36 protein-coding genes are annotated in these 46,053 nt (G+C 66.9%); 26 read left to right on the top strand and 10 right to left on the bottom strand.

Annotated elements, in window-relative coordinates:
- Positions 1–317: 317 nt before the first annotated feature.
- Positions 318–1,235, top strand: a complete 918-nt coding sequence (locus tag AC3FNH_RS11920) for a DUF3047 domain-containing protein (RefSeq protein WP_488720185.1) — start codon at positions 318–320, stop codon at positions 1,233–1,235.
- Between the two features lie 4 nt (positions 1,236–1,239).
- Here the strand turns inward: AC3FNH_RS11920 and AC3FNH_RS11915 are convergent, their stop codons facing one another.
- Together AC3FNH_RS11915 and AC3FNH_RS11910 are read right to left on the bottom strand one after the other, a co-directional pair.
- Positions 1,240–2,268 carry a DUF2891 domain-containing protein gene (locus AC3FNH_RS11915; protein WP_276098628.1) on the bottom strand — a complete coding sequence of 343 codons (1,029 nt, stop codon included), beginning with the start codon at positions 2,266–2,268 and terminating at the stop codon, positions 1,240–1,242.
- Positions 2,269–2,283: 15 nt separating this feature from the next.
- Positions 2,284–3,477, bottom strand: coding sequence for a M20 aminoacylase family protein (locus AC3FNH_RS11910; protein ID WP_488720184.1), 1,194 nt, complete (start codon positions 3,475–3,477; stop codon positions 2,284–2,286).
- A 319-nt stretch (positions 3,478–3,796) separates the two neighbouring features.
- Here AC3FNH_RS11910 and AC3FNH_RS11905 point away from each other — a divergent pair, with 319 nt between their 5' ends.
- The 5 genes from AC3FNH_RS11905 (at position 3,797) to AC3FNH_RS11885 (ending at position 9,471) form a co-directional block, all read left to right on the top strand.
- Positions 3,797–5,383, top strand: coding sequence for an ABC transporter substrate-binding protein (locus tag AC3FNH_RS11905; RefSeq protein ID WP_488720183.1), 1,587 nt, complete (start codon positions 3,797–3,799; stop codon positions 5,381–5,383).
- 126 nt (positions 5,384–5,509) lie between these two features.
- Positions 5,510–6,487, top strand: a complete 978-nt coding sequence (locus tag AC3FNH_RS11900) for an ABC transporter permease (RefSeq protein WP_488720182.1) — start codon at positions 5,510–5,512, stop codon at positions 6,485–6,487.
- A gap of 3 nt (positions 6,488–6,490) precedes the next feature.
- Entirely contained in the window at positions 6,491–7,405 is a 915-nt protein-coding gene (locus AC3FNH_RS11895; protein ID WP_276098624.1) for an ABC transporter permease, read from the top strand.
- A 12-nt stretch (positions 7,406–7,417) separates the two neighbouring features.
- Positions 7,418–8,416 carry an ABC transporter ATP-binding protein gene (locus tag AC3FNH_RS11890; protein WP_488720181.1) on the top strand — a complete coding sequence of 333 codons (999 nt, stop codon included), beginning with the start codon at positions 7,418–7,420 and terminating at the stop codon, positions 8,414–8,416.
- Complete coding sequence (locus AC3FNH_RS11885; RefSeq protein ID WP_488720180.1) at positions 8,413–9,471, top strand: ABC transporter ATP-binding protein; 1,059 nt, start codon at positions 8,413–8,415, stop codon at positions 9,469–9,471. Before AC3FNH_RS11890 ends, AC3FNH_RS11885 begins: the two co-directional genes overlap by 4 nt.
- A 40-nt stretch (positions 9,472–9,511) precedes the next feature.
- On the opposite strand, the gene AC3FNH_RS11880 is transcribed toward AC3FNH_RS11885, so the two are convergent.
- The gene (locus AC3FNH_RS11880) at positions 9,512–10,690 is read right to left on the bottom strand and encodes an ABC transporter substrate-binding protein (protein WP_488720179.1); all 1,179 of its coding nucleotides are present in this window, start codon (positions 10,688–10,690) and stop codon (positions 9,512–9,514) included.
- 312 nt (positions 10,691–11,002) lie between these two features.
- Here AC3FNH_RS11880 and AC3FNH_RS11875 point away from each other — a divergent pair, with 312 nt between their 5' ends.
- Entirely contained in the window at positions 11,003–13,111 is a 2,109-nt protein-coding gene (locus AC3FNH_RS11875; protein WP_276098620.1) for a molybdopterin-containing oxidoreductase family protein, read from the top strand.
- A 7-nt stretch (positions 13,112–13,118) separates the two neighbouring features.
- Positions 13,119–14,258: an aminopeptidase gene (locus AC3FNH_RS11870; RefSeq protein WP_488720178.1), complete on the top strand. Its 1,140-nt coding sequence runs from the start codon at positions 13,119–13,121 to the stop codon at positions 14,256–14,258.
- 16 nt (positions 14,259–14,274) lie between these two features.
- On the opposite strand, the gene AC3FNH_RS11865 is transcribed toward AC3FNH_RS11870, so the two are convergent.
- From AC3FNH_RS11865 to AC3FNH_RS11855, 3 genes are all read right to left on the bottom strand, one after another.
- The gene (locus AC3FNH_RS11865) at positions 14,275–15,573 is read right to left on the bottom strand and encodes a branched-chain amino acid ABC transporter substrate-binding protein (protein WP_488720177.1); all 1,299 of its coding nucleotides are present in this window, start codon (positions 15,571–15,573) and stop codon (positions 14,275–14,277) included.
- Positions 15,574–15,640: 67 nt separating this feature from the next.
- Positions 15,641–18,940: an acetyl-CoA carboxylase family protein gene (locus AC3FNH_RS11860; protein WP_488720176.1), complete on the bottom strand. Its 3,300-nt coding sequence runs from the start codon at positions 18,938–18,940 to the stop codon at positions 15,641–15,643.
- A 74-nt stretch (positions 18,941–19,014) separates the two neighbouring features.
- Positions 19,015–20,796: an AMP-binding protein gene (locus AC3FNH_RS11855; protein ID WP_488720175.1), complete on the bottom strand. Its 1,782-nt coding sequence runs from the start codon at positions 20,794–20,796 to the stop codon at positions 19,015–19,017.
- Between the two features lie 224 nt (positions 20,797–21,020).
- On the opposite strand from AC3FNH_RS11855, the gene AC3FNH_RS11850 reads away from it, so the two are divergent.
- Together AC3FNH_RS11850 and AC3FNH_RS11845 are read left to right on the top strand one after the other, a co-directional pair.
- Positions 21,021–21,656: a TetR/AcrR family transcriptional regulator gene (locus AC3FNH_RS11850; protein WP_276098615.1), complete on the top strand. Its 636-nt coding sequence runs from the start codon at positions 21,021–21,023 to the stop codon at positions 21,654–21,656.
- A gap of 171 nt (positions 21,657–21,827) precedes the next feature.
- Positions 21,828–23,510 (top strand): long-chain fatty acid--CoA ligase, encoded by a 1,683-nt coding sequence (locus tag AC3FNH_RS11845; RefSeq protein ID WP_488720174.1) that lies wholly within the window; start codon positions 21,828–21,830, stop codon positions 23,508–23,510.
- 81 nt (positions 23,511–23,591) lie between these two features.
- Here the strand turns inward: AC3FNH_RS11845 and AC3FNH_RS11840 are convergent, their stop codons facing one another.
- The 4 genes from AC3FNH_RS11840 to AC3FNH_RS11825 form a co-directional block, all read right to left on the bottom strand.
- Positions 23,592–24,041, bottom strand: coding sequence for a hypothetical protein (locus AC3FNH_RS11840; RefSeq protein ID WP_276098613.1), 450 nt, complete (start codon positions 24,039–24,041; stop codon positions 23,592–23,594).
- The gene (locus AC3FNH_RS11835) at positions 24,038–24,541 is read right to left on the bottom strand and encodes a MarR family winged helix-turn-helix transcriptional regulator (RefSeq protein WP_276098612.1); all 504 of its coding nucleotides are present in this window, start codon (positions 24,539–24,541) and stop codon (positions 24,038–24,040) included. Before AC3FNH_RS11835 ends, AC3FNH_RS11840 begins: the two co-directional genes overlap by 4 nt.
- Before the next feature lie 99 nt (positions 24,542–24,640).
- Positions 24,641–25,642, bottom strand: coding sequence for a Bug family tripartite tricarboxylate transporter substrate binding protein (locus AC3FNH_RS11830; RefSeq protein WP_488720173.1), 1,002 nt, complete (start codon positions 25,640–25,642; stop codon positions 24,641–24,643).
- 161 nt (positions 25,643–25,803) lie between these two features.
- Complete coding sequence (locus AC3FNH_RS11825) at positions 25,804–26,967, bottom strand: porin (protein WP_488720172.1); 1,164 nt, start codon at positions 26,965–26,967, stop codon at positions 25,804–25,806.
- Between the two features lie 372 nt (positions 26,968–27,339).
- Here AC3FNH_RS11825 and coq7 point away from each other — a divergent pair, with 372 nt between their 5' ends.
- The 16 genes from coq7 to ftsZ all read left to right on the top strand — a co-directional run bounded on the left by coq7 (position 27,340) and on the right by ftsZ (position 45,929).
- The gene (coq7, locus tag AC3FNH_RS11820) at positions 27,340–27,963 is read left to right on the top strand and encodes a 2-polyprenyl-3-methyl-6-methoxy-1,4-benzoquinone monooxygenase (RefSeq protein ID WP_488720171.1); all 624 of its coding nucleotides are present in this window, start codon (positions 27,340–27,342) and stop codon (positions 27,961–27,963) included.
- Positions 27,964–28,403: 440 nt separating this feature from the next.
- Entirely contained in the window at positions 28,404–28,832 is a 429-nt protein-coding gene (gene mraZ / locus AC3FNH_RS11815; protein WP_276098608.1) for a division/cell wall cluster transcriptional repressor MraZ, read from the top strand.
- 7 nt (positions 28,833–28,839) lie between these two features.
- Complete coding sequence (gene rsmH / locus AC3FNH_RS11810) at positions 28,840–29,838, top strand: 16S rRNA (cytosine(1402)-N(4))-methyltransferase RsmH (RefSeq protein ID WP_276098607.1); 999 nt, start codon at positions 28,840–28,842, stop codon at positions 29,836–29,838.
- Positions 29,835–30,164 (top strand): cell division protein FtsL, encoded by a 330-nt coding sequence (gene ftsL / locus AC3FNH_RS11805; RefSeq protein WP_276098606.1) that lies wholly within the window; start codon positions 29,835–29,837, stop codon positions 30,162–30,164. Before rsmH ends, ftsL begins: the two co-directional genes overlap by 4 nt.
- Positions 30,161–31,963, top strand: a complete 1,803-nt coding sequence (locus AC3FNH_RS11800) for a peptidoglycan D,D-transpeptidase FtsI family protein (RefSeq protein ID WP_276098605.1) — start codon at positions 30,161–30,163, stop codon at positions 31,961–31,963. Before ftsL ends, AC3FNH_RS11800 begins: the two co-directional genes overlap by 4 nt.
- The gene (locus AC3FNH_RS11795) at positions 31,960–33,522 is read left to right on the top strand and encodes a UDP-N-acetylmuramoyl-L-alanyl-D-glutamate--2,6-diaminopimelate ligase (RefSeq protein WP_488720193.1); all 1,563 of its coding nucleotides are present in this window, start codon (positions 31,960–31,962) and stop codon (positions 33,520–33,522) included. The genes AC3FNH_RS11800 and AC3FNH_RS11795 overlap by 4 nt, the downstream gene beginning before the upstream one ends.
- A complete protein-coding gene (locus tag AC3FNH_RS11790; RefSeq protein ID WP_488720170.1) occupies positions 33,519–34,919 on the top strand; it encodes a UDP-N-acetylmuramoyl-tripeptide--D-alanyl-D-alanine ligase in 1,401 nt (466 codons plus the stop codon). Before AC3FNH_RS11795 ends, AC3FNH_RS11790 begins: the two co-directional genes overlap by 4 nt.
- A gap of 13 nt (positions 34,920–34,932) precedes the next feature.
- Positions 34,933–36,102, top strand: a complete 1,170-nt coding sequence (mraY, locus tag AC3FNH_RS11785; protein WP_488720169.1) for a phospho-N-acetylmuramoyl-pentapeptide-transferase — start codon at positions 34,933–34,935, stop codon at positions 36,100–36,102.
- Positions 36,103–36,168: 66 nt separating this feature from the next.
- A complete protein-coding gene (gene murD, locus AC3FNH_RS11780; RefSeq protein ID WP_488720168.1) occupies positions 36,169–37,677 on the top strand; it encodes a UDP-N-acetylmuramoyl-L-alanine--D-glutamate ligase in 1,509 nt (502 codons plus the stop codon).
- Positions 37,674–38,915 (top strand): putative lipid II flippase FtsW, encoded by a 1,242-nt coding sequence (gene ftsW, locus AC3FNH_RS11775; RefSeq protein WP_276098601.1) that lies wholly within the window; start codon positions 37,674–37,676, stop codon positions 38,913–38,915. Before murD ends, ftsW begins: the two co-directional genes overlap by 4 nt.
- The gene (gene murG, locus AC3FNH_RS11770) at positions 38,912–39,982 is read left to right on the top strand and encodes an undecaprenyldiphospho-muramoylpentapeptide beta-N-acetylglucosaminyltransferase (RefSeq protein WP_488720167.1); all 1,071 of its coding nucleotides are present in this window, start codon (positions 38,912–38,914) and stop codon (positions 39,980–39,982) included. Before ftsW ends, murG begins: the two co-directional genes overlap by 4 nt.
- 23 nt (positions 39,983–40,005) lie before the next feature.
- On the top strand, positions 40,006–41,433 hold the full coding sequence (murC, locus tag AC3FNH_RS11765; RefSeq protein WP_276098599.1) for a UDP-N-acetylmuramate--L-alanine ligase: 1,428 nt from the start codon (positions 40,006–40,008) through the stop codon (positions 41,431–41,433).
- The gene (locus AC3FNH_RS11760) at positions 41,430–42,413 is read left to right on the top strand and encodes a D-alanine--D-alanine ligase (RefSeq protein WP_276098598.1); all 984 of its coding nucleotides are present in this window, start codon (positions 41,430–41,432) and stop codon (positions 42,411–42,413) included. The genes murC and AC3FNH_RS11760 overlap by 4 nt, the downstream gene beginning before the upstream one ends.
- Positions 42,414–42,446: 33 nt before the next feature.
- Entirely contained in the window at positions 42,447–43,334 is an 888-nt protein-coding gene (locus AC3FNH_RS11755; RefSeq protein ID WP_488720166.1) for a cell division protein FtsQ/DivIB, read from the top strand.
- Positions 43,331–44,563, top strand: coding sequence for a cell division protein FtsA (gene ftsA, locus AC3FNH_RS11750; RefSeq protein WP_211945849.1), 1,233 nt, complete (start codon positions 43,331–43,333; stop codon positions 44,561–44,563). Before AC3FNH_RS11755 ends, ftsA begins: the two co-directional genes overlap by 4 nt.
- 172 nt (positions 44,564–44,735) lie before the next feature.
- Positions 44,736–45,929: a cell division protein FtsZ gene (gene ftsZ, locus AC3FNH_RS11745; protein ID WP_276098596.1), complete on the top strand. Its 1,194-nt coding sequence runs from the start codon at positions 44,736–44,738 to the stop codon at positions 45,927–45,929.
- Positions 45,930–46,053: the final 124 nt, after the last annotated feature.

Genomic DNA, 46,053 nt, shown 5'->3' with positions numbered 1-46,053 from the left:
GCGGATTACCCGTGTGAAAGTAGGTCATCGCCAGGCTCTTACAATGCAAAACCCCTCGACAGCGTGTGCTGCGAGGGGTTTTGTCTTTCTGGAGACCACAGCGCGGACCCATGCATAGATCCCTGCGGGCTGTTGTTTGCCGGTGATTCGGGTACCGGAGTATTCCGCGCGTGCACCGCTTCTGATAATTTCCATCCAAGTCCCGGACTGACCGGGATGAAGCAGTCTGCCGCGCGCAATACGCGGCAAGCAGTACGCAATACCAAAGCCCGCTGCGAAGCAGCCGGACGGGCGGATTTACGGAAGCAGGGGGGCAGATGGCGGCCAGGACGTATCGGCTTGTATCGACTGGCGTGGCGGTCGCGCTGACGTTGGCGGGATGCGCATCGACGCAAGTCAGTCCGCCCGCGGATCCCGCATCGATGGCGGCCGTGTCGGCCATCGACTGCAAGGTCTTCGCGGCGCGCGTCGCGCCGGATGCGAACAGCGCCGCCGATGCACCGATGTCCGATCCGATGGCCGCTGCCAACCAGCAAGCCGTCGAGGCCGAAGCCGGCGACGATGGCGATGCCGTACCGCCGCCGCCCCTGGCAAACCTTCCACGTTTTTCCTCTGCGTCCCTGCGCAGTCCGCTGCCGGTAGGCTGGCAGCCATGGACAATCAACCGGAACAAGACCCCGACTCGTTATACGCTGGCCGAAGTGGAGCAGCGCGTCGTTGTCCACGCCCAGGCTGACAGTTCAGCCTCCGGTCTCTACGTGCCTTTGCGCGATCGCGATGCGGGCATGCTGCGCTGGACGTGGAAGACCAATGGCGTCATCCGCAATGCGGACAACGGCCAAGGCCAGCGCGAAGACTCACCGCTGCGCCTCTTTGTCGCATTCGATGGTGACAAGGGCAGCCTGTCGTTGAAGGACCAGCTCATGTACGAAATGGCGCGGCTGACGACGGGGCGCGAGATGCCCTACGCGACGCTGATGTACATCTGGGGTGGCAAGCGTCCGGAAGGCACGGTCCTATCGAATCCGCATACGGATCGTGTCCGCATGATCGTGGTGGATAGCGGCGCGAAGCACGCCAATGAATGGCGTTGCCACGAACGCGACCTGCGCGCCGATTATCGCAAGGCCTTCGGCACGGATCCCGGCCGGGTCATCGCCGTCGGCATCATGACCGATACTGACAACACCCGCAGCAAGGCGGAGTCCTGGTACGGCGACATCGCGCTGGACTAGTTCGTCACGGGCCGCCGACCGGCTCACTGAGCGCCAGCACCGCGAAGGACGCAAGCCAGTGCGTCGCGACATAGCTGCCATGCATGGCCTGCGGCAGCGAGGCTTCGATATGGTCTGACCAGGCCTGGATTGCCAGCGGGCGCAAGTCCTCGGGCAATGCCGGCTCCAGCAGGCGCCAGCACCACGCACGTGACAGATTGAGGCCATCGAGGTGGGTCATCTTGGGGTCGCTGCGGTCCGCGACAGCCACAGGCGTCAGCCAGTTCGCCAGTTCCGTGCGCGAGGGGGCGAATAGCTCCCACCATTCCGCAAAAGCACATCCGTCCATGACGGCATGCATCAGGACGGCCTCCGTCAGTCCTCCTGACAGGAATTCGTCGCCGCCCGGCTCATAGCGGGCCGGGTAGTGCTGGTCATGGCCAAACCAGCGATGCGCGCGCCGGACAATGGCTCGGCGCAGTGCGTGATGCTGGTCTGCGCGCGCGTAGGAAAGCGCCATGATCAGCGCGAACGCGCTGTTGAAGTGCGTGCCGGTGCGGACCGGGAAATCGGCCACATCGAGATAGTCGACGAGTTGCCGGGCCAGGTGCCGTGCCAGCGGCGCGCAGGCCTCGGCCCATTGCGCGGCCTGTGCATCGTTCGCGCCAGCGGACTGGAGTTCGGCCTGCAGGCGCAGCAGCCACGCCCAGCCGTACGGCCGCTCAAACGTGCGCGAGCCCGGCTGAAGGAAGTACGCCAGCTCCGCTTCGATGGCCTCGGGACGGAACTGCCCATCAAGCGTGGCCCTGATCCGCGATCCATCCTCAAGGTCGGGCCAGAGGGACAGCAGGCGGACCAGCAGCCAGTGCATGTGCACGCTGGAGTGCCAGTCATAGCTGCCGCAGAACACCGGGTGCAGGACCGCTGGATCGAGCCGGTCGTCCGGCCCGGTCAACATGTGCTCCAGCTTGTACGGATAGCGGCGCCCGATGTTGTCGAGCGCGACCCGGGCAAAGCCATTTGCGTGAGTTCGATCCAGTGCGATGCGCCCCATGGCCATTTTGCTCGCTCAGGCCGGGGCCAGCCACGCTTCCACGAGCCTGACAAGGAACGTCGACCCGACTGGCAGCAGTTCATCGTTGAAGTCATAGCTCGGGTTGTGCAGCATGCATGGCCCCATGCCGTGCCCGGACTCGCGGTGCGCGCCGTCGCCGTTGCCGATAAACAGGTAGCAGCCCGGCTTCTCCTGCAGCATGAACGAGAAATCTTCCGCGCCCATCGTCGGCTCGACATCGGCATCGACCATGTCCGCGCCCACCAGCGCCGTCGCAATGCCGGCGGCAAACTCCGCCTCCGCCACGCTGTTTATCGTCGGCGGGTAATTGCGATGGAATTCGAAATCGACCGTGCAGTCGAAGGCAGCAGCCACCGCGCGCGCCACTTCCTCCATGCGCCGTTCGATAAGGTCCAGCACCGGCAGCGTAAAAGTGCGCACGGTACCGCCGATCCAGGCCTGGTCCGGCACGATATTGGTCGCATCGCCGGCATGGAACTGGGTGACCGAGATCACGGCCGTATCGATGGGCCGCTTGTTGCGCGTGATGATCCCCTGCAGGGCCGATACGATCTGCGCAGCGGTGAACACCGGGTCGTTGCCGTTGTTCGGCATGGCCGCATGCGCGCCCTTGCCGCGCACGACAATGCGGAACTCGTTGCTCGACGCCATTAGCGGACCCGCGCGCGTGCCGAACGCGCCGACCGGCATGCCCGGCCAGTTGTGCATGCCGAAGACGGCATCACACGGAAAGCGCTCGAACAGGCCGTCCTTGATCATCTCGCGCGCGCCGCCGCCGCCTTCCTCGGCCGGCTGGAAGATCAGGTTGACGGTGCCATCGAAGTTGCGGTGCTCGGCCAGATAGCGCGCCGCGCCGAGCAGCATGGCCGTGTGGCCGTCGTGGCCGCAGGCATGCATGCGGCCGTCATGCTGCGACCGATGGCCGAAGGTGTTGGCTTCCTGCAGGGGCAGCGCATCCATGTCGGCGCGCAGGCCGATGCTGCGCTTGCCATTGCCCTGGCGGATCACGCCGACGAGGCCGGTCGTTCCCAGTCCCCGGTGGACCTCGATGCCCCAGGATTCCAGGGTGCGCGCCACCACGTCGGACGTGCGTTGTTCCTGGAAGCACAACTCGGGATGCGCATGGATGTCGCGTCGGATCGTACGGATTTCGGCTTGCGCCTGCAGGATTTCGGGAATGAGCTTCATGATGCAGCAGAGGGTGCGGCCGGCGGTTGGAACCCCGATCATACGATGCCCGCCCGGAAAGCGCCAAAACGGGCCGCTTTGCGCCCGATTGGGGCGACATGGAACATGGTGCGATGGCGCACTGCAATACATGTGGGTGGGTTTCCCCCAATGCCCGGTTTGATCGGTTGCTGGAACAGTTCGTGCTTGAAGTGCCCGGCCGGCAATACCGTCGCCACAGCGTGCAAGACCGCACCAGGATGCAGCGCCGCCTTCGGGTCCGTTGCGCGCGCATTGCCGATCCTAACGTTGCTCCACCTGTCCCTGGGAGAAATGCGCGATGTCCCTTCGCACATTCAAGAAGGCATTTGGTGCTGTCGCGGTAGCCGGGGCCATGAGCCTTGCGCTGGCCGGTGCAGCACAGGCCGCCGACCTCAAACTGGCCATGAGTTCGCCGCCGACCTCGATGGATCCGCACTTCTACAACCTGTTCTCCAACATCAACGTGTCGGAGCACATATTCGATTCGCTGATCAAGCTGGATCCCGACAGCCGCATCATTCCCGGCCTGGCGGAGTCGTGGAGGATGGTCAACAACCTGACCTGGGAGTTCAAGATCCGCAAGGGCGTGAAGTTCCATGACGGTTCCGAGCTGACCACAGACGACGTTGCGTGGTCGCTCGACCGTCCGGCCACGATCCAGAACAGCCCCGGCAAGTTCGACGTTTACACCAAGGCGATCATCAACAAGAAGATCATCGACAAGTACACGATCCAGCTAACCACCAACCAGCCCTATCCGCTGATGCTGAGCGACCTTGCGTCGATCTTCATCGTACAGAAGAAGGCAACTCAGGGGCTCAGCTCCGATGACTTTGCCCAGGGCAAGGGCATGGTCGGCACCGGCCCGTTCAAGTTCGTCAGCTACGCGCGCGATGACCGGGTCGAACTGGTGCGCAACAATGACTACTGGGGGCCGAAGCCCGCATGGGACAAGGTGACGCTGCGCTTCATCCCCAACCCGGCCACGCGCCTGGCCGCGCTGCTGTCGGGCGACGTACAGGCGATCGAGAATGTGCCGACACCTGACCTGCCGAAGGTGCGCAGCGATCCCAAGCTGTCGTTCTTCTCCAAGATTTCGCATCGCGTGATCTACCTGTACTTCGATACCAAGCGTGACAAGTCGCCATACGTCACGACGAAGGAGGGCCAGCCGATGGACAAGAACCCGCTGAAGGATGCGCGCGTGCGCAATGCCATCAGCATGGCCATCAACCGGCAGGGCATCAAGGACCGGTTGATGGAGGGCCTCTCGGAGCCGACCAACAACCTCGTGCCGCCCACGCTGTTCGGCTACAACCCGAACCTCAAGACGGTCAAGTACGACCCGGAGGGCGCCAGGAAGCTGCTTGCGGAGGCCGGCTATCCGAATGGCTTCGGCGTGACGCTGCACACGCCCAACAATCGCTACGTCAACGACGAGAAGATCGCCCAGACTATCGCGCAGAACCTCACTCGCGTCGGCATCGTGACCAAGGTGGAAGGCATGCCGATGGCCACATATTCGTCCAAGGGCATCAAGCATGAATGGTCGTTCGGCCTGCTGGGCTGGGGCGCGCAGACCGGCGAAGTGAGCTCTCCGCTGCGCGCGCTGCTCGCTTGCGAAGACAGCAAGAAGGGCTTCGGCACGACCAACTGGGGCGAATATTGCAACCCAAAGATGGATGTCGTGCTGGAAAAGGCCCTGTCGACCGTGGATGACGGCGAGCGCTCCAAGCTGCTGCAGGAGGCCACTGCCATCGCGATCCACGACGGCGGTATCATCCCGATCCACCAGCAGGTGACCACCTGGGCAACGCAGAAGGGTATCGTCTATGTACCGCGCACCGACGAACGCACCTATGCGCACAACTTCAAGCCGCAATAAGCGGCGCCAGCCGGTCGCCCGCGGGTAGTCATCGCGGCAACGTACACCATGCGGGCAGCGCCAGGGACGGACGCGGGGCTGGCCCGGCGCGGCCCGCAGCGGTGTGCGAAAGGATAGTGGTCTGACATGCTGGTCTTTATCATCCGGCGACTGATGCAGAGCGTGGTTGTGCTCTTTATCATGTCGCTGCTCGTTTTTCTCGGCGTCTTTGCCATCGGCAATCCCGTCGACATCCTGATCAATCCGCAGGCGGACCAGGAGGACATCCGGCGCACCATCGCCGCGCTCGGGCTCGACAAGCCGCTCTGGGAGCAATACCTCGTCTTCCTGCAGAATGCGTTGCACGGCAACCTGGGCACTTCGTTCGCCCACGGCACGCCTGCGCTCAAGCTGATCTTCGAGCGCATGCCCGCCACGCTGGAGCTGGCGGTGTTCGCGATCCTGCTGGCCATCGTGCTGGGCATACCGCTGGGCCTGTGGGCCGGCTTGCGTCCCAACGGCGTCGCCGGCAAGTCGATCATGACGGTGTCGATCCTCGGCTTCTCGCTGCCCACCTTCTGGGTCGGGCTGATGCTGATCATGGTGTTCGCCGTGCAGCTCGGCTGGTTGCCGTCGAACGGACGCGGCGAGACCGTGCGCGTGCTGGGTGTGCCGCTGAGCTTTCTGACTGTCGATGGCATCCGCCACCTGATCCTGCCAGCCGTGACGCTCTCGCTGCTCAATATCGCCATGGTGATCCGCCTGACGCGCGCCGGCACGCAGGAGGCCATGCTGCAGGACTACGTGAAATTCGCGCGCGCGAAAGGCTTGTCCAACGCCCGCATCGTCGGCGTGCACGTGCTCAAGAACATCCTGATCCCGATCGTCACGGTGATCGCGCTGCAGTTCGGCTCGATCATCGCGTTCGCGATCGTGACCGAATCGATCTTCGCCTGGCCCGGCATGGGCAAGCTGATCATCGATTCGATCCAGTTGCTCGACCGGCCCGTGATCGTCGCCTACCTGATGGTGATTGTGACCCTGTTCATCCTGATCAATCTGGCGGTGGACATCGTCTACAGCGTGCTCGATCCGCGCGTGCGCATTGCCGACAACAAGGGCTGAGCCATGACTGCCGCCACCGCAGACAAGCCGAAGACCGCGCGCGAGCAGACGCCGTTGCGCCGCTTCGCCGCCGAATTCCTGTCCAGCAAGATCGCCATAGCGGGGCTGATTACGCTGGTCGCCATCATCCTGGTTGCCATCTTCGCGCCGTGGCTGGCGCCGCAGAATCCGTATGACCTGGCCGCGCTCGACGTGCTCGATGCACGCCTTGCCCCTGGCGAGCAGGCCGGCAACGGCATGACGTTCCTGCTGGGCTCCGACGAGCAGGGTCGCGATATCCTGTCCGCGGTCATGTACGGGCTGCGCATCAGTATTGGCGTGGGCGTGGTCAGCACGGTCATCGCGCTGCTACTCGGCGCGACGCTAGGCCTGCTCGCGGGCTTCCTGGGCGGGCGCGCCGAGGCCTTCATCATGCGCGTGGCCGACCTGCAGCTGTCGTTCCCGCCGATCCTGCTGGCGCTGATCCTGCTGGCGTTCCTGCGCCCGGGCATCGGCAATATCGTGATCGCGCTGGTGGCGGTGCAGTGGGCCTACTATGCGCGGACCACGCGCAGCGCGGCGCTCGTCGAGCGCCGCAAGGAATACATCGATGCCGCCACCTGCCTGGGCCTGCCGCCGGGGCGCATCATGTTCCGCCACCTGCTGCCCAACTGCCTGCCGCCGCTGATCGTGATCGCGGCGCTGCAGGTGGCATCGGCCATCACGCTCGAGGCAACGCTGTCGTTCCTGGGGCTGGGCGTGCCGATCACTGAACCGTCGCTGGGCTCCCTGATCTCGAACGGCCAGCAGTACATGCTGTCGGGCAAGTACTGGATCAGCTTCTTCCCGGGCATTGCGCTCGTGGTCACCATCGTCGCCATGAATCTCGTGGCGGACCAGTTGCGCGACGTGCTGAACCCGCGCCTGCAGACGCAATAGGGAAGGGGCAACATGGCACAACCAACTCTGGTGGTCGAACACCTCAAGACGCAGTTCTTCACGCGCGGCGGCATTGCCAAGGCGGTGGACGACGTATCCTTCACGGTCGGCCGCGGCGAGATCATGGGCCTGGTCGGAGAATCCGGCTCGGGCAAGTCGATGACGGGCTATTCGATCATGGGCCTGATCGACCCGCCCGGCAAAGTCGTCGACGGCCGCATCGCGCTGACCAGCCGCGACGGCGTCACGCGCGACCTGCGCGCGCTCACGCCGGCCCAGCAGCGCGACGTGCGCGGCAACCGCATCGCCATGATCTTCCAGGACCCGATGATGACGCTGAACCCGGTCCTGCGCATCGACACGCAGATGATCGAGGCGGTGACGGCGCACGACAAAGTCAGCAAGGCCGCAGCGCGCGAGCGGGCACGCAACGCGCTTGCGCGCGTGGGCATTCCGTCGCCGGATGAGCGCCTGCTGGCCTATCCGCACCAGTTCTCGGGCGGCATGCGCCAGCGCGTGGCGATCGCGATCGCGCTGCTGAACAAGCCCGACCTGATCATTGCCGACGAGCCCACCACGGCGCTGGACGTGACCATCCAGGGCCAGATCCTTTATGAGATGCAGACGCTGTGCCGTGAGTCGGGCACGGCGCTGATCTGGATCACGCACGATCTGTCGGTGGTGGCGGGCCTCGCCGATTCGGTTTGCGTGATGTACGCGGGCAGGATCGTCGAGTCCGGTGACGTGCGCCAGGTGCTGGAGCGCCCCGAGCATCCCTATACGCACGGGCTGATCGGCTCGGCACCCTCGCGCAACCCGCGCGGTGCGCCGCTGAAGCAGATCCCGGGCATGACGCCGTCGCTGCTGAACCTGCCTGGCGGCTGCGCTTTCCGCGAACGCTGCCCCTATGCCACCGAGGTGTGCAAGACCGAGCCACCGCTGGAGACGGCGTCCGACGGCCGGCGGCTGCGGTGCTTCCATCCGGTGATGGCCCGGCAGGAGGCGGCATGAGCGAAACGGAACTGGATACCCCTGCCATGACGGACGGACCTTCGCAGACGGTGACGCCGTCCGCGCCACTGCTGGAGCTGCGTGGAGTCTCCAAGCGCTTCGTCAAATCGCTGGATACCGCGGCGCGCATCGCCAACCTGTTCGGCGCTCACGCGCGCGAAGAGGTGGTGCACGCGGTCGATCGTGTTGACCTGAGCATCCGCCAGGGCGAGGTGGTGGGGCTCGTGGGCGAGTCCGGATGCGGCAAGTCCACGCTCGGCCGCATGGCGGTGGGCCTGCACTCCCTGACCGAAGGCGAGCGCCTGTGGCATGGCACCTACCTCGATCATTTGCCTCCGGCGAAGCGCCGCGAGAAGCAGCTCGCGATCCAGATGATCTTCCAGGATCCGTATGCGTCGCTCAATCCGCGGTTGCGCGTGATCGATATCGTGGGCGAGGCACCGGTCGTGCACGGCATGGTCGCGCGCGGCGAGCAGAAGGCCTATGTGGAAGACATGCTCGTGCGGGTGGGGATGGACCCGACCGTGCTGCGCCGCTTTCCGCACCAGTTCTCGGGCGGCCAGCGCGCGCGCATCGGCATTGCGCGCGCGCTGGCGGTGAAGCCGGAATTCCTGGTGTGCGATGAGTCGGTGGCGGCGCTCGATGTCTCGATCCAGGCCCAGGTGCTGAACCTGTTCATGCGCCTGCGCCAGGAGCTGAACCTGACCTACCTCTTCATCAGCCACGACCTTGGGGTGGTGAAGCACATCAGCGACCGCGTGGTGATCATGTACCTGGGCCGGGTGGTGGAGTCGGCGCCGACCGAGGAGGTCTTCGCCGCGCCCAACCATCCGTACACGCAGGCGCTGCTGGCCGAGGCGCCCAAGCTCGAAGTCGGCAAGAAGACCTATGTGGCGATCCGCGGCGAAATTCCGTCGCCGCTGAATCCGCCCACGGGTTGCCATTTCCATCCGCGCTGCCCGCATGCGATGCCGCGTTGCAAGGCGGAGCAGCCGCTGCTGAAGGAGATCGCGCCGGGCAGGCTTTCGGCGTGTCACCTGAACGATATGGGGTAGATGACAGGAGGGTAGAGCGCGCGATCCCTCCATTGTCCGTTCAGCGAATCACCTGTCCCTTCGAGTTGATGATCGTCATCTCGACAAACTTCGATCCCACGTGGTTTTCGGGGGTGAAGTTGACGATGAAGCCGCCCAGATCGACATTGCGCATGCCTTCCAGCGCCGCCACCAGCCGTTCGCGCGTCAGGTCCTTGCCCGCGCGGCGCAGGCCTTCCGTAAAGGCCTTGGCGGCGACGAAGCCCTCGATGCCGACGTAATCGAAGTCGTCCGGCTTGCCGGCGACCTGCAGCAGCCGCAGGTATTCGCGCACCACCGGCAGCGTGGCGTTGCCCGGGTGCGGCATGACCTGCGAGATGATCACGCCGCTGCCCAGCGGGCCCAGTTCGCGCGCCAGCGCCTGCGTGCCGACATAGGACACGTTGTAGAACTGGCCGCTGTAGCCACGGCGCAGCGCTTCCTTCACGAAGGCGCCGGCGGTGCGGTAGGCGCTGACCAGCACCACGGCGTCGGGATTGGCCTTCATGGTGCCCTGCATGGCGTCGCCGATCTCGACGGTATTGCGCACCACGTTCTCGCGCGCCACGATCTGCACGCTCGGGTCCGGCGATGCCTGCAGCGCGCGCGCCAGCCCCTCCAGGCCGGCCTTGCCATAGGCGTCGTCGTTGTAGACCACGGCCACGCGCTTGAGCCCGGTGGTGCGGATCTGGCGCACGATGGCGGCCGTTTCCTCATTGAAGCCGGCACGCACATGGAAGATATTGCGGGCGCGCGGATCGCGCAGGGACTGTGCTCCGGTGTAGGGCGCGAAGAACGGCACGCCGGCCTGCGCCGCGACCGGCAGCGAGGCCTCGGCATTGTCCGTGCCGACATAGCCGAACAGCGCGAATACGCGGCCTTCGCCGACGAACTTGCGTGTATTGGCCGCCGCGGTCTCCGGCTCGTTGTAGTCCTCCAGCGTCTGCAGTTCGATGCGTCGGCCGTAAATGCCACCCTGCCGGTTGACGGACTCGAAGTACAGGCGCGCACCGGCACCCATCTGCTTGCCAAGTGCCGCCGTCTGCCCGCTGAGGGCAGCAGACTGGCCGAGCACGATGGTGTCGGCCGTCACACCGGTTTCCGCTGCGATGGCGGCGCCCGCTGCGCCGCAAAAGCCGATGGCGCCAGCCACCAGCAGGCCGGCGAAGCGCCTGGCCTTGACCCCGTTAAGATTGGACATGAATCCCCGCAAAAATGTCAGGTTGGATACCCATGCGCCCCCGGGCCGGTCTGCGCCGGCGTCGGGGCTCCCGCCAGCTGTCAGCATGCCTGCCGCAAGCCGCTCATGGCTGCGGGGCACGGGTGGCCGGCGGTCATTTTCCGGCCAGGACCGGAACGCGCCGCTGCATCATAATCGAATACAATCCGAGCAGAAACTGCCGCGTCCGCTGTGGTTTTCACGGTTGTGACGGGCATTCGGGCCATCCCCCTGGCCAATCGTCAATCGCCCCGACCCATATTCCAGCCGCCTTCCTGCCTGCCCGGAGATTCCATGGCTTCCCGTATTGTCCGCGCCGCCTGTCCGCATGACTGTCCCGACACCTGTGCCCTGCTTGTCACCGTCGAGGACGGCCGCGCGATCAAGGTCAATGGCGATCCGGACCATCCGGGCACCCAGGGCGTGCTGTGCACGAAGGTATCGCGCTACACCGAGCGCACTTACCATCCCGACCGGCTGCTGACGCCGATGCGCCGGGTCGGGCGCAAGGGCGAGGGCAAGTTCGAGCCGATCTCCTGGGACGAGGCGCTGGACGAAGTCGCCACGCGGCTCAAGGCCATTGCCGCGCGCGACCCGCAGGCGATCGCGCCGTACAGCTACGCCGGCACCATGGGACTTGTGCAGGGCGAAAGCATGGCCGCGCGCTTTTTCCACAAGCTCGGCGCCTCGCTGCTGGACCGCACCATCTGCGCGAGCGCCGGCGCCACGGCGCTGCGCTACACCTATGGCGCCAGCGTCGGCATGGACATGGAAAACGTCGTCGACGCGAAGCTCGTGATCATCTGGGGCGGCAACCCGATCGCGTCGAACCTGCATTTCTGGACGCGCGCGCAGGAAGCCAAGCGGCGCGGCGCGACGCTGGTGGCGATCGATCCGTATCGCTCGCTGACCGCCGAGAAGTGCCACCGCCACATCGCACCGATGCCGGGCACCGACGGCGCGCTGGCGCTGGCCATCATGCATGTGCTGATCCGTGACGACCTGCTCGACCACGACTACATCGCCCGGCACACGCTGGGCTTCGACGCGCTGCGCGAGCGCGCGCAGGCGTACTCGCCGGCCCGTGCCGCGGAGATCTGCGGCATTGCGGTCGAAGACATCGAATGGCTGGCCGGCCTCTACGGCACGCTGGCGGTGCGTGAGCGCCAGCCGGTGGCCATCCGCCTGAACTATGGCATGCAGCGCGTGCACGGCGGCGGACAGGCGGTGCGCGCGGTGGCGTGCCTGCCGTCGCTGGTGGGTGCGTGGCGGCATCCGGCGGGTGGGCTGCAGCTGTCGGCGTCGGGATTTTTCCCGGTCAACGACAGGGCCCTGCAGCGGCCCGACTTGCTGCCCCCCGGCCGGTTGCCGCGCACCGTCAACATGAGCACGATCGGCGATGCGCTGCTGGATCCGGGCAGTCCGGGCAATCCGCGCCTTGAGGCGTTGGTCGTCTACAACAGCAACCCGGTGGCGGTGGCGCCGGAATCGGGCAAGGTGGCCGAAGGCTTTGCGCGCGAGGACCTGTTCACGGTCGTGCTCGAGCAGTTCCGCACCGATACGGCCGACTACGCCGACATCCTGCTGCCCGCGACCACGCAGCTCGAGCACGTGGATGTGCACAAGGCCTATGGGCACACGTACTTCCTCGCAAACAACGCCGCCATCGAGCCGATGGGCCAGGCCCTGCCCAACACCGAGATCTTCCGCCGCCTGGCGCAGCGCATGGGCTTCAGCGAGCCGTGTTTTAGCGACAGCGACGAGCAGATCGCGGCGCAGGCCATCGTTCCCGGCGACGCGCGTGCGCAGGGCATTACGTGGGAATCGCTCAAGGCGCGGGGCTGGCAGAAACTGTCGCTGCCGGCCGCGCCGTTCGCGCACGGCGGCTTTCCCACCGACTCGGGCAAGTGCGAGTTCTATTCCGAGGCCATGCGCAGCGCCGGGCTCGATCCGCTGCCCGACTACGTGGCGCCGTACGAAGCGCCGTCTTCGGCGCCCGAGCTGGCCGACAGGTACCCGCTGGCGATGATCTCGCCGCCCGCGCGCAATTTCCTGAACAGCAGCTTCGTAAATATCGACAGCCTGCGCGCGACCGAGGGCGAGCCGCACCTGGACATCCATCCAGACGATGCCGCCGCGCGCGGCATCGTCAACGGTGCCCGCGTGCGCGCGTTCAACGACCGCGGCAGCATGCTCGCGCGGGCGCGCGTGACCGACCGCGCACGGCGCGGGCTGGTGGTGGGGTTGTCGATCTGGTGGAAGAAGCTCGCGCCGGACGGCAAGAACGCCAATGAACTGACCAGCCAGCGGCTTACCGACCTGGGCCGTGCGCCTGTGTTCTATGACTGCCTGGTCGAGGTGGAGGCTTGGCACGAGGCGGAAGTGGTGGCCGTCGCGCCATGAGCCGGTGATGGACTGGAAGAAGGGCCGCCGACGCGCGGCGGGCATCCTGGTAGCGGCGGGGCTGGCGCTGGCGATGGCCGGCTGCGATACGGTCGGCTACTACTACCAGTCCATCGGTGGCCACCTGGGGGTGATGGCGCAGGCACAGTCGCTCGATGACGCGATTGCCAGCGCACAGGCGTCCAACGATGCGCGCCTGGCCCAGCGCCTGACGCTGGCGCGCCACATCCGCGACTATGCTTCGCGCGAGCTGAAGCTGCCCGACAACGGCAGCTACCGCCGCTATGCCAACCTGCACCGGCCTTACGTGGTCTGGAGCGTGTTTGCCACGCCCGAACTGTCGATGGCGCTGCACCAGTGGTGCTTCCCGATCGTCGGCTGCATCAGCTATCGCGGCTACTACGCCCAGGGCGATGCCGAGCACTATGCCGCGGGCCTGCGCCGCGAAGGCCTGGAGACCTATGTGGCGGGCATTCCGGCCTATTCCACGCTGGGCTACTTCGATGACCCGCTGCTGAACACCTTCGTCTACCTGCCCGAAGGCGAACTGGCGCGCATGATCTTCCACGAGCTCGCGCACCAGGTGGTCTATGTACGCAATGACACGGCCTTCAACGAGTCGTTCGCGACTGCGGTGGAGATCGCCGGCGTGGAGCGCTGGCTCCGTGACGATGCGTCGGACGATGCGCGCGCGAGCTACCGGCAGTACGACAGCCGGCGAAGGCAGTTCCGGGCGCTGCTCCTGGACACGCGCGACCGGCTCGATGCCTTGTACCGTGCGGGCGCGGACGATGACACCAAGCGCCGCGGCAAGGCCGAGATCTTCGACAGCCTGCGCAGCCAGTATGCAAAGCTGCGCGTGGAGTGGGGCGGCTACAGCGGCTACGACCGCTGGTTCGACCAACCGTTGACCAACGCACACCTGGCCGCCGTTGCCACGTACCAGCAATGGGTGCCCGCATTCACGGCGCTGCTCGACAGCGTTGGCGGCGACTGGACGCGCTTCTATGCCGAGGCGCGCCGCATCGGCGACTTGCCTGCGGACGAGCGCCATGCCGCCTTGCGCAAGCTGGCGCCGCCGGCCGTGAATACCGGCACGCTGAACGCCGAGGAGCGGGCGCCCGGCACCGTCCGGTCCGACCACTGACCGGACGCCGTCCCGCTCAGACGCCGGTTGGCCGCTTCATATGGCAGGCCGACGGCAGGTCGAGTGCCTGCGCCGGCGTCACGCTGTTCAGGCGAAAGCCGTACTGCGTGCCTTCGGCGCCGACCTTGACGGTCTTGCCGTCAACGGGCGCAACGGTCGACACCACCTGCGGCAGCAGGAGCTGGTGGTCGCTCTTGCGCATCGTCACCTCGCCCAGCGCGGTCTTCATCTTCATGCCTTCGAGCGCCAGCGCGACCCTGGTCGGATCGTCGCTGCCGGCGCGCCGCATGGCCTCGGTCACGAGCTGCACCGACACCAGCACGCGCGGCGTGAAATACTCGCCGGCGGCGGTCTGTTTCACGCGCGCGGCGAGCGCGGACAGCGCCGGATCCTCGGTGTTGGGCAGCCATTCCGAGACCCATGTGAGCTTGCCCGTCTTCGCCTGCGAAACCGCCAGCACGGTGCCGGGTGCGCCGCCGCCACTGTGGTTCAGGTAGCGCGGGTCATAGCCGATATCGCCCGCGGCCTTGATCAGCAGGCTCAGGTCCTGGCCCCAGTTGCCGGTGACGATCGTGTCGGCGCCGCTTGCCTTGATCTTGCTGACATAAGGCGCGAAGTCCTTGACCTTGCCGAGCGGGTGCAGCGTGGCGCCGACGAACTGCGTGTCCGGCCGCGCGGTGGTGATCATCTGCTGGCCCAGCGCGGCCCAGACCCGGCCGTGCGCGTAATCCTGGTTCAGCAGGTAGAGCTTGTGGATATCCTTCTGCTCGCGCGTGAAGTCGGCCAGCGCGCGCATCTTCATGGAGGTGTTGGCCTCGGTCGCGAAATGCCAGAAGCTGCAGCGCGCGCCGGTCAGGTCCGGGTCGATCGACGCATAGTTGACGATCAGGATACGGCGGTCGGGGTTGCGTTCATTGTGGCGCGTGGCGGCTTCCACCAGTGCGGTCACGACCGAGGAGCCCGAGCCGCCCGTGAACACCACCTTGACCCCGGCGTCGATCGCGCTTTGCAGCGCCGCCAGGCTGTCCTGCGCGGACAGCTTGTTGTCGTAGCTCACCAGCTCGTACTTGCGGCCAAGCACGCCGCCCTGCGCATTGGCGTCGTCGATCGCGAACTTCAGGTTGGCCTGGAAGATCTCGCCCACATTGGCCAGCGGCCCGGACAGCTGGTCGATGAACGCAACCTTGACCGGCGCGCCCTGCGCTGCCGCAAGCGCGGGCGCCAGGGCAGCCGCCAGGGCCGCGGTGGCCAGCAGGCGGGCCAGGGGACGCTTGCGGGCGCGGGGTGCTCCGCGCGTTGGCGTGGTGGTCTGCATCAGGTGTCTCCTCCTGTTGTCGATGAAGCATCCGGGCGGCGTGGCGGGTTTGAGGTGCCGCTACCCGCTACCAGGTGTCGATAAAGCGGCGGTCCTCGCCCGTGCGCCGGCCAAGGCTGGCCGGCGGCACCGAGGCCAGCCCGCGCAGCAGCCAGCGGCGCGTGTCGGCCGGGTCGATCACGGCGTCGATTTCCAGGTGGCTGGCCATGTTCAGTGCGCGGCCGCGCTGGTAGGCGGCATCGACCATGCGCGCGAACAGCGCCTCGCGCTCGTCGGGGTCGGCCACGGCTTCGAGCTCCTTGCGAAAGCCGAGCCGGATCGAGCCTTCCAGGCCCATGGCACCGAATTCGCCGCTCGGCCAGGCTGCGGTGAAGAACGGCGCCGCGAAGCTGCCGCCGGCCATGGCCTGCGCGCCAAGCCCGTAGCCCTTGCGCAGCACGACCGTGAAGAACGGCACGCGCAGCGCGCCGGCCATCACGAACAGGCGCGAGACGTGGCGCACGGTGGCGCTCTTCTCCGCCTGCGGCCCGACCATGAAGCCCGGCGTGTCGCATAGCGACAGGATCGGCAAGCCATGCGCGTCGCACAGCTGCATGAAGCGCGCGGCCTTGTCCGCGGCGGCGCTGTCGATGGCGCCGCCGAGGTGGCGCGGGTTGCTGGCAATGCAGCCGAACGCGCGGCCCTCGATGCGGATCAGCGCGGTGAGAATGCCGGTGCCGAATGCCGCGCGCAGTTCGAGCACCGAGCCGGTGTCCGCGAGCGCATGGATCACCGCGCGCATGTCGTAGCTGCGCAGGCGGTTCTCGGGGATCGCATGGCGCAGGCGGCGCGGGTCTTCGGCCTGCCAGCCGGGCGCGTCGCCCTGGAAATAGGACAGGTAGCGGCGCGCGGCATCGACGGCGGCGGCTTCGTCGTCCACCAGCACATCGATCACGCCATTGGGCGCCTGCACGCCGACGGGCCCGACTTCCTCGGGGGCATACACGCCCAGGCCGCCACCCTCGATCATGGCCGGACCGCCCATGCCGATGGTGGCGCTGCGCGTGGCGATGATCACATCGGCGCAGCCCAGCAGCGCCGCATTGCCGGCGAAGCAGCGCCCATGCACGATGCCCACCAGCGGCACCTGCCCGGACAGCCGCGCGAACTGGATGAACGAGGTGCAGTCGAGTCCGGCCACCACCGGCATGTCGGTGTCGCCGGGGCGGCCGCCGCCGCCCTCGGCGAACAGCACCACGGGCAGCTTCCACTGCAGCGCCAGCGCCAGCATGCGGTCCAGCTTCTTGTGGCCGTAGTAGCCTTGCGTGCCGGCCAGCACGGTGTAGTCGTAGGCGAGCACCATGCAGCGCGCATCGGCGCCGGGGATCTGCGCCGCGTTCACGGTGCCGATGCCCGTCACGATGCCGTCGGCCGGCGTCGAGCGGATCAGGTCGTCTTCCGTGCGGCGCTGACGCTGCGCGGCGATCGCCAGTGCGCCATATTCGATGAAGGAGTCCGCGTCGCACAACTGCGCAATGTTCTCGCGCGCGGTGCGGCCGCCCTGTGCATGGCGTTTTGCCACGGCTGTCTCGCGGGCGGCGTCCTGGCCGAGCGCGTGGCGCTGGAGCGCATCGCGCAGATCGGCGCGGACATGATCGGGGTCGTCGGCGGTGCGGACCTGCTCGGTGTGGCCGGCGTCGTCGCTGGTTTCAATCAGCACGAGCGCGGCACCTGCCCGCACGGTCGCCCCGGCCTGCGCACGCACGGCCAGCACCGTGCCCGCGGCAGGCGCCTCGACCGGGTGCTCCATTTTCATGGCCTCGATGATCGCGAGCGGCTGGCCGCGGCGTACGGTGTCGCCGGGCTGCACATGGAGCGCGGCCAGAGCGCCGTCCATTGGCGCCTGCACGGCTACGGCATCGGAGGGCAGGTCGTCGTCGGCCTCGCTGTCCTGTTCCACAGCTGCGGCGCCGGTTGCATGCAGCGCGGGGTGGTCGCCGCCGGCCGCGGCGAGCGCGGGTAGGGCCTGGTCGAGGTACTGCGTATGCACGGCATTGCGCTGCACGGCGTCTTGCTGCAGCAGGTCCTGCAGCAGGCGGCGGTTGGTGTCGATGCCCTCGATCCGGAACTCGCACAAGGCACGGTACGCAAGCGCGAGCGCGCGGGGGTAATTGCCGCCGGACTCGTGCACGATCAGCTTGGCCAGCAGCGAATCGAAGCGCGGGTTGGCCGCCATGCCCGCGAAGCCCGCGCTGTCGACTCGCACGCCCGGCCCGCTCGGTGCCTCGAACGCGGTGAGCGTACCGGCAGCGGGACGCAATTGTCCTTGCCCGTCGAGATGCTCGGCATTGATGCGAAGCTGCACGGCCACGCCGCGCGGTGCCGGTACGCGTTCCAGACCCAGTTGCGCAAGGTCCGCGCCCATGGCGATGGCAAGCTGGGTTTGCACCAGGTCCACGCCGGTGACCATCTCCGTCACGGTGTGTTCGACCTGCAGGCGCGGATTGGCCTCCATGAACCAGAACGCCGGCGCCTGGCCGTCGCGCTCCTGCACCAGGAATTCGAACGTGCCGATGCCGCGGTAGGCGGCCGCGCGCGCAAGCGTGCTGGCGGCCTCTGCCAGGCGTGCACGGGTTGCATCGTCGAGCGCGGGGCTGGGCGCCACTTCCACGAGCTTCTGGTGCCGGCGCTGCAGGCTGCATTCGCGCTCGCCGAGCGTGACCACTTGCCCGCCGGCGTCCGCGACCACCTGGATTTCGATATGGCGCGGCGCGGTCACGATCTGCTCGACATAAACCGCGCCGTTGCCGAATGCCGCCGTCGCCTCCGACGCGCAGCGCGACCACGCTTCGTCGATCTGCGCCGCGTCGTGGACGGCGCGCATGCCGCGCCCGCCGCCGCCGGCCAGCGCCTTGATCATCATGCCGGTGCCGCGCGGCAGGCCGGCAAAGAACGCATGGGCCGCGGCCAGCGTGGTCGGGCCGGTCGTGCCCGGCACCACGGGCACGCCATGCTCGCGGGCCAGCGCACGGGCACGCGCCTTGTCGCCGAACAGGCGCAGCACATCCGGGGCTGGACCGACGAAGGTCAGGCCGGCGTCAAGGCACGCCTGCGCGAAGTCGGCGTTCTCGGACAAGAAGCCATAGCCGGGATGGACGAGCTGGCAACCCGCACGGCGCGCGGCGGCGACGACCTGCCCGATATCGAGGTAAGCGCGCGGGCCGCTGCCGGCCAGTGCCACGGCTTCATCGGCCTTGCGCACGTGCAGCGCGTCGCGGTCGTCGTCGCTATGGATGGCCACGCTCGGCATGCCCAGGGCCGCGGCCGCGCGGGCGATGCGGATGGCGATTTCGCCGCGGTTGGCGATCAGGAGCTTGGGCGGAATCATGTCGGTAGAAAAGGGGGGGCGGGCAGACGCCCGCTGCGGCATCGCGGTGCCGCAGCGGGAAGAGCAATGCGGTGTCAGCGCAGCGCTTCGGCCAGCGGTATCAGGTCTTGCTTGCGCACCTTGCCGGTCGCGGTCAGCGGCAGCGTATCGACAATGCGAAGCTGGGGCACCTTGTAGACCGCCATGCTGCCGCGGCACCACGCGGTCAGCGCAGCTTCGTCGACCGTGCCGGCGGCCTCGGGCTTGAGCATCACGAAGGCCACCGGCACCTGGCCGCGATCCTCGTCGGGGCGGCCGACCACGGCCGAGCCCAGGATGGCCGGATGCTGGCCGAGCATGGTTTCGATCTCGGCCGGGAACACGCTCATGCCGTTGACCTTGAGCATCTCCTTGCGCCGGCCCAGGTAGTGCAGGTAGCCGTCGGTGTCGATCACGCCGATGTCGCCGGTATGGAACCAGCCGTCGCGCAGCGATTCGCGCGTGGCGTCGGGCTTGTTCCAGTGGCCCTTGAGCAGCGTGGGCGTACGCACGCACAGTTCGCCCTCGGTGCCCAGCGGCAGCAGTTCGCCGGTGGCGAAATCGCACACCTTGAACTCGGTGCCGGGCACCGGCAGGCCGACGAACACGGGCTGCGCGCGCAGGTCCATGTCGTGGTCCTGCATGCCGTACGTGAAGGTGTTGCAGGTCTGCGTCTCGGTCATGCCCCACGCGGTTTCCGCGATGGTGGAACCCGTCAGCGCCTGCCAGCGGCCGCGATAGTCGAGGTTCAGCTTCTTGACGAAGGACGACACGCCGACATGGCGCAGCGAGCGCAGGTCATAGTCGCCGACGCGCGGGTGGTCCATCACTTCGACCGCGCTGTCGACGAGCATCGAGGCATTGGTGACGCGGTAGTGCTGCACGGCGGCCATGAAGGTCTGGGCGTCCCAGCGCGCCAGCAGGACCAGCGGCACGCCGAAGAAGACGGGGAAGATCAGGCACAGGTTCTCGCCGGCGATCCAGAACTCGGGGAAGAAGCCGAGCATGACGGCGTCGTCGGCCATGGGCAGCGCCACGGCGCCGAACGCGGCGGCCATGTCGATCATGTCGCCCTGCGTGTGGATGCAGCCCTTGGGCAGGCCCGTGGTGCCGCCCGTGTAGTTGAGCGCGGCTGGAGCGTCGATGTCGGGGATCGCCCGCGGCGCTGGAGCGGTGCAGGCGGACATCGCCGCGAGCAGGTCGATCGCGCGGTCCGCGGGCTCAGGGTCGAGCCGCGGAGCCTGCGCCATGGGCGGCAGGGGCAGCGTGGGCTTGTCCGGCACCACATCGGCGTAGCTGGCCACGAAGAATGTGCGCAGGGGATCGGCCGCGCCGAGTTCGGCGCGTGCGTCGGCCACCAACGGCAGCAGCTGGTCCAGCGACACCAATGCGCACGGCGTGCTGTCGCGCAGCGCGTGCAGCAACTCAGCGCGCTGGGACAGCGGGCTTACGGGCACGTAGATCGCACCCAGCTTCAGGATGCCGAAGAACACTACATGGAACTGCGGGCAGTTGGGCAGAAGCACCGCGACGCGGTCGCCCGCGCCGATGCCTTGCGCGGCGAGCAGCGCGGCGCAGCGGTCGCTCTGCGCGTCCAGCTCGGCATAGGTGGTGACGTGGCCGTAGAAATGGACGGCGGGTTGCCGCGGGCGCTCGCGGGCCCAGTGGCGCAGCATCTCCGACAGCGGCACTCGCCCCAGCGGATACTGCGGCTCGCGCGGCGCGCCGGCCGGCCACGCGGCTTGCCAGCGCCGGCGCAGGTCATCGAGATACTCGGCTTCGTGCCGTGGCGCGCCGGTGGCGGCGGCGGCCGGGGTCGGCTTTGCAGTCGGGTCCATCAGCGGGTGTCTCCTCGCAGGATGTCGGCAGCGGCGCGACAGGCGCGCCGTTCGAATTTACCTCGTAGTATATTTATGTACCGATGGGTATGATGCTAGGCCGGCTGCGCTCCGGCGTCAATCGGACGAATCCCGTGACGGGCCGTTACGCCCTTGCCGGCCGCGCACGCCATCCCACGGTTGGACGGGATCGCGCGGCCGTGGCGCCATGCGAGAATTGAGCTATGTCGATTGCACCGAAACCCGAAGCGGTGGCCGAGGAAACGCCGGCCCGTCCGCATATCGCCGAGCGCCAGGAAGCCCGCCGCCGCCAGATCCTCGACGCGGCGGCGCAGCTCTTCTACACGAAGGGCTATCCCGGCATGACCATGAACGACCTGTGCCGCGCGCTGGGCGTGACCAAGCCTGCGGTCTACTACTACTTCACCGACAAGTACGAGATCTTCGACATCCTGTGCCGCGAGTCGGCGCAGACCTGCCTGCCCGTGATTCGCGAGACGGCAGATCCGTCGCTGCCGGTGCGGGAACGGCTGCATGCCTGCCTGCTCGAAATGGCGCGTCGCTGCGTTTCGTGCCATGTCGCCGCCACGCTCAGCTTTCGCGACAACCAGTACCTCAAGCCGGAGACCGTGGCCTGGCTCGACAGCATGGCGCGCGACTTCTACCGGGACCTCTACGCTCTGCTCGAAGAAGGCAAGCGCGAGGGTGTGTTCGCGTTCGGCGATGCGCGCGTCACGGCCCATGCGATCGGCAGCGTGGTCGGTTTCATGTACACCTGGCACCAGCCGGGCCGCATGGAGCCCGAAGCGCTCGCGCAGGAACTCGCCGCCAACATGATGAAGCTGGTGCTGCCGGACTGAGCACGGCGGTCTTGGGGTTATCCCGTGGCCGCGACAGCAGCCGTGGCGCATAATCCTCCTGGAGACCGGTCTTCCCCCTGAGGACTTCGTCTAACGTGTTGTTTTCACGCGGGTTGCCGTTTAGCATTCCCGAAAAATCGAACGACCATTCAGAAATCAGGAGACGGTGTCATGGACAGGATTTGGCTGAAACACTACCCGGCTGGCGTACCTGCCGAGATCGATGCCAGCCAGTTTCGCTCGCTTGCGCAACTGCTCGAGCATTCCTTCCGCACCTACGCTGACCGCCGCGCCTTTGTCTGCATGGACAAGGCCATCACCTATGGCGAGCTGGACCGGATGTCCGCGCGCTTCGCCGCGTGGCTGCAGTCGCGCGGCCTGCGTCCCGGCGCGCGCGTGGCGATCATGATGCCGAACGTGCTGCAGTATCCGGTGGTGCTGGCCGCGGTGCTGCGCGCGGGCTTTGTCGTGGTCAACGTCAACCCGCTCTATACCCCGCGCGAACTCGAGTACCAGCTCAAGGACAGCGGTGCCGAGGCCATTGTCATCCTCGAGAACTTTGCCACCACGCTGCAGCATGTGCTTGCGCGCACGCCGGTCAAGCACGTGGTGGTCGCGAGCATGGGCGACCTGCTGGGCGGCCTCAAGGGCGCCATCGTCAATTTCGTGGTGCGCAACGTCAAGAAGATGGTGCCGGAGTGGGAGCTGCCCAATTGCGTGCGCTTCAACGCCGTGCTGGCCGAAGGACGCAGGCTGACGCTGCAGCCGGCCACGACCGGCCCGGACGACGTCGCGTTCCTGCAATACACGGGCGGCACCACCGGCGTCTCCAAGGGCGCGGAGCTGCTGCATCGCAACGTCGTGGCCAACGTGCTGCAGTCCGAAGCCTGGATGCAGCCCGCGTTGAACAAGGGTGCGCCGATCGAGCAGGTGGTCACGATCACCGCGCTGCCGCTGTACCACATCTTCGCGCTGACGGTCTGCTGCCTGCTGGGCATGCGCAAGGGCGGCATGAGCGTGCTGATCCCGAACCCGCGCGACATCCCGGGGTTCATCAAGGAACTGCAGAAGTACAAGTTCCATATGTTCCCGGCGGTCAACACGCTGTACAACGCGCTGATCAACAACCCCGAAATCGGCAAGGTCGATTTCTCGGGCCTGCGCGTGGCCAATGGCGGTGGCATGGCGGTGCAGGAAGCCGTAGCCAAGCAGTGGCTGGCCAAGACCGGGTGCCCGATCATCGAAGGCTACGGACTGTCCGAGACCTCGCCGTCGGCCACCTGCAACCCAACCGACAGCACGGCATTCTCCGGCACCATCGGCCTGCCGCTGCCATCGACCGATATCGCCATCCGCGACGACGACGGCCGCGACGTGCCGCTCGGCCAGCCCGGCGAAATCTGCATCCGCGGCCCGCAGGTGATGGCCGGCTACTGGAACCGGCCGGACGAGACCGCCAAGGTCATGACGGCCGACGGCTTCTTCAAGACCGGAGATATCGGCGTGATGGACGAGCGCGGCTACACCAAGATCGTCGATCGCAAGAAGGACATGATCCTGGTGTCGGGCTTCAACGTCTATCCGAACGAGATCGAAGGCGTGGCGGCTGAATGCCCCGGCGTGCTGGAAGTCGCCGCCGTGGGCGTTCCCGACACGCATTCCGGCGAAGTGGTGAAGCTCTACGTGGTGAAGAAGGACCCGGCGCTCACCGAGAGCGACGTGATCGAGTTCTGCAAGGAGCGGCTGACCGGCTACAAGCGGCCCAAGTACGTCGAGTTCCGCACCGAGCTGCCCAAGACCAACGTGGGCAAGATCTTGCGGCGCGAACTGCGCGATTCCCGCCAGGCGGCCTGATCCCTTACCCGGACCTGCGGCACAGACGGAACGGCCTCCCTCACGTCATTCGGGGAGGCCGTTCTGCTTTGCACGCGCCGTTCAGCACTCGTTCGATGGCGCCAGGCGGGCATCGCCGCCACCATCAGGGTAGATCACCCGCACGCAGGCCCCCGGCTCCAGCCCGGGCGCGGCCGGGGCATTGACCGACGCAATGGTGCCGTCGATGGTGCGTACCTTGTACTGGAACAGGTCGATCTGCTGCGGCGGCGGCCGGTTGAACAGGCGCGAGAGGTCAAACGAGAAGCCGACGCCCACGCCGCCTCCGCCCCCACCGCCGCCTCCCACGGCGCCGACGCCAACGCCGCCATAGCTGCCGTAGCCGGCGCTGCCGTCGGCTACATCGATACGGGTCAGGAAGGTCTTCTCGGTGACGCGGCCGAGCTTGATGGTGGCATTGAGCGGCGTGACCTGCGGCGCTGGCGGCGCCGTATTGCAGCCGGCCAGCGCCGCCAGCAGGGCGGCCAGAATCAGTGTGCGTGTGGTCTTCATGGCGAAGTCAGCCCGGCCTTGAGCCGGCCAAGCAGCCGGAACAGGGCGCGGCGGTCGCTATCGGCCAGGCCCGCGAACAGTTGCTCGATCCAGTCTTCGTGCGCGCGCGCCATGCGGGAAAAGGCCTCGCGGCCGGCCGGCGTGAGCCGGATCAGGTAGGCGCGCCGGTCGGTAGGCAGGGCCTCGCGCGAGACCAGTCCTTCCTCCTGCAGCTGGTCGGTGATGCCGGTGACGTTGCCGCCGGTCACCATCATGCGGCGTGACAGCTCGCCCATCTTGAGGCCTTCCGGATGGCGGTCGAGCTGGGCCATCAGGTCGAAGCGGGGCAGGGTACAGGCGAAGTCCTGGCGCAGCCGGCTGCGGATGTCGGCTTCCACCAGGTTAGTGCACGTCAGCAGGCGCAGCCAAAGGCGCAGCGCCTCGTGGACGGTGTCGCCGGCACGGGTTTCCAGGTCGACCGGGGCGGCATCGGCACTGCCGGCGGCGGAGGGATTGGGCATCTCTATGGCAGGTTGTGCAGTCGGACAGCTGGTTCTGCCGGACTGTCCAGACATTTGATGCCTCAAGTATATGCCGGTTGGACCGTTGGGGCCGCCGTCTCAGTCCACCTTTGCACCGGAGGCCTTGACCACCTGGGCCCACTTGGCCGTTTCGGCCTTGATCAGCGCGGCGAACTGCTCGGGCGTGTTGCCGACCGGTTCCGCCCCTTGTGCCAGCAGGCGCTCGCGCACGGCCGGCGCGCCCAGTGCCTTGGCCACCTCATGCTGCAGGCGGCTGACGATCTCCGGCGGCGTGCCGGCAGGCGCCAGCAGGCCAAACCATGAGCTCGCTTCGTAGGTCGGCAGGTTCGCGGCGGCTGCGATGGTCGGCACGTCGGGCAGTGCCGGCGACGGCTTCGCGCTGGTCACGGCCAGCGCCTTGAGCTTGCCGGCCTTGATCAGCGCCATGGAGGACGGCAGGTTGTCGAACATGACCTGCATGGTGCCGCCGGCCAGGTCCGTCAGCGCCGGCCCGCTGCCCTTGTACGGGAAGTGGACCATGTAGGTGCGCGTCTGCGTCTTGAACAGCTCGCCCGCCAGGTGAATCGACGTGCCGTTGCCGCTCGATGCCATGTTGAGCTTGCCGGGATTGGCGCGCGCGTAGGCAATCAGGTCGCGCACATTGCTGATCTTGTTCTGCTGGGCGAAGGCCGGGTTGACGACCAGCACGTTGGGCACCGCGGCCACTTCGGTGATCGGCGCGAAATCCTTGATCGGATTGAACGGCAGCTTGCCGTACAGAGACTGGTTGATGCCGTGCGTGCCGACCGTGCCCATCAGCAGCGTGTAGCCGTCGGGTGCCGATTTCGCGACGATGTCCGCGCCGATATTGCCGCCGGCGCCGGGCTTGTTGTCCACCACCATATTCCAGCCCGGCAGCTTCGCCAGCTCGGCCGCCACGGCCCGCGCCAGGATGTCGGTCGTGCCACCGGCCGCGAACGGCACCACGAGCCGGATCGGCTTGTTCGGATAGGGATCGGCCGCGAGGACAGCCTGGCTGAAAAGCGCGGCGAGACCACCGGACAACAGCAGTGCGACGACGTGCCGGCGATTGGTTGGCATGTGGGTCTCCTGAGGGCTCCGGGCGGTCCGGTTGGATGGGTCAGTGCATTGTAGTTGGCACCTCCGTCGACGCCGATGAGGTGATGCCCTATGACCGCGCATGCGCCGTGCCAATGAAAAAAGGCACCCGAAGGTGCCTTTCCTGTTCAAGCGGAATGCGCTCAGAACTTGTGGCGGATACCGATGGCAGCGCCGAACATCGAGCTCTGGCCATTGGCCAGCGCATAGCTGTTGCCAAGGGAAAGGCTGGTGGCGTACGTGGTTGCCAGCGATTCCATCGTGAGGCCGGCGTTCTTGGCGTAGGCCGTGCTCAGGTAGACATCGGTACGCTTGGAGAACGAGTAGCTCGCAATGAAGGCGATCTGCCACGGGTTGGCAACGTGCGTATCGCCGAACAGGTTCTTGAGGTTGTCGTAGTTGTACTCGAGCGTCAGGCCGATAGCCGGGGTGACCTGGTAGTTGGCACCGATCCAGTAGAAGTCGTCACGCTGGATCAGCACGTCTACGTTGTTCTTTTGCTGGCCCCAACGATAGCCGCCCATGATCTTGGCCGGGCCATACGTATAGCTTGCCGCGACCGAAGCCTTCTTGACGGTGCCGTTGCCGGTACCGATGGTCGGATTCCACTGGTCGTAGCCAACGGTCGCGCCGAACGGGCCTGCAGCGTAGGCCACGGCCGCACCGTAGCCCGTGTCGCGCCGGAACGCGCCCGGGACTTCGCCGTTGCCGCCGATCGGCGTTGCCACGCCAACCGTAGCCGGCAAGGCTACGCCAGTCCCGAACGACCAGTGGGCGCCCGCGGTGATCGGACCAAACTTGCCGGTGTACTTGACGGTATTGTCCTCGCGGTAGTTCGGGCCTTGCTGCAGTACGACAGGTTCGTACTGGGTGGCGTAGGCGGTCGGCGAGAAGTTGGCCAGGGCGTCGAACATCGACACGTACTGGCGGCCGAAGGTGAATTGCCCAAAGCTATCGCTTTGCAGACCCACGAAGGACTGGCGACCGAACAGGCGGCCACTTTGCTGGAGACCGCCGCTGTCACTGCTGAAGCCGCTTTCGAGCACGAATACGGCCTTCAGGCCGCCGCCAAGATCTTCCGTGCCGCGCAGGCCCCAGCGTGATCCGGACAGGCCGCCGGCGTCCATGCGGGCAACGGAATGGGCCGGGCCGCGATTGAAGCCGTTGGTTGCAACCGGTACGGCGCCAACGTTGTTGACGTATTCGATGTTGGCGTCCACCACGCCGTAAAGCGTCACGCTCGATTGTGCTTGTGCCGCACCAGCAAACGCGCCCAATGCAGCGAGCGCGATAAGCGATTTTTTCATGCTCAACGATCTCCACTAATGATTGTTATGTGGTCCGCGGGGAAACCTCCTGGGTCTCCAATCCCCACTGCCAAACTTCGTAAGAAGCTGCGAAGCACTGTAACAAACAACCCTTAATTCACTATCCGGTGCCAACCCCTTTGTCTGCTTTTAACAACTCAGGGTTTTTGTGTACTCGTGAGTAAATAGCTAGGCCTGGCATGGGATGGCGGGGATTAGAGGCTTGCTACAATGCGGGTAATCCCGATGCTTTCGCCGATCCGCGGCGGTGGCATGTTGTCCCTGCTTTGGCAGGGTATTGCGGGGCCAGGTCCGGATTTCCGGTATTTGCCTGATCGCCTTTTCCTTTTTCTGGTCTTTTCGCTTTCCCGCATGGACACTTTCATTCGCGAATTCGACATGGCATTGCGTGCCATCGCCGGCGCTACGCGCTCGGGCCGTTCCAACCCGGCTGACCGGCTGGCGCCGGACGATGGGCAGCTCAGTGCGGACGAGCGCCGCCACGTAGCCGGCCTGATGCGCATCAACCATGTCGGCGAGGTCTGCGCACAGGCGCTCTACCAGGCGCAGAAACTCACCGCGCGCAATGGCGAGATCCGCGCCCAGATGGACGCCGCCGCGCGAGAGGAAGAAGACCACCTGGCCTGGTGCGCCGAGCGCCTGCGCGAGCTCGATTCGCGGCCCAGCCTCCTGAATCCGCTGTGGTATGCCGGCGCCTTTGCCATTGGCTTCCTGGCGGGTCGTGCCGGCGACCGCGTCAGCCTGGGCTTTGTCGCCGAGACCGAGCATCAGGTCGAGCAGCACCTGAGCGGCCACCTCGATCGGCTGCCCGCCGCGGACGGGCGTTCGCGCGTCATCCTCGAACAGATGCGCGACGACGAGATCCGTCACGGCGATGCCGCCCGGGCTGCCGGTGGCGTGCCGCTGCCTGCCCCGGTGCGTGGGCTGATGCGCGGCGCCTCGCGCGTGATGACGACTGCCGCGTACCGGATCTGAGTATCTGAGTATCTGAGTATCTGACCATCGGGAACGGGCTTGGAACCAGGGCCGTTCCGGCAGTCATGCCGGCCAAATGTTGTATCCTTCCCCACGGTTGCGGGCCGGTCTTTCCCGCACTGTCGGCAGTCCCTCCCCCGGTAGTTCTCAGGTGGTTTCTCTGCTTTCCTCCCTAAGATCTTCATTTCATTAAGGATTCACGTTGACCGTGGGCTTAGGTGTGCGCGCTAAGTCTTTGTTCTGATTCGAAAATCCTGGTTTGTTGCCCTGCAGCGAGCCTTGACCCGCGAAATTGCTTCCTCTAAAGTGGGAAATAGTGTGAGGAAGTGTATTTTTGTGTGAAATTGAGTCCTGCCCGTGGGATCATCCGCAGGGTCGGGAACTGAGCGATTCACGCATGTGCCGGCAAGCCAGAAGCCGGCCGGGACCGGGGGGCAAGCTTGTTTCAGGGAGCTTCGGCGCTCTCCCTGGATGCCAAGGGGCGGATGTCGATTCCGTCGCGGCACCGGGAAGCGCTGCAACAGCAGGCCGAGGGCCGGGTGACGCTGACCAAGCACCCGGACGGCTGCCTGCTGCTGTTTCCCAGGCCCGAGTGGGAAAATTTCCGGGAACGGATTGCGGCGCTGCCGATGGATGCGCACTGGTGGAAACGCATATTCCTGGGCAACGCCGCCGACGTGGAGATGGACGGCGCAGGCCGCGTGCTGATTGCACCGGAGCTGCGCAGTGCCGCCATGCTCGACAAGGAAGTCATGCTGCTCGGCATGGGCAGCCATTTCGAAGTCTGGGATGCCGCGACATACGCCGCCAAGGAACAGCAGGCGATGGCGCAGGGCATGCCGGAAGCATTGAAGAATTTCTCTTTCTGACGAAGTCATGAGTCCTACCGGATCGCCGGCAACCACCGCCCTGCGCCATCGCACCGTGCTGCTGGACGAGGCCGTCGAGGCCCTGGTCTGGCGGCCGGATGGCGCCTACGTGGATGGCACCTTCGGCAGGGGAGGGCACAGCCGGGCGGTACTGGCCCGGCTGGGGCCAGACGGGGCTCTGGTCGCGTTCGACAAGGACCCAGCAGCAATCGCAGAAGCGGGCACCATCCAGGATGCCCGCTTCTCCATTGAGCACGCGAGCTTTGCAGACATGGGCGAGCGCCTGGCCGGGCGCGGCCATGTGGCTGGCGTGCTGCTCGACCTGGGGATCAGCTCGCCCCAGATCGATGAGGCGGCGAGGGGGTTTTCCTTTCGTTTCGAGGGCCCGCTGGACATGCGCATGGACACCACGCGCGGCATCACTGCCGCCGAGTGGCTCGCGCAGGCGGAAGAGCAGGACATTGCCAGGGTGATACGAGACTATGGGGAAGAACGGTTTGCTGTACAGATTGCAAAGGCGATTGTTGCTCGCCGGCGCGAACCCGGCGATGGGGGACCTCTCGCCACTACTGCCGACCTTGCCGCGCTCGTGGCGAAAGCCGTCAAAACACGCGAGAAGGGTCAGGACCCTGCGACCCGCACCTTTCAGGCTCTACGGATTCACATCAATCAAGAGCTTGAGGACCTCGAAAGAGGGCTGAAGGCCGCCTATGACCTGCTGCAGGTAGGCGGTCGCCTCGTGGTGATCAGCTTCCATTCGCTGGAGGACCGCATCGTCAAGCGGTTCATGGCGGCGCACGCCCGTCCCCAGCAGGATGCCGATCCGGCGCTGCGCCGCGCGCCGCTGCGCGCGGCCGACCTGCCGCAGCCCACGTTGCGCCTGCTGGGCCGCGTCAAGCCCGGCGCCCAGGAGATTGCCGACAACCCGCGCGCGCGCTCGGCCGTGATGCGCGTGGCGGAGAAGCTGGCGCCGGCCGCGCCGGGCCGGGGAGGCATGCCGGCATGAACCGACTGACCTTCTTCCTGCTCGCCGCGCTGATCTTCTGCGCGCTTTCGCTCGTCAGCGCGCAGCACCAGGCGCGCACGCTGTTCGTCGCGCTGGAGCGCGCGCAGTCCGAGGAAAAGCAGCTCGACGTCGACTGGTCGCGGCTTCAGTACCAGCAAAGCGCGCTGGGCAAGAGCGCGCGCATCGCCGAGGCCGCGCGCACCCAGTTGCGCATGGCGCCGGTCATGGCGGGCAGGACCCAGTACCTTTCGGGTATCGCGCTGCCGCAGGCCGCGCCGGCCCCCGCGGCTGGCGCCTCCGCTCCCGCCGGGGAGGAACGCCCATGACCATGGCCCGCAGCGGCGCCGCCTCGCGCAACCGCCCGAACAACTCGCGTCCGCGTACAGGGCAGTTCTCGGCCAGCCCGGTGCTGGGCCTGCGCCTGCCGATGTGGCGCTCCAAGTTCGTCGTGTTCCTGATGTTCGCGGCATTCGTGGCGCTGGCCGTGCGCGCGCTGTGGATCCAGGGTCCCGGCAACCAGTTCTATGAGGCCGAGGGCAAGAAGCGCTTCCAGCGTACGCTGGAGCTGCCGGCCACGCGCGGCAAGATCCTGGACCGCAACGGCCTGGTGCTGGCCACCAGCCTGCCGGTCAAGGCGATCTGGGCCGTGCCCGAAGACGTGCCCAACCAGGTCGAGGCCGCCAAGATCCGCCAGCTCGCGAAGCTGCTCGACATGTCCGAGAAGGACCTGGGCCGCAAGCTGTCGGAAGACAAGAGCTTCGTGTACCTGAAGCGCCAGGTCCAGCCGGACGTGGCGGAGAAGATCGCCGCGCTCAAGATCGAGGGCGTGCACCAGACCCGCGAATACAAGCGCTTCTACCCGGAAGGCGAGGCGATGGCGCACATCGTCGGCTTCACCAACGTCGAGGACCGCGGCCAGGAAGGCGTGGAGCTTGCGCGCGAAGCCGGCCTGGCCGGGCGTGCCGGCGCACGCCAGGTGATCAAGGACCGCCTGGGCCGCGTGGTCGAGGACGTCGGCATCATCAAGACGCCGCGCGACGGCGAGGACATGCAGCTGTCGATCGACGCCAAGATCCAGTACCTGGCCTACAACGAGCTGAAGGCGGTGGTCGAGCGCAGCAAGGCCAAGGCGGCCAGCGCGGTGGTGCTCGACGCCCAGACCGGCGAGGTGCTGGCGCTGGCCAACTGGCCGACCTACAACCCGAACGACCGCACCCGGCTGTCGGGCGAGCAGCTGCGCAACCGCGTGCTGACCGACACCTTCGAGCCTGGCTCGATGATGAAGCCGATCACCATCGGCCTGGCCTTGCAGCTCAAGCGCGTGACGCCGTCGACGGTGGTCGTCACCACCGGCAAGTACAACTTCGAAGGCGCCACCATCACCGACACCCATAACTACGGCGCGCTGACCGTGGGCGGCGTGATCCAGAAGTCGAGCAATATCGGCACGACCAAGATCGCGATGATGATGAAGCCCCAGGAAATGTGGGACATGTTCACCAGCGTCGGCCTCGGGCAGGCGCCCAAGATCGGATTCCCGGGCGCCGTGGCGGGCCGCGTGCGCCCATTCAAGAGCTGGCGCCCGATCGAGCAGGCCACCATGTCCTACGGCTACGGCCTGTCGGTGTCGCTGTTCCAGATGGCGCATGCCTACACGATCTTCGCCCATGACGGCGAAATCATTCCCGTATCAATGTTCCGCACCAGCGGGCCTGTCACCGGCGAGCGCATCCTGACACCGCAGGTCGCCCGCGACGTGCGCGCCATGCTCGAAACCGTGACCGCACCGGGCGGCACCGCGCCGGAGGCTCAGGTGATGGGCTACCGCGTCGGCGGCAAGACCGGTACCGCATACAAGCATGAAGGCCGCGGCTATAACCGCAGCAAGTACCGCGCCTCGTTCATCGGCCTGGCGCCGATGTCGAACCCGCGCGTCATCGTGGCCGTCAGCGTGGACGAGCCGAGCGCCGGCAGCCACTACGGCGGCGCCGTGGCCGGTCCGGTCTTCGCCGCGATCACGGGCGGCACGCTGCGCGCCCTGAACGTCCAGCCCGACTCGCCGATCCGCCAGTTGGTGGTCAGCGACAAGGTACAGGAAAGCGAACCGTGGAGCTCGACGCAATGACGGCCAAGCCGCTGCTCCCGCTCGAAGTCACCGCACAGGCCAGCGATGCGCTGGCCTGGCTGCGTACCACGGTGTCGGCCAACGCGCAGTTGACCGGCGATACGCGCCGGCTGGTGCGTGGCGACGTCTTTGTCGCCTACGTGCTCGGAAACGAACGCCTGGCCACGGACGGCCGCCCGCATATTGCCCAGGCCATTGCCGCCGGCGCTGGCGCCATCCTTTATGAGGCCGATGGCTACGACTGGACCTTCGGCGATACCGTGCCACACCTGGCGCTGGAGAACCTGTACCAGCTGGCCGGCCCGATCGCCGCCGGCTGGCATGGCAATCCCGCACGCGGGCTGGCGGTGACCGGTATTACCGGCACCAATGGCAAGACCTCGTGCAGCCAGTGGCTGGCGCGGCTGCTGCAGGCCGCCTGCACGCCGTGCGCCACCATTGGTACGCTCGGCACCGGCTTCCCGGATGCGCTGCACCCGACCGGATTCACCACGCCCGACGCCGTGCAGCTGCAGGCCAGCCTGGCCAGCCTGCACGACGCCGGCGCGCGTGCCGTGGCGATGGAAGTGTCCTCGCACGGGCTCGAGCAGGAACGCGTGGCCGGCACGCATTTCTCGGTTGCAGTGCTGACCAACCTGACGCAGGACCACCTCGACTACCACGGCACCATGGCCGAGTACGAGGCCGCCAAGGCGCGCCTGTTCCGCTGGGACGGCCTGCGCACCGCCGTGATCAACCGCGACGACGCCATGGGCCGGCGCCTGCTGGCGTCCAATGGCGCGGCCATCCAGGCGCCGCACGTGATCGAGTACGGCATCGACGGCCCGGCGGGCGCGTCGGTCAGCGGCGCGCGCGGGCAGTGGCTGCGCGCGACCGGCGTCCGCGCGACGGCGACCGGCACCGCCTTCCATATCGATGGCAGCTTCGGTAGTGCCGACGTGGCCACGCCGATGATCGGCGCGTTCAACGTCAGCAACCTGCTCGCGGTGCTGGGAGCGGCGCTGGCCAACGGCGTGGCCTGGGATGCCGCGCTGGCCGCACTGCGCACACTCGCGCCCGTGGACGGCCGCATGGAACTGTTCGGCGCCCATGCCGGGCAGGATGGCCCGCTGGCCGTGGTCGACTACGCGCACACGCCTGATGCGCTTGAAAAGACGCTCGAAGCACTGCGCCCGGTTGCCCAGGCGCGCAACGGGCGCCTGTGGTGCGTGTTTGGCTGTGGGGGCGATCGCGATCCGATCAAGCGTCCGCTGATGGGCGCCTTGGCCGAGCGACTGGCCGACGAGATCGTGCTGACCAGCGATAATCCACGCAACGAGGACCCGCAGGACATCCTCGACGCTATCGCCGACGGCATGGCCGATCGCGCGCGCGGGCGCCAGATCGAGGATCGCGCGGCCGCCATTCTTTATGCAATCAAGCACGCGGCCGGAGCCGACGTGGTGCTGGTGGCCGGCAAGGGCCATGAGGCCACGCAGGAGAGCCATGGCCGCAAGCGGCCGTTCTCGGACCGCGAGCATGTACGCCTGGCCCTCGCCGCGCGGGGGGTATCGGCATGAGCCATTCACTGATGACCAGTTTGCAGGAAGCCGCCGGCTGGATCGCCGGCGCGCGTGTTTTGGGCGATGGCACCCGGAGCTTTGCCCGCGTGCATACCGACAGCCGCACGGTCGAGCCGGGCGACCTGTTCGTCGCGCTCAAGGGCGAGCGTTTCGACGCGCATGATTTCATTGCCGACGTGGTGGCGCGCGGCGCCGTTGCCGTGCTGGTGAGCCGCGAGGTCGACGCCGGCGTGCCGGCGATCGTCGCGCCCGACACGCGCATCGCGCTGGGCGAACTCGGCGCCGGCTGGCGCCGGCAGTTCACGCTGCCGGCGGTGGCGGTGACGGGCAGCAACGGCAAGACCACGGTCAAGGAAATGATCGCGGCGATCTTCGCCGCGGCCGTGGGCGAGGACCAGCGCCTGGCGACCGGCGGCAACCTGAACAACGACATCGGCCTGCCGCTGACGGTGCTGCGCCTGCGCGCGTCGCACCAGCTGGCCGTGCTCGAACTCGGCATGAACCATCCGGGCGAGACGGTCTACCTGGCCGGCATTGCCCAGCCGACGGTGGCGGTGATCACTAACGCCCAGCGCGAACATCAGGAATTCATGGTCAGCGTGGAAGCTGTCGCCCACGAGCACGCCGCGGCCATTGCCGCGCTGCCAGCCGATGGCGTGGCCGTGTTTCCGCTCGACGAGGAAAGCGGCGGCCAGCACGCCGCCGTGTGGCGCGAGGCTGCCGGCGCGCGCCGCGTGCTGAGCTTCGGCACCGCGCCCGAGGCCGACGTGCACGCCACCGTCGCACTGGTCGACGGCGTGCAGGTAATGCGGGTGCGCGCGCCGGGCCATGCCTTCGAGGTCTGCCTCGGGCTGCTCGGCACGCACAACGTGCGCAATGCGCTTGCGGCCACCGCGTGCGCGCTGGCCGCCGGCGTGCACGTGCCGGCGATCCAGGAAGGCCTGGCGACGTTCAAGGCGGTCAAGGGCCGCCTGCAGGTCAAGTACACGCCGGGCGGCACCGTGGTGATCGACGACACCTACAACGCCAACCCCGACTCGATGCGCGCCGCGATCGACGTGCTGGCCGGGTTTGCCGCGCCGCGCCTGCTGGTGCTCGGCGACATGGGCGAAGTCGGCGACCAGGGGCCGGCCTTCCACACGGAGATCGGCGCCTATGCGCAGGCGCGCGGCATCGAGGCGCTGTGGGCGACCGGGGAACTGGCGCCGCACGCCGTGCAGGCGTTCGGCGCGCAGGGCAAGCATTTCGGCCGGGCGGAGGATCTCGCCCGGGCGCTGGAGGAAGACGAAGGGGGCATGGTGGCCAGGGCTGGCGCCGTGCTGGTGAAGGGATCGCGCTTCATGCGCATGGAACGGATCGTGGATGCGCTGGTCGCAGACACTTCCGCTCACTAAGTAAGAAAACACGATGTTATTGGCTCTGGCCCAGTGGCTGCAAAACGATTACAGCTTCCTTCGGGTCGTCAACTACCTGACCTTCCGCGCGGTGATGGCCAACCTCACCGCGCTGGTGATCGGCCTTGCGGCCGGTCCGTGGGTCATCCGCAAGCTGACCGAACTGAAGGTCGGCCAGGCCGTGCGCACGATCGGCCCGCAGACCCACCTGGTCAAGTCCGGGACGCCGACCATGGGTGGCGTGCTGGTGCTCGTCTCCATCGCCATTTCGACGGTGCTGTGGTGCGACTGGGGCAACCGCTTCATCTGGGTGGTGATGCTGGTCACGCTCGGCTACGGCGCCATCGGCTGGGTCGACGACTACCGCAAGGTGGTCTATCGCGATCCGCGCGGCATGTCGAGCCGCGAGAAGTTCTTCTGGCAGACGCTGATCGGCCTGGTCGCCGCGGTCTATCTCGCGTTCTCGGTGTCCGAGAGCAGCAACGTGCGGGTCTGGGACCTGTTCCTGAGCTGGGTCGAGGGCGGCCTGTCGCTGGACATGCCGTACAAGTCCAACCTGATCGTGCCCTTCTTCAAGGAAGTCAGCTACCCGCTGGGCGTGGCCGGTTTCATCGTGCTGACCTATCTCGTGATCGTCGGCTCGAGCAACGCGGTGAACCTGACCGACGGCCTGGATGGCCTGGTGATCATGCCGGTGGTGCTGGTCGGCGGCGCGCTTGGCGCGTTTGCCTACGTGATGGGCAACGCGGTCTACAGCAAGTATCTGCTATTTCCCCACATTCCCGGCGCGGGCGAGCTGCTGATCTTCTGCTCGGCGCTGGCCGGCGCGGGGCTGGCTTTCCTCTGGTTCAACGCGCACCCGGCGCAGGTGTTCATGGGCGATGTCGGCGCCCTGGCGCTGGGCGGCGCGCTCGGCACCGTGGCGGTGATCGTGCGCCAGGAGATCGTGCTGTTCGTGATGGGCGGCATCTTCGTGGTGGAAACCGTGTCGGTGATGCTGCAGGTCACGTGGTTCAAGATCACCAAGCGCCGCTATGGCGAGGGGCGAAGGCTCTTCCGCATGGCGCCGCTGCACCACCATTTCGAGCTGGGCGGCTGGAAGGAGACGCAGGTCACCGTGCGCTTCTGGATCATCACCATGCTGCTGGTGCTGATCGGGCTGTCCACGCTGAAGCTGCGCTGATGCGGGCGCTTCTTATATAGACACAGGATTACTGAACTACCAACCAACAAAAGGCAGGAATACGAAGTGTTTGGCGAGCTGCAAAAACCTCATGTGCTGGTACTGGGCCTCGGCGAATCGGGGCTGGCCATGGCGCGCTGGTGTGGCCTGAACGGCTGCGCGGTGCGCGTGGCCGACACGCGCGAGGCTCCCGCCAACCTTGTCTTCCTGCAGGCCGAGCTGACGTCGGCCGAGTTCGTGGGCGGCCCGTTCGCCGAAAGCCTGCTCGACGGCATCGGCCTGGTGGCGATCAGCCCGGGCCTGTCGCCGCTTGAGGCCGATACCGGCGCACTGCTGGCCAACGCGCGTGCGCGCGGGATTCCGGTGTGGGGCGAGATCGAACTGTTTGCGCGTGCGCTGGCGCACCTGCAGGCCGAATCCGGCTACGCACCGAAGGTGCTGGCGATCACGGGCACCAACGGCAAGACCACCACCACGGCGCTGACTGGCCGGCTGGTCGAGCGCGCCGGCAAGGGCGTGGCGGTCGCCGGCAATATCAGCCCGTCGGCGCTGGACAAGCTGTCGGCCTGCATCGCCTCGGCCACGCTGCCGGAGGTGTGGGTGCTGGAACTATCGAGCTTCCAGCTCGAGACCACGCACACGCTGGCGCCGCACGCGGCCACCGTGCTCAACGTCACCCAGGACCACCTCGACTGGCATGGCTCGATGCAAGCCTATGCAGCGTCCAAGGCGCGCATCTTCGGCCCGGCCGGCACGGCCTGCGTACAGGTGTTGAACCGTAATGACCGCCTGACCATGGACATGGCCCGCCCGGGCACGGCGCCGGTGACCTTCGGCACCGACCTGCCCGAGGCGCCCGGCAGCTTCGGCGTGCTGCGCGAGGGCGGCATGCCCTGGCTGGTACTGGCCGAAACCGATACGGAAGCCGAAGCAGAGGGCAAGCCGCGCCGCCGCAAGGCCGACGCCGCGCAGGAAGCCGTGCCGGTGCGCCACAAGCGCCTGATGCCGGCCGACGCGCTGCATATCCGCGGCATGCACAACGCCACCAACGCCATGGCGGCGCTGGCGCTGTGCCGCGCCATCGACCTGCCGCTCAACGCGCTGCTGCATGGGCTGCGTGAATACCGTGGCGAGCCGCACCGCGTGGAGTGGGTCGCCACCATCGACGACATCGAGTATTTCGACGACAGCAAGGGTACCAACGTGGGTGCCACGGTGGCCGCGCTGTCGGGCCTGGACAAGCGCGTCGTGCTGATCGCCGGCGGCGAAGGCAAGGGCCAGGATTTCTCGCCCCTGGCTGCGCCGGTGGCGCAGTACGCGCGCGCCGTGGTGCTGATCGGCCGCGCCGCGGGCGAGCTGCGCGATGCGCTGCAGGGCAGCGGCGCGTCGCTGGTCGATGCCGCCACGCTCGAAGAAGCCGTGAACAAGGCGGCGGAACTGGCCGAGCGCGGCGACGTCGTGCTGCTGTCGCCGGCCTGCGCCAGCCTGGATATGTTCCGCAACTATGTGCACCGCGCCGAAGTGTTTCGCGCCGCGGTGGAAGAGCTGGCCCTGTCGCGGGGGATCATGCCATGAGTGACTCGCAGGTCAAGCGCAGCGGTTTCATCGGCGCCACCATCGGCAATGCCTGGGGCGGCCTGCGCGATGCGGTATCGGGCGTCAAGCCGACCCGCTCGCGCATGATGGAGTACGACCAGCCCCTGCTGTGGGTGGCGATCGTGCTGCTCGCGCTCGGCCTGGTGATGGTCTACTCGGCCTCGATCGCGCTGCCCGATTCGCCGCGCTACGCGAATTACCGCGAAAGCCACTTCCTGGTGCGGCACCTGTTCGCGCTGCTGATCGGCCTCTCGGTCGGGCTCGCGGCGTTCCAGATCCCGGTCAAGGTGTGGGACCGCTACGCACCCAAGCTCTTCATCATCGCGCTGGTGCTGCTGGTGTTGGTGCTGGTGCCGTTCGTCGGCAAGGGCGTGAACGGCGCGCGCCGCTGGATTCCGCTCGGCATCATGAACTTCCAGCCGTCGGAGCTGATGAAGCTCGCGGTGGTGCTGTACGCGGCTAACTACACGGTGCGCAAGCAGGAGTGGATGCAGACCGTGGCCAAGGGCTTCCTGCCGATGGGCGTGGCCGTGGTGGTGGTCGGCATGCTGCTGCTGCTCGAGCCCGACATGGGCGCGTTCCTGGTGATCGCAGCGGTGGCCATGGGCATCCTGTTCCTGGGCGGCATCAACGGCAAGCTGTTCGCCGGGCTGGTCGGCGTGGCGGTCGGCGCGTTCGCGCTGCTGATCACCTTGTCGCCATGGCGGCGCGAGCGGATCTTCGCGTACCTGAACCCGTGGGAAGAGAGCAACGCACTCGGCAAGGCCTACCAGCTCACGCATTCGCTGATCGCGTTCGGGCGCGGCGAATGGACCGGCGTCGGCCTCGGCGGCAGCATCGAGAAGCTGCACTACCTGCCCGAAGCGCACACCGACTTCATCCTCGCCGTGATCGGCGAGGAATTCGGCTTCGTCGGCGTGCTCGTCATCATCATCCTGTTCTACTGGCTGGTGCGCCGCGCGTTCAATATCGGCCGCACCGCGCTGCAGCTCGACCGCACCTTTGCGGGCCTGGTGGCCAAGGGCATCGGTGTGTGGATCGGCTGGCAGACCTTCATCAATATGGGCGTGAACCTGGGCCTGCTGCCGACCAAGGGGCTGACGCTGCCGCTGGTGAGCTATGGCGGCTCGGGGATCCTCATGAACTGCGTGGCGCTGGCGATTCTCCTTCGTATCGACTATGAGAACCGGGTCATGATGCGCGGAGGCAAGGTATGACGCAGCAGCGCACCTTGCTCGTCATGGCCGGGGGCACCGGGGGGCACGTCTTCCCGGGGCTGGCGGTCGCGCACGCGCTGCGCGAGCAGGGCTGGAAAGTGGTCTGGCTGGGCAACCGCACCGGGATGGAAGCCACGCTGGTACCGAAGCACGACATCCCGATGGAGTTCATCCAGTTTGGCGGGCTGCGCGGCAAGGGGCTGGTGACCAAGTTCCTGCTGCCGCTGAACCTGCTGCGCGCGTTCTGGCAGAGCATCGGCGCGCTGCGCCGCGTGCGGCCGAGCGTGGTGCTGGGCATGGGCGGCTATATCACGTTCCCGGCGGGGATGATGGCCTCGCTGCTCGGACGGCCGCTGGTGCTGCACGAGCAGAACTCGATCGCCGGCCTGGCCAACAAGGTGCTGGCCAAGGTGGCGGACCGCGTGCTGTGCGCGTTCCCGGACACGCTGCCCGGCAGCGAGTGGACCGGCAACCCCGTGCGCGAGGCACTGGCCCATATGGCGCAGCCGGAAGCACGCTATGACCAGCGCACCGGTCCGCTGAACATCCTGGTGGTGGGCGGCAGCCTGGGCGCCGCGGCGCTCAACGAAGTCGTGCCGAAGGCCCTCGCCATGCTGCCCGAGGGGCAGCGCCCGGTGGTCACGCACCAGGCGGGCGCGAAGCAGATCGACACGCTGCGCGCGAACTATGCCGCCGCGCAGGTGTCTGCTCAGGCCGTGCCTTTTATCGATGACATGGCGAAGGCCTATGCCGACGCCGACCTGGTGATCTGCCGCGCGGGCGCGATGACGGTTTCCGAAGTGGCGGCCGCCGGCGTGGCCGCACTGTTCGTGCCGTTCCCGCATGCGGTGGACGATCACCAGACGACCAATGCGGAATTCCTGTCCAAGCAGGGTGCAGCCCTGCTCGTGCAGCAAAAAGAACTGACGGCGGACGGGCTGGCGAAGACCATCGCCGGCCTGAACCGGCCGCAACTGAAAGAGATGGCGCGCCTGGCGCGCGGACTGGCCAAGCCTGAGGCAACCCGGCGCGTAGCCGAGGTCTGCAGCGAGATGGCCAGGGACTGAAGCCCTATACATGTAGTGACTCAATGAAGCATATCGTCAAGAACATCCACTTCGTAGGCATCGGCGGCGCCGGCATGAGCGGCATCGCCGAGGTCCTGCTGAACCTGGGCTACAAGGTCTCGGGTTCCGATGTGGGCAGCAATGCCGCCACGCGGCGCCTGGCCTCGCTGGGCGCCACGGTCATGCACGGGCATGACGCGGCCAATATCGCCGGCGCCAATGCCGTGGTGGTTTCGACCGCCGTGAGCGGCGACAACCCCGAAGTGCTGGCTGCCCGCAGCAAGCGCATCCCGGTGGTGCCGCGCGCGGTGATGCTGGCCGAGCTGATGCGCCTGAAGCAGGGCGTGGCCATTGCCGGCACGCATGGCAAGACCACCACTACGAGCCTGGTGGCCTCGGTGCTTGCCGAAGGCGGGCTGGACCCGACCTTCGTGATCGGCGGCCGCCTGAATTCCGCGGGCGCCAACGCGCGCCTGGGCACGGGCGACTTCATCGTGGCCGAGGCGGACGAATCCGACGCCTCGTTCCTCAACCTGTTCCCGGTCATCGAGGTCATCACCAATATCGATGCCGACCACATGGACACCTACGGGCACGACTTTGCGCGGCTCAAGCAGGCGTTCATTGAATTCACGCAGCGCCTGCCGTTCTATGGCATCGCCGTGCTGTGCGTGGACGACCCGAACGTGCGCGAGATCCTGCCGTTCGTGTCCAAGCCCGTGGTGCGCTACGGCTTTGCCGAGGATGCGCAGATCCGCGCGGTCAACGCGCGCGCCGTCGACGGCCAGATGCACTTCACGGTGCTGCGCCAGCTCAACGGCCACGCCGAGCCGCCGCTGGACGTGGTGCTGAACCTGCCGGGCCTGCACAACGTGCAGAACGCGCTGGCGGCGATCGCCATCGCCACCGAGCTCGAAGTGCCCGACGCCGCTATCGTCAAGGCGCTGCGGGAGTTCCACGGCGTCGGCCGCCGCTTCCAGCGCTACGGCGAGGTGGCCACCGCGGACGGCACTGGCACGTTCACGCTGGTCGACGACTACGGCCACCACCCGGTGGAAATGGCCGCCACGCTCGCCGCCGCGCGCGGTGCGTTCCCGGACCGCCGCCTGGTGCTGGCGTTCCAGCCGCACCGGTTCACGCGTACGCGCGATTGTTTCGAGGATTTCGTCAAGGTGCTCGGCACCGTTGACGCGCTGCTGCTGGCCGAGGTCTATGCCGCCGGCGAAGCGCCGATCGTCGCGGCCGATGGCCGCGCGCTGACCCGGGCCCTGCGCGTGGCGGGCAAGGTCGAACCTGTATTCGTGGAGCAGATGGAAGAGATGCCGCAGGCCATCATGAATGCCGCCCGGCCCGGCGATGTGGTCGTGACCATGGGGGCCGGCTCGATCGGCGCGGTGCCGGGACAAGTGGTCTCGCACCAGCAGCCGCTGCAGGTGGGAGGTGCGGCATGAGCTTCGTCGCCAATCCAAAGATCGACCCGAAATCGCTGGGCAAGGTCGGCGTGCTGTACGGCGGCCGTTCGGCCGAGCGCGAGATTTCGCTGATGTCGGGCGCCGGTGTGCTGGCCGCGCTGCAGTCGCGCGGCGTCGATGCGCACGGTTTCGATCCGGGCAAGCAGGGCGTGGCCGAGCTGGCCGCGGCCGGCTTTGACCGCGTCTTTATCGCGCTGCACGGCCGCTACGGCGAAGATGGGACCATCCAGGGTCTGCTCGAGCAGCTCGGCGTGCCGTACACGGGCAGCGGCGTGCTGGCCTCGGCGCTGGCCATGGACAAGCAGGCGACCAAGCGCCTGTGGATGACGCACGACCTGTCCACGCCGCGCTTCGCCATGCTGTATGCCGATACGGATTTCGATGCGGTGGTGGCCGACCTGGGCCTGCCGCTGATCGTCAAGCCGGCGCGGGAAGGTTCCTCCATCGGCCTGAGCAAGGTCACCGATGCGGCGCAGATGCGCGAAGCCTTTGAGAAGGCGGCGGCGCTGGACAACGACGTCATTGCCGAGACCTTTATCGATGGCGCCGAGCTGACCTGCCCGCTCGTCGGGGAGGGCGCCACGGCCGAAGCGCTGCCGGTCATCCGCATCGTCGCGCCGGATTCGAACTACGACTATCAAAATAAGTACTTTACTGACGATACCCAATATCTGTGTCCGTCCGGTCTGAGCGCCGAAGTCGAGCGCGAAGTGCAGCAACTGGCGGTGCAGGCCTACCGCGTGCTGGGTTGCCGTGGCTGGGCGCGCGCGGACGTGATGCTGCGCGCCGACGGCAAGCCTTTCCTGCTTGAAATGAATACCTCGCCGGGCATGACCGGCCATTCGCTCGTGCCGATGGCCGCGCGTGCGGCTGGCATCAGCTACGAGGACTTCGTCATGCAGGTGGTGGCCGCCGCGACGCTGGACCTGCATCCGAACGAACACTGGAAACCTGAATAACCCTGGCAAGACCATACCGGACGAACTCGCACCATGTGGCATAACGCTCGCCTGCTCAACCTGATCGCCTCCGCGCTCTATGCGCTGGTGGCGCTGATGGCGCTCGCGGCCGGTTTGCAGTGGCTCGCGCAGCGGCCGGTGTTCGCCATTACCCATGTCGTGGTGGCGCCGATGGACGGCGGCGCGCTGCGCCACGTCAACGCGCCCAGCGTGCGGGCCAATGCGGTGGGCAAGCTGACCGGCAACTTCTTCACGCTGGACCTGAACGCGGCGCGGCAGGTGTTCGAATCGGTGCCCTGGGTACGGCGCGCGAGCGTGCGGCGCGAGTGGCCCAACGGACTGACCGTGGAAGTCGAGGAACACGAGGCGCTGGGCACCTGGGGCGCTGCCGACGGCGGCAGGCTCATCAATACCTATGGCGAAGTGTTTGTCGCCAATACCGCCGAGGCCGAGGAAGACGCCCAGCTGCTGGCGCTGGATGGACCGCCCGACAGTGAGGGCGACGTGATCGAGAAGCTCGAGGTCATGCGCGAATGGTTCAAGCCGCTCAAGGCCGAACCGCTGTCGGTGGCGCTGTCCGGACGCTATGCCTGGCGCACCAAGCTGTCCAACGGCATGGTGGTCGAGCTTGGCCGCGAGCAGAACGACGAAGAGCGCGCCGCGATGGAGCAGCGCGTGAAACGTTTCGTTGCCGCGTGGCCGCAGGTCACCGAGCAGTGGGGCAAGCAGATCGATTACGCCGACCTGCGCTACCCGAACGGCTTCGCGATCCGCACGGCAAGCGCGCGCTTCCTGACCGACGCGCAGGCCGCGGCGGCCGCGAAGGCCAAGGCGACGGCAGGCACGGGAGCCACAGCAACTGGTACTTCCATCAACAATCCGACGCGACTGAAGAGTAAGAACGCGGAGAAAACCCGATGAGCAAGGAATACAAGGACCTACTGGTCGGTCTCGACATCGGCACCTCGAAGGTGGCGGCCGTGGTGGCGGAACTGCGCCCCGACGGCAGCTACGAGGTGATCGGGATGGGCCAGTCAGAGTCCAAGGGTCTGAAGAAAGGGGTCGTGGTCAATATCGAGGCCACCGTGCAGTCGATCCAGAAGGCGCTCGAAGAGGCCGAGCTGATGGCCGACTGCAAGATCGCCGAGGTATTCACCGGCATTGCCGGCAGCCATATCCGCAGCTTCAATTCGAGCGGCATGGTGGCGATCAAGGACAAGGAGGTCACGCAGACCGATGTGGCGCGCGTGATCGAGACCGCCAAGGCGGTCAATATCCCGACCGACCAGCAGATCCTGCACATCCTGACGCAGGAATTCATCATCGACGGCCAGGAGGACGTGCGCGAGCCGATCGGCATGAGCGGCATCCGGCTGGAAGTGAAGGTGCATATCGTCACCGGCGCCGTCAGCGCCGCGCAGAACATCGTCAAGTGCGTGCGCCGCTGCGGCCTGGAAGTGCATGACCTGATCCTGCAGCCGCTCGCTTCGAGCCTGGCGGTGCTGACCGAGGATGAGAAGGAACTGGGCGTGGTGCTGGTCGATATCGGCGGCGGCACCACCGACATCGCGATCTTCAGCGAAGGCGCGATCCGCCATACGGCCGTGATCCCCATCGCCGGCGACCAGATCACCAACGACATCGCCATGGCGCTGCGCACGCCGACGCCGGATGCCGAGGACATCAAGATGCAGTACGGCATCGCCAAGCAGGCCATTGCCGATCCGGAAGACATGATCGAGGTGCCCGGCGTGGGCGACCGCGGCACGCGCACGCTGTCGCGCCAGGCGCTGGCGGCGGTGATCGAGCCGCGCATCGAGGAACTGTATTCGCTGGTGCACCAGGTGGTGCGTGAATCGGGCTATGAAGAGCTGCTGTCGTCCGGCGTGGTGATCACCGGCGGCACGGCGATGATGCCGGGCATGGTGGAGCTAGGCGAGGACATCTTCCTGAAGCCGGTGCGCGTGGGCGTGCCCGAGTACCGCGGCAATTTGCACGAGGTGGTAAAGAGCCCGCGCTACGCCACCGTGATGGGCCTGCTGCTCGAAGGCCGCGTGCAGCGCATGCGCGGACGAAAGGTGGCTGTGCAGAGCGGCTCGGTCAAGCAGGTGTGGGGCCGCATGAAGGAATGGTTTGTCGGCAACTTCTGACGTGAAGCTTGTCTGACGCAAGGAAAGTCGCGCTGTCTCTGTCGTTCGTGTCTACGCAGACAGGGATGGCGCGTTGAAGGGAACATCTTTTTAATTGGTTTCTTGTTCAGGAACCAGGGGTTGCGGCGGGGAGGCTGCAAAGTCTGGGGACTGATTTTTCTCGGAGGCAGTGATGGACTTTGACATGATCGAAACGGAAGTGATGGACGGCACCATCATCAAAGTGGTGGGCGTGGGCGGCGCGGGCGGCAATGCCGTGCAGCACATGATCAGCCGCGGCGTGCAGGGTGTTGAATTCATCTGCATGAACACCGACGCGCAGGCACTGAAGCGTTCGAGCGCTTCGCGCGTGCTGCAACTGGGCAATTCCGGCCTGGGCGCTGGTGCCAAGCCGGAAGTCGGTCGTAACTGCGCCGAGCAGGCCCGCGAGCAGATCGCGGACGCGCTGCGCGGCGCCCACATGGTCTTCATCACTGCCGGCATGGGCGGCGGCACCGGTACCGGCGCCGCGCCGATCGTGGCGCAGGTGGCCAAGGAAATGGGCATCCTGACCGTGGGCGTGGTCAGCAAGCCGTTCGACTTCGAAGGCGCGCGCCGCGCCAAGGTAGCCGAGCACGGCTCGAGCGAGCTGGAAAGCTCGGTCGATTCGCTGATCGTGGTGCTCAACGAGAAGCTCTTTGAAGTCATGGGTGATGACGCCGAGATGGACAAGTGCTTCCAGTGCGCGGACGACGTGCTGCACAACGCCGTGGCCGGTATCGCCGAAATCATCAATGTGGACGGCCTGGTGAACGTCGACTTCGAAGACGTGAAGACGGTGATGGGCGAGCAGGGCAAGGCCATGATGGGCACGGCCACCGTGTCGGGCGTGGACCGCGCCCGCCTGGCTGCCGAGCAGGCCGTGGCGAGCCCGCTGCTGGAAGGCGTGGACCTGTCCGGCGCGCGCGGCGTGCTGGTCAACATCACCGCCAGCCGCTCGCTCAAGCTGTCGGAAACCAAGGAAGTCATGAACACCATCCGCAGCTACGCCGCGGAAGATGCGACCGTGATCTTCGGTACGGTGTATGACGACGCGATGGGCGATGCCCTGCGCGTGACGGTGGTGGCGACGGGCCTGGGCCGTTCGGCCAAGAAGCAGCAGCCGATGACCCTGCTCAAGACCGGTACCGACAACATCCCGGTGCAGATGATGGCCGGCATGGCTTCGGCCGCCGCCACGCACAGCTCGCCGGACTACAGTGGCCTGGATACCCCGGCGGTGTGGCGCAGCTCGCGTGAATCGGCGTCGGCCCACGTGGCCGCGCTGCAGGAGAAGGGTGTCGATACGTACGACATCCCGGCCTTCCTGCGCAAGCAGGCAGACTGAGCCGGAGCGGCCGGATCGAGCATCGCAGGGCCGGTCCCTGACGGCTTGCGCGTCCTTGTCGCGAAGCACGCAGCGCTCCCCATCCGCGCGTGCCTTGCATGGACCGTGCATTCCGCCCGGGCTG

It is taken from the genome of Cupriavidus sp. 22TCCZM01-5 (genome assembly GCF_057798915.1).
The sequence above is the reverse complement of the archived record's forward strand: the minus strand, read 5'-3'. Positions and strand labels throughout refer to the sequence as shown.

Excerpts from the sequence above, each read along its gene's own strand:
- AC3FNH_RS11920 (WP_488720185.1), top strand. The coding sequence starts at position 318 with ATGGCGGCCAGGACGTATCGGCTTGTATCGACTGGCGTGGCGGTCGCG.
- AC3FNH_RS11915 (WP_276098628.1), bottom strand. The coding sequence starts at position 2,268 with ATGGGGCGCATCGCACTGGATCGAACTCACGCAAATGGCTTTGCCCGG.
- AC3FNH_RS11910 (WP_488720184.1), bottom strand. The coding sequence starts at position 3,477 with ATGAAGCTCATTCCCGAAATCCTGCAGGCGCAAGCCGAAATCCGTACG.
- AC3FNH_RS11905 (WP_488720183.1), top strand. The coding sequence starts at position 3,797 with ATGTCCCTTCGCACATTCAAGAAGGCATTTGGTGCTGTCGCGGTAGCC.
- AC3FNH_RS11900 (WP_488720182.1), top strand. The coding sequence starts at position 5,510 with ATGCTGGTCTTTATCATCCGGCGACTGATGCAGAGCGTGGTTGTGCTC.
- AC3FNH_RS11895 (WP_276098624.1), top strand. The coding sequence starts at position 6,491 with ATGACTGCCGCCACCGCAGACAAGCCGAAGACCGCGCGCGAGCAGACG.
- AC3FNH_RS11890 (WP_488720181.1), top strand. The coding sequence starts at position 7,418 with ATGGCACAACCAACTCTGGTGGTCGAACACCTCAAGACGCAGTTCTTC.
- AC3FNH_RS11885 (WP_488720180.1), top strand. The coding sequence starts at position 8,413 with ATGAGCGAAACGGAACTGGATACCCCTGCCATGACGGACGGACCTTCG.
- AC3FNH_RS11880 (WP_488720179.1), bottom strand. The coding sequence starts at position 10,690 with ATGTCCAATCTTAACGGGGTCAAGGCCAGGCGCTTCGCCGGCCTGCTG.
- AC3FNH_RS11875 (WP_276098620.1), top strand. The coding sequence starts at position 11,003 with ATGGCTTCCCGTATTGTCCGCGCCGCCTGTCCGCATGACTGTCCCGAC.
- AC3FNH_RS11870 (WP_488720178.1), top strand. The coding sequence starts at position 13,119 with ATGGACTGGAAGAAGGGCCGCCGACGCGCGGCGGGCATCCTGGTAGCG.
- AC3FNH_RS11865 (WP_488720177.1), bottom strand. The coding sequence starts at position 15,573 with ATGCAGACCACCACGCCAACGCGCGGAGCACCCCGCGCCCGCAAGCGT.
- AC3FNH_RS11860 (WP_488720176.1), bottom strand. The coding sequence starts at position 18,940 with ATGATTCCGCCCAAGCTCCTGATCGCCAACCGCGGCGAAATCGCCATC.
- AC3FNH_RS11855 (WP_488720175.1), bottom strand. The coding sequence starts at position 20,796 with ATGGACCCGACTGCAAAGCCGACCCCGGCCGCCGCCGCCACCGGCGCG.
- AC3FNH_RS11850 (WP_276098615.1), top strand. The coding sequence starts at position 21,021 with ATGTCGATTGCACCGAAACCCGAAGCGGTGGCCGAGGAAACGCCGGCC.
- AC3FNH_RS11845 (WP_488720174.1), top strand. The coding sequence starts at position 21,828 with ATGGACAGGATTTGGCTGAAACACTACCCGGCTGGCGTACCTGCCGAG.
- AC3FNH_RS11840 (WP_276098613.1), bottom strand. The coding sequence starts at position 24,041 with ATGAAGACCACACGCACACTGATTCTGGCCGCCCTGCTGGCGGCGCTG.
- AC3FNH_RS11835 (WP_276098612.1), bottom strand. The coding sequence starts at position 24,541 with ATGCCCAATCCCTCCGCCGCCGGCAGTGCCGATGCCGCCCCGGTCGAC.
- AC3FNH_RS11830 (WP_488720173.1), bottom strand. The coding sequence starts at position 25,642 with ATGCCAACCAATCGCCGGCACGTCGTCGCACTGCTGTTGTCCGGTGGT.
- AC3FNH_RS11825 (WP_488720172.1), bottom strand. The coding sequence starts at position 26,967 with ATGAAAAAATCGCTTATCGCGCTCGCTGCATTGGGCGCGTTTGCTGGT.
- coq7 (WP_488720171.1), top strand. The coding sequence starts at position 27,340 with ATGGACACTTTCATTCGCGAATTCGACATGGCATTGCGTGCCATCGCC.
- rsmH (WP_276098607.1), top strand. The coding sequence starts at position 28,840 with ATGAGTCCTACCGGATCGCCGGCAACCACCGCCCTGCGCCATCGCACC.
- ftsL (WP_276098606.1), top strand. The coding sequence starts at position 29,835 with ATGAACCGACTGACCTTCTTCCTGCTCGCCGCGCTGATCTTCTGCGCG.
- AC3FNH_RS11800 (WP_276098605.1), top strand. The coding sequence starts at position 30,161 with ATGACCATGGCCCGCAGCGGCGCCGCCTCGCGCAACCGCCCGAACAAC.
- AC3FNH_RS11795 (WP_488720193.1), top strand. The coding sequence starts at position 31,960 with ATGACGGCCAAGCCGCTGCTCCCGCTCGAAGTCACCGCACAGGCCAGC.
- AC3FNH_RS11790 (WP_488720170.1), top strand. The coding sequence starts at position 33,519 with ATGAGCCATTCACTGATGACCAGTTTGCAGGAAGCCGCCGGCTGGATC.
- mraY (WP_488720169.1), top strand. The coding sequence starts at position 34,933 with ATGTTATTGGCTCTGGCCCAGTGGCTGCAAAACGATTACAGCTTCCTT.
- ftsW (WP_276098601.1), top strand. The coding sequence starts at position 37,674 with ATGAGTGACTCGCAGGTCAAGCGCAGCGGTTTCATCGGCGCCACCATC.
- murG (WP_488720167.1), top strand. The coding sequence starts at position 38,912 with ATGACGCAGCAGCGCACCTTGCTCGTCATGGCCGGGGGCACCGGGGGG.
- murC (WP_276098599.1), top strand. The coding sequence starts at position 40,006 with ATGAAGCATATCGTCAAGAACATCCACTTCGTAGGCATCGGCGGCGCC.
- AC3FNH_RS11760 (WP_276098598.1), top strand. The coding sequence starts at position 41,430 with ATGAGCTTCGTCGCCAATCCAAAGATCGACCCGAAATCGCTGGGCAAG.
- AC3FNH_RS11755 (WP_488720166.1), top strand. The coding sequence starts at position 42,447 with ATGTGGCATAACGCTCGCCTGCTCAACCTGATCGCCTCCGCGCTCTAT.
- ftsA (WP_211945849.1), top strand. The coding sequence starts at position 43,331 with ATGAGCAAGGAATACAAGGACCTACTGGTCGGTCTCGACATCGGCACC.
- ftsZ (WP_276098596.1), top strand. The coding sequence starts at position 44,736 with ATGGACTTTGACATGATCGAAACGGAAGTGATGGACGGCACCATCATC.